Raw genomic sequence first — 57,671 nt, 5'->3', positions numbered from 1 at the left:
TGCAAAGTCCGGTGTGTAGCAAAGATTGAGGAAGCTCCCGGCCTTGGCTCGTGTTTCCCGATATTCCGGGAGGTAACGTCCGGCTTGTCTCATGAGCCAGACCGGTGGTGGCATCACCACCTGGCCATTGAGAACTTCGAGCATCTTACGACGTTTCTGGGTCACCACCACTTACTTTCAATAAAATAAAGAGAATCTGATTCTTCTTTTATTTCTAAGAGTCGGTGACTATCAAGGATTAACAATGTCGCACATTTCCTCCCCATCCTCGAATTCACCCACAGGCTTGCAATTCATTCGCGTGCAAAGAGATGATAAAATGGGGAAACGTCAAAAGTCGTTATATTTCACAAAGACTTAGTGCTTTCCGCTATATTCCCCCAACTGTGGATAAGCTGTGGAGTGCCTATAGCAACTCTATCTTATCCCCAGGACCCACATGACCCGATAACGTGAAGCAGACAGAGAGCACCATGTGGATAAACCGGTGGGTTATCCCGAGCCGGAACCACGACGTTGATGGTCGAGCTTGTTGTCCCGTGTTTTCAACAGCCCCAGGAGAAAAACGTGGAGAACAAGAAACTTTTCTTTCATCTGCACCTCATTTCTGACTCCACGGGAGAAACACTCATTTCCGCCGGTCGCGCAGCCGCGGCGCAATTTCAGTCCAGTGCGGCGATAGAGCATGTCTATCCGCTCATCCGTACCCGCCGACAGCTCGAACCCGTTCTGGAAGCCATAGATCAGAAACCCGGCATCGTGCTTTACACAGTCGTTGACAGAGAGCTTGCCGATCTCATCGACGAGCGATGCAAGGCCATGAGTGTGCCAAGCGTTAACGTGCTTGAACCCGTGATGGTGACATTTCAGACTTATCTCGGTGCACCGTCCAAGCGAAGGGTAGGGGCGCAACACGCGCTCAACTCTGAATATTTCGCGCGGATCGAAGCCCTCAATTACACCATGGATCATGATGATGGTCAGATGTCTGATGATTATGAAGAGGCTGATGTTCTGATCATTGGCATCAGCCGCACCTCGAAAACGCCAACCAGCATCTATCTCGCCAACCGAGGTATCAAGACGGCAAACCTGCCGATCGTTGAAGGCGTGCCATTACCCGCCAGTGTCCTTGAGGCGAAGAGACCTTTGATTGTGGGGTTGATTGCGACCAGCGATCGGATCTCGCAAGTCAGAGAAAACCGGGAACTGGGAGCCACCGGGGGCTTCGACAAGAGCCACTATACGGACAGGGCAACGATTGCCGAAGAGCTGAAATATGCCCGAGCCCTCTGCGCTCGATATAACTGGCCCATTATTGATGTCACGCGCCGGTCTATTGAAGAGACAGCTGCCGCCATCGTTGCCCTGCGGCTGAAGCTGCGCTAAGGCCGTTCCTGCCGCTAGCCTAATGGAAAATCACGATGAGCCGAATGTTGATACTGGCCTCCACAAGCCCCTTCCGGAAATCATTGCTGCAGAATGCCGGCATTAGCTTTTCGACAGAAGCCCCAGGCGTTGATGAGCGGGCGATAGAGGAAGCCAATGGTCTGGCTTCAATGTCTGCCTCAGACGTGGCAATCGAACTGGCAAAAGCCAAGGCGCTGGCAGTGAGCAGAAGACACCCCGATGCACTCGTCATCGGCTGTGACCAGACAATGTCACTTGGGGATAGGGCCTATCACAAACCGTCAGATAGAGGCATGGCTCGACGTCAGCTCATGGAATTGCGTGGACGGACCCATTGCCTCAATAGCGGTATTGTCATCGCCTCCGGTGGAAATGTGCTGTGGCAACAGGTTGAGACAGCTCGTCTTTCCATGAGAAATTTTTCGGAATCGTTTGTTGATCTGTATCTCGATCGTGTTGGCGACAGCGTCTTGCAGAGCGTCGGCGGCTATCAGTTGGAAGCCGAGGGCATCCAGCTATTTGACAAGGTGGATGGCGATTATTTCACGATCATTGGTTTGCCGTTGATCCCGCTGCTCGACAAATTGCGGGACCTGGGAGAATTGCATGCATGATTCACGTGAAACATTCTTAATGAAAGCTTTCGTTGCCGGCTATCCGATTAAGCATTCGCGGTCGCCGCTCATTCATAGATACTGGCTGGGTCAGCTGGGAATTGCCGGCGACTATGAAGCGGTAGCGGTCGAAGTCACAGATTTCGCCTCCTTTATTGCAAATCTCAAGTCGGGCGAATCCGGCTACCGGGGTGGCAATATTACCATCCCGCACAAGGAATCCGCCTTCCTTCTCGCTGACCGTTGTGACGATTTGGCCATGGAACTGGGCGCCGTTAACACCCTGTGGCTGGAAGATGGGATACTCTGCGCCACCAATTCGGACGGCATCGGTTTCGTTCGCAATCTCGACGAGCGCAGCCCCGGCTGGGATCAATGTAAGACCGCCGTCGTACTCGGGGCGGGCGGAGCAAGCCGCGCGATCATCCAGTCGCTTCGCGAGCGCGGTATTGCAAATATCCATGTGGTCAACCGAACTGCGCAACGCGCTATCGAGTTGGCAGATCACTTTGGATCTAGCATTCATGGCCATGCACTCGATGCTCTTGACGAGGTGTCGACTGGCGCTGGCCTGTTCGTGAACACCACGTCGCTTGGCATGGATGGACACCCCGTTCCAACATTGCCGCTGTCAAAATTGACGGGTGATGCAGTCGTGACCGACATCGTCTACACACCACTTGTTACGCCCATTCTCGAACAGGCGCAGCGCGACGGCTTTCGCACCGTCGATGGCCTGGGAATGTTATTGCATCAGGCCGGTACCGGTTTTGAAAAGTGGTTTGGCCAGATGCCAGTAGTCACCGAAGAACTGAGGTTTTTGATCATCAGCGATCTGGGGTTGAAGGCATGATCAAGCTCGGCCTCACAGGATCGATCGGGATGGGCAAGTCAACGACGGCACAGTTCTTTCGCGAAGCCGGTATTCCGGTCAATGATGCCGATCAGGTCGTTCACGAACTCTACCGGGGTAAAGCGGTCGCACCGATTGAAATCGCGTTTCCCGGCGTCGCCTCTAACGGCGTGGTTGATCGCCAGAAACTCGCCGATTATCTGTCGAGGAATCCGGCTAAGTTTGCGGAACTGGAGGCCATCGTTCATCCTCTTGTTCGCGCGGAAGAGCAGGCATTCCTGGTGCGCCAGAAAGAGGCTGGCGCGGATCTGGTGGTTCTGGACATACCCCTGTTGTTTGAAACCGGCGGGCAAGACCGCGTGGATTCCATTGTCGTTGTGACCTGCGATCCGGACATTCAGGAAAAAAGAGTGCTTGCGCGACCTGGTATGACGCGCGAAAAATTCGACATGATTCTGTCGCGACAAATGTCGGATAGTGAAAAACGCAGGCGCGCCGATTTCATCGTCGACACGGGACTTGGTTTCGAAGCTGCCCGGCAGGCCGTCGACAACATCATTCAGCAGTTGCGGCAACAGAAGGCATAATTCGACAATGCGTGAAATCGTCTTCGATACGGAAACCACAGGCCTTGAGTTCAAGAACGACCGCGTGATTGAAATCGGAGGCATCGAGCTTGAGAATCATTTCCCGACAGGCCGCAGTTTTCATGTCTACATCAATCCCGGTGATAGAAAAGTGCATCCCGACGCCCTGGCGGTTCACGGAATTACAGACGAGTTTCTGGCAGACAAGCCGCCATTCGCTGAAATTGTAGAAGATCTCAAGGCCTTCTTTGAAGGTGCTCGCTGGGTCGCTCACAATGCGACCTTCGATATGAATTTCATCAATGCCGAGTATGCAAGGCTTTCGCTACCGCCGGTGCCGATCGATCTTGTCACGGATACTTTGGCCCTTGCACGCCGCAAGCATCCCATGGGACCCAACTCCCTAGACGCCTTGTGCCGTCGTTATGGCATCGACAATTCGCATCGAAGCAAGCACGGCGCGCTGCTCGACTCCGAATTGCTGGCCGAAGTCTATATTGAAATGCTGGGCGGTCGACAGGGTGCGCTCGGCCTTGCGGTGATCGACGATTCCAAGTCGGACACCCGGTCGGACGATGATGCTGATGTTGTTGTCCAGATTGGTGCGCGTCCTAACGCACTGCCGACGCGGCTGACCTCCACCGAAATTGGTGCACATGAGAGCGTCGTAAAACGCCTCGGCAAGAACGCGATCTGGAAAAAGTTTCAATAAAAAAGCCCGGGTTGTGCCCGGGCATTTCTAAACTTGTCTTGGACGATCGGCTCTTAGTTAGGCGCTGATACCTGCGCTTTGGTGCGCTCCTCGGCCATACGCTGCGCAAACATCTGGGCAAAGTCGATCGGATCGATCATCAGTGGCGGGAAGCCGCCATTGCGTGTGGCATCGGCAATGATCTGTCGTGCGAACGGGAAAAGCAGGCGCGGGCATTCGATGAACAGGACCGGAAGCATGTGCTCTTGTGGAAAACCCACCACACGGAAAACGCCGCCGTAAACGAGCTCAGCTGCGAAAACGGTCTTGTCGCCGTCCTTGGCATCCGCATTCAACGTGAGAACAACGTCGAAATCGGTCTCAGACAATGGATTGGCGTTGACGTTCACATTGATATTGATCGCAGGCGACTTGTCGCGCGACTGAAGCGAACGCGGAGCACCCGGATTCTCGAAGGAAAGATCCTTGATATACTGGGCAAGAATGTTGATCGAAGGGCTTGCTGTTCCCTCTTTTTCTTCGGCCATAGGCTTGTCCTCGTAAGGTTGTGTTTGCAGGCCGTCTATCATTTCGGGCAGGGGCTTACAAGCCTTGCCGAGGTCCATCTGGACTACCGCGTATCAGCGTTTGTCTGACGTATCGTCCAATTTCCAGGGCGAATTCGGATCGCTGTTGCGGCTGTATTCGTCATCATCAAGATCAACCACCGGGCTTGGCCGATTGGGCTCTGCCTTGCCGCCGCGGCTGCCCGGCGAGCGTCCCGATGTGCGGACGAACACAATCCCGGGGCGAACATACGACCAGGCAAGGTCGCGGACAAAAGGAATGAACAACAGAAAACCGACGATATCCGTGAGGAAGCCGGGAATGAGAAGCAGGAACGCTGCAATCACGATCATCACGCCATGGGTGATTTCCCGCATCGCCTGCCCGTCTGCCTGATTGGCTTCCTCAAGTCTTTTGAGGATACCCAGTCCTTGACGTCTAAGCAGGGCAACACCCAGCAGGCCCGTGGCCACGGTCAGGCCCAATGTCGCCAGAACACCGATCGCTTTTCCAACGACAACGAAGCCAGCGATCTCTGCAAGCGGCAGGAGCAAAAATATAAGGAACCACGGACGCAATGGATTGGTCTCCGTTAGGGTCAAGGTAACTCTGAACAGGCATATGAACAGAGTGCACATAAAGAATGACGCTTCGCTATTTGAATGCGCCAGCAATGACCATTATATGGGAATGCTCAGCAATAATTAAAACGGTGACCGGAAAGCAATGGGATCGAACGAATTTGTAACTCTATTTTTCCTGGTAGCCGCAGTGCTTATCTTCTTGCAGCTCCGAAATGTACTCGGCCGTCGAACCGGAAGCGAGAAACCACCTTTCGATTCGTATAGCCAACGGGATCTTGCGAAAGGCCCGGGCAGTGAGGATGGAAAGGTCGTCACGCTGCCGAAGCGCGCTCCTGAAACAGCGGAAAACAGTTTCGCCAATATCGATGCCTACACCCCGGCCGGAACCGAGTTGAATGGCTCGCTTCGGGAGCTTGCCGCAGCGGATCCCAATTTTTCACCCAAGGAATTCCTCAACGGCTCTCGCATGGCCTACGAGATGATCGTCATGGCTTTCGCCGATGGCGACCGCAAGACGCTCAAGGGTCTTCTGTCGCAGGATGTCTATGAAGGTTTTGAATCCGCGATCACTGATCGGGAGACCAAGGGCGAGACCATCAAGTCCACCTTTGTCGGGATCGAGAAGGCCGATATCATTCATGCCAGCATCAAGGACAGCGAAGCGCATGTGACCGTGCGGATCATCTGCGAACTGATTTCCGCCACCTACGACAAGTCGGGAACTCTGGTCGATGGAGACGCCGATAATGTTGCGGAGGTCAATGATATCTGGACATTTGCACGCGACCTGCGCTCACGCGACCCGAACTGGAAATTGATCGCGACCGAATCGGAGCAATGAATTTGTCGGCTTCGGGCTACCGGTTTCGCGAGGCCAAATTTGATGAGCTTGAGGGTTGGACCGCTGATGATCCAACCCCGCTCTTTCCAGCCCTTCGAAATTGCATCGATCATATCCGCTCGGTCAAACCCTATCGCAAAGGTGCTCTTGGCCTGAGTGCGGAAGATCTCGTCAGCATTGCTGAAGCTCTTCCGGATAGCCTTCCTGATAATCCGGCAGCCGCCCGGTCTTTCTTTGAGCAGCATTTTCAGCCCTTCTTCATCGAAGAGGCGAATGGTTCGAAGGGGCTAGTCACCGCCTTTTACGAGCCGGAGATCGCTGTCTCGGCAATGCCCGATACCGAGTTCAAATATCCGATCTACGCCCGCCCCGCAGACCTCGTCGATATCGATGACAATCAGGCTGCCGAGCATCTGCAACCCGGCTACCGCTTTGCCCGGTCGAACGACGGTCGTCTCGAACCGTATCCGGATCGCCGCTCTATCGATCTTGGATATCTGGAAGGCAAGGGGCTTGAGCTTGCCTGGGCAAAGTCAAAGGTCGATCTCTTTTTCGTCCATATCCAGGGTGCGGCCCGGCTACGGTTTCCCGACGGCACCATCTCGCGCATCACCTATTCCGCAAAGGCCGGGCATCCCTTTTCCGCTATCGGGAAGTTGCTCGTGGACCGGGGGCAGATCCCCGCCTCTGAAATCTCGATGCAGTCGATCCGCAAGTGGTTGGCAGAGCATCCAGATGAGGTGGACGAGGTTCTATGGCACAATCGCTCCTACATTTTCTTCAAGGAAGTCGAGGTCGGTGATCTCACCTCCGGCCCGATTGCGGCTGCAAAAGTCCCTCTCGTTGCCGGACGGTCGCTTGCTGTCGACCGTGAAATCCACACCTTCGGTTTTCCGTTTTTCGTCCACTCAAAGACATTGACGCATCTCGATGACGGACACCCCTTTGGCAGGTTGATGCTGGCACTGGACACGGGCTCGGCGATTGTTGGTCCGGCGCGCGGCGACATCTTTACCGGATCGGGATTTGCCGCCGGCGAACTGGCAGGTACAGTGCGCAACGCCGCAGACTTTTATATCCTCATCCCCAAGTCGGTGGCTAAGAGGTATCGGTAGTGGCACGTGACCGTAAATTGAATTCGGAAGACCGCATCCTCTGGGGCAAGGTGGCGCGCAGCACGCGTCCCATGCCGGGGCGGCTGGAAGATCTGATCGAATTCGAGGCGGCCTTTATCGAGCCCGAGCCGGAGAACAAAGCGCTTCCGTCGAAGAAGGTCCCTGTTTCCCTTGCGGAAAAAGCGGCCCAGGCGGAAGCGGCAAAGAAAGACAGGCTTGTTCACCATCCGTTTGAGCGGCCGGTCAAACGGAAACTGTCGCGTGGCCATCTGCCGCTTGAAGCGCGCGTCGATTTGCACGGTCTCTACCAGAGCGAAGCGCATGGGGTTCTGCTGGATTTTCTGATGCGCGCCCATGATAGGGGAATGCGGCATGTTCTGGTGATCACCGGCAAGGGCAGTTCCATGGGCAGCGAAGGCGCCTTGAAGAGAGCCGTACCCTTGTGGTTTTCGAAGCCTGAATTCAGGAACCTCATTTCATCCTATGAGCCAGCTGCACAAAAGCATGGGGGCGAGGGTGCCATGTATATTCGCCTGGCGAGACATCGCGGAGAGAGCAGATGACGCCATTTGCCGAAACGGTCAGGGATCTGCGCCGGCGCAGGGGCGTGACGCAGAAGCAGATGGCCCTTGCGATTGGTGTCTCACCGGCTTATCTCTCGGCTCTCGAGCATGGTCGGCGTGGCAAGCCCAGTTTCGATCTGCTGCAAAGAGTGGCCGGTTACTTCAATATCATATGGGACGAAGCGGAAGAGCTGTTCAAGATTGCTGAAACGTCAGATCCCCGGGTCGTTGTCGACACCTCAGGACTTCCACCCGCCTATACGCAGATGGCCAATTGTCTTGCCCAAAAGATCCGCTCCCTGCCGCCACAAAGCGTCGAGGAGATCCAGCAGGTTCTAGATGGCGCTTAATGCATAGAAATATGATAACCCTTGCCGGCGAAAGGGCTTGTTTTACAGGGATGATACGCTGACGCGTATTTGGAACTGTAAGCAAACCACTTATAGTCGTCACCAAACGCGCCGCTGATTCGATTAGACGCGGCAAAGCAGAACGAACTGGAAAGATCAACCATGACCGATACCCCGATGAATGAGACCAGTGCCTCCGAAGAGTACGGCGCGGACTCGATCAAGGTGTTGAAGGGCCTCGATGCGGTGCGCAAGCGGCCTGGCATGTATATCGGAGACACCGATGATGGCTCCGGTCTGCATCACATGGTCTACGAAGTCGTGGACAACGCCATCGATGAAGCGCTGGCTGGCCATGCCGATATCGTCACGGTCACGCTGAACGCCGACGGCTCCGTCACGGTTACCGACAATGGTCGTGGTATTCCGACGGACATCCATACCGAAGAAGGCGTGTCCGCTGCCGAAGTTATCATGACGCAGCTTCATGCCGGCGGTAAGTTCGACCAGAATTCCTACAAGGTATCCGGTGGTCTCCATGGCGTTGGCGTGTCTGTGGTGAATGCACTCTCGACAAAGCTCAAGCTGAAAATCCGCCGCGCTGGCCGGATCAACGAGATGAGCTTTACCCATGGTGTCGCAGATGGTCCATTGGTCGTCACCGGAGAATATGAAGGCCGGTCCGGTACGGAAGTGACCTTCCTGCCAAGCCCGGAGACCTTCACCAATATTGAATTCGTCTACTCCACACTGGAGCATCGTCTGCGCGAACTGGCCTTCCTGAACTCTGGCGTGCGCATTCTTCTGACCGACAAGCGGCATTCCGACATCAAGCAGGAAGAGATGCTTTACGACGGTGGTCTGGAAGCTTTCGTTCAATATCTCGACCGCTCGAAAAAGCCGCTGGTGGAGAAGCCGGTCGCGATCATCGGCGAGAAGGACGGAATCACTGTTGAAGTGGCCCTCTGGTGGAACGACAGCTATCACGAGAACGTGCTCTGCTTTACCAACAACATTCCTCAGCGCGATGGCGGCACGCATATGGCGGGCTTCCGCGGTGCTCTGACCCGTCAGGTCACATCCTATGCCGATAGCTCGGGCATTATCAAAAAAGAGAAGGTCCAGCTTCAAGGCGAAGATTGCCGCGAAGGCCTGACAGCTGTGCTCTCCGTAAAAGTGCCGGATCCGAAGTTCTCCTCGCAGACCAAGGATAAGCTCGTTTCGTCCGAAGTTCGCCCTGTTGTCGAAAGCCTCGTCAACGAAGCCCTGAGCTCCTGGTTCGAAGAGCATCCAGCCGAAGCCAAGATCCTGGTCGGCAAGGTGGTCGAAGCCGCGATCGCTCGTGAAGCCGCGCGCAAGGCCCGCGAACTGACACGGCGCAAAGGGGCGCTCGACATTGCCTCGCTGCCGGGCAAACTTGCCGATTGCTCCGAGCGCGATCCGTCAAAATCCGAACTCTTCCTCGTCGAGGGTGACTCCGCCGGTGGCTCCGCCAAGCAGGGCCGCTCACGCGAAAAGCAGGCGATCCTGCCGCTGCGAGGAAAGATCCTCAATGTCGAGCGCGCCCGCTTCGACAAGATGCTGTCGAGCCAGGAAATCGGCACGCTGATTACCGCGCTCGGCACCTCGATCGGCAAGGACGAGTTTAACGCTGACAAGCTGCGCTATCACAAGATCATCATCATGACCGATGCTGATGTCGACGGCGCCCATATTCGCACGCTTCTGCTCACCTTCTTCTTCCGCCAGATGCCGGCGCTGATCGAGCGCGGTCACCTCTACATTGCCCAGCCGCCACTCTATAAAGTGTCGCGCGGCAAGTCGGTGCAGTATCTGAAGGACGAAAAGGCTCTGGAAGATTACCTGATCACAATGGGTCTGGATGACGCCACCCTGACGCTCGGTTCCGGTGAGGTTCGTGCCGGTCAGGATCTGCGCGAAATCATCACAGACGCCTTGCGCCTTCGTTCCTTGATCGACGGCCTGCACTCGCGCTACAGCCGCTCCGTTGTTGAACAGGCAGCCATCTCCGGTGCGCTCAATCCCGATCTCACCGATAACCCAGCCCGCGCGCAAGAGACTGCCGACGACGTGGCACGCCGACTGGATCTGATCTCTGAGGAAACCGAGCGCGGCTGGTCCGGCCATGTGACCGAAGAAGGTGGACTGCGCTTCGAGCGCACCGTCCGAGGCGTCAAGGAAGTTGCAAGCCTGGATGTGGCACTGATAGGTTCGTCTGATGCACGCCATATCGATCAGCTGACGCCACGTCTGAAGGACATCTATGCGGTCCCGCCGGAGCTCTCCCGCAAGGACGGTAATCTGGAAATCTCCGGACCGCGCGCGCTGTTGGATTCTATTTTCGCAACTGGCCGCAAGGGCCTGTCCATGCAGCGCTACAAGGGTCTTGGCGAAATGAACGCCGAGCAGCTTTGGGAAACGACGCTGGATCCGAACGTTCGCTCCTTGCTTCAGGTCAGGATCAACGATGCGACAGATGCGGATAGCCTGTTCTCCAGACTGATGGGTGACGAAGTCGAACCGCGTCGTGACTTCATCCAGGAAAATGCTTTGAGCGTCGCCAACCTCGATATCTGATATTGGCAGCATGGATCACATAAAACGGTGATTCACGTGAAACATTCATGATTCAGTAACGATTTTTCGCGCCCGCTTCCATGCGGGCGCAGCTTTTTCTGTATTCTGCTTTTGCAAGTGTTCGAAGGACCGCGCAGTAATTCGACGTCAGTCAAACCCCATGCCGCCGCGACATCAATTTGTCCGAGCCGCTGTAAATTCAGACTTTCTTGACCAGCTTCCGGCGGGAATATTTAACCCGAACATGATATGGCAGACAGCAGCGACAAATGAGTTGCCGCGTCCGCCACCCCCTACCTCCTTCGCAGGAGCAACAATACGGTTACCACGGCGTTAAACTCTGATAGTTTTGACGCCCGCTGATCCGGCGGACTGAAGACAATGCAATTCTGATACAATCGGAAAAGGTAACTCACCTGATGTTTTATCAAATGTACGAACTGAACCATGCCGCGATGGCACCCGTCCGCGCATCAGTGGACGCCATGCGGATGGCCATTGGAAATCCGTTGAACCCGGTTTCCCATACGGTCTTTGGTCGTACGATGTCAGCCGGGCTGGAAGTGTTCGAGCGTGTCACGCGTCGCTACGCCAAGCCCGAATTCGGTCTTCCGACCACGGAGATCAACGGCAAGACAGTTTCCGTGCATGAGAAGATTGTATGGCAAAAGCCGTTCTGCAATCTCATCAATTTTCAGCGTGTGCTGCCGCAAGGACATGGCGAAGATCCAAAGATCCTGATCGTCGCGCCGATGTCCGGTCACTACGCAACGCTTCTGCGTGGCACGGTTGAAGCGCTGCTTCCTTCCGCAGATGTCTACATCTCGGACTGGATCGACGCCCGTACAGTACCAGTCACCGAAGGTAGTTTCGATCTCGACGACTATGTCGACTATGTCATCGAGATGCTTCATCACCTTGGACCGAACACACATGTTGTCGCCGTATGCCAACCATCCGTGCCGGTACTGGCTGCGGCAGCCGTGATGGAAAGTGCAGGGGACCCGCTTTCGCCGGCATCCATGACCTTGATGGGCGGTCCGATCGACACGCGAATCAATCCGACTGCCGTCAACGAATTGGCGCAGAACAAACCGCTGCAATGGTTTGAGGATAATGTCATCATGAATGTACCCTGGCCGCTGCCGGGTTTCATGCGTCCGGTCTATCCGGGCTTCCTCCAGCTCTCCGGCTTCATGTCGATGAACCTTGATCGCCACGTGATTGCGCACAAGGACTTCTTCATGCACCTCGTCAAGAACGACGGCGAGCCGGCAGAAAAGCATCGCGACTTCTACGACGAATATTTGGCGGTGATGGATCTGACGGCAGAATTCTATTTGCAAACCGTCGACACCGTCTTCATCAAGCACTCGCTGCCGAAGGGTGAGATGACCCATCGTGGCAAGCTGGTCGACACGTCTGCGATCCGCAATGTAGCGTTGTTGACCGTGGAAGGCGAAAACGACGACATCTCCGGTGTTGGCCAGACCCATGCAGCCCAGACGATCTGCACCAATATTCCGGATCATATGCGCATGCATTATGTGCAGCCGGACGTCGGACACTATGGTGTCTTCAACGGTTCGCGTTTCCGCCGGGAGATCGCACCGCGCATCATCGCCTTCGCCAACGAGCATTCTCAGCATTCGGCGCCTGCCGTGAAACGCGTGATCAAGGGCGGTCGTTCTGCCTGAAATGACCCTCCGATTTAGCCAAGTCTAATCAGGTGTTTGCCCGTTTTGCCGGGCATTCATCTTGAATGGACGGCCCTCAGCGACCACATCAAACTCATCGGGATGCATGTCGCGCCCGAGGAAAAAGAGGTAGTTGATGATGAATCAGTCAGCATTGTTGCGCCCGGATTGGACGCCGGCTACCGTAGCCCTGATGGTGCTCGGTTTCATGGTCTTCTGGCCGCTCGGTCTCGCCATGCTCGCCTATATTCTGTTCGGCGAACGCTTCAAGGATTTCAAGCGCGAAGCAAATAGCGCTGCCGATGGCATGTTTTCGAAATTCGGTGGCAAATGCCGCAGCGGTCGCGGTTACAACTTCACAGGCAATGTCGCCTTCGATGATTGGCGCAAGAACGAACTCAATCGCATTGAAGAAGAGCGTCGCAAGCTCGATGCAATGCGGGCCGAATTCGATGACTATATGCGCGAGCTTCGCCGAGCCAAGGATCAGGAAGAGTTTGACCGCTTCATGCGTGATCGCAACAACCTGAAGCGCAATGACAATACGGGCAACGCCGAAGGCTTTGCATAAGGTCTCCATGCCCTGTCGATGAACAAGGCCGGCATCCAACGATGCCGGTTTTTTTGCGCCTTGATATTGTCTCGAATCGGCTAAAGAGAACACATGGTCTTTCTTCTCAACAGAACTTCCAGACGCCAACCGCCGGTCCTTGATCGCGTCCTCAATCTGGAGGGACGATCTGTGCCGTTGACGGTGCGGGAGAATGCGCGCTCCACACGCATAACCCTTCGCATCGAACCCGGCGGCAGAGCGCTGAAAATGACAATACCGCCGGGCATCGGCGAACGCGAAGTCAGCTCCTTCATCGAGCGCTATCGCGGCTGGATGACCACACGCATTGCCAAACTTGATGTCCATCCCGGACTTGGCGACGGCGCGGAAATCCTGTTGCGAGGCGAGGCTCACCGCATTCATCACACAGGCGGGTTGCGCGGCCTGACCGAGGCGACGGTGATCGACGGTGTCCCGGTCCTCAAGGTCAGCGGGCTTGAAGAGCATATGGGGCGGCGCATTGTCACCTTCCTCAAGAAGGAAGCGCGCAAGGATCTTGAGACACTTGTTGCGCGTCACACAAAAGCGGTTGGCCGACCGGCAAACAGTCTCACCCTCAAGGATACCCGCAGCCGTTGGGGCTCCTGTTCCTCGGAAGGCAACTTGAGTTTCTCATGGCGCATTGTCATGGCGCCACCTTTTGTGATCGACTATCTGGCGGCACATGAAGTGGCACATCTCAGGGAGATGAACCACGGACCCGGTTTCTGGTCGCTCTGCCGCTCGCTTTGTCCGGATATGGACAATGGCAAGAAATGGCTGAAGCGCAATGGCTCTGCCCTTCACGCCATCGACTTCGGCTGATCAAGACGTATTCGTGAACCGCCTTTGTCGTAAATTGGCTCGACTCGCGCGCTATTTCGTGCGACTTCGCAGCGATGAAGCCTGACGTCAAAATCTGCGGATTGAAAACAGCCGAAGCGGTGGAACATGCGGTCCATCGCGGCGCAAGCCATATTGGCTTTATCTTCTTCGGCAAAAGTCCCCGCAACATCGAACCAGACCTCGCGGGCGATCTTGCGGATCAAGTTCGCGGCAAGGCCAGGATCGTTGCCGTTACGGTCAACGCCGATGACGAAGAGCTGGATGAGATCATTGCTTTTCTCCGACCAGACCTCGTTCAGTTCCATGGTTCCGAAAGCCCGGAACGACTTCTCCATGTGAAGGCCATGTACGGCCTTCCGGCGATGAAGGCTTTTTCGGTGCGCGAAGAGGGCGATCTGAGGCGTGTAGACCCGTTTATCGGCGTTGCCGATCGCTTTTTGTTCGATGCAAAACCGCCTGCAGGATCCGATCTACCCGGCGGCAATGGCGTGTCATTCGACTGGCGCCTGCTGCGTGGACTTGACGCGGAGGTCGACTACATGCTTTCCGGTGGCTTGAACAAGGACAATATTGCCGAGGCGCTGGCGGAAACCGGCGCGAGAGGTATCGACGTTTCGTCTGGAGTGGAAAGTGCGCCGGGCGTGAAGAATTTGCAAATGATCGACGCGTTCTTTGATGCCGTCGATAAAGTGGTGTCCCAGCCGGCACCTGCAGGGAGAGCGAAGTGAACGAGAATCTGAGACCGAATTCATTCCGCGAAGGTCCGGACGAAGATGGCCGCTTTGGTATTTTTGGCGGACGTTTCGTCGCCGAGACCCTGATGCCATTGATCCTCGAACTGCAGGACGAATGGGACAAGGCCAAGAACGATGCGGAATTTCAGGCAGAGCTCGCTCATCTGAATACCCATTATACCGGACGGCCAAGCCCGCTTTATTACGCAGAGCGGCTGACGGAAGAACTCGGCGGCGCGAAGATCTACTTCAAGCGCGACGAGCTCAATCACACCGGCTCCCACAAGATCAACAATTGCCTCGGTCAGATACTGCTGGCCAAGCGCATGGGCAAGACCCGGATCATCGCAGAAACCGGCGCTGGCCAGCATGGCGTTGCCTCGGCAACCGTTGCTGCCCGTTTTGGAATTCCTTGCGTTGTCTATATGGGTGCCACCGATGTCGAACGACAGGCACCGAACGTCTTCCGGATGAAACTGCTGGGCGCTGAAGTGAAGCCGGTCACCTCCGGCCATGGCACACTCAAGGATGCCATGAACGAGGCCCTTCGCGACTGGGTCACCAATGTCGACGACACCTACTACATGATCGGTACTGCAGCTGGTCCGCATCCTTATCCGGAAATGGTCCGCGACTTCCAGTCTGTGATCGGCCGTGAGGCACGCGAGCAGATGGTCGCGGCCGAAGGTCGCTTGCCGGACCTGCTGGTTGCAGCCGTTGGCGGCGGATCGAATGCCATTGGCCTGTTTCACCCGTTTCTGGACGACGAGTCCGTGCGGATGATCGGGGTTGAAGCCGGCGGCAAGGGTCTGGACGGTGAAGAGCATTGTGCCTCTCTGACAGCGGGTTCGCCGGGCGTTCTGCATGGCAACCGCACCTATCTGCTTCAGGATAGCGACGGCCAGATCAAGGAAGGCCACTCCATTTCCGCGGGTCTCGATTACCCCGGAATTGGCCCCGAGCATTCGTGGCTGAAGGATATGGGCCGCGTCGAATATGTGCCGATCATGGATGATGAGGCGCTCGCCGCTTTCCAGATGCTGACCCGCACCGAAGGCATTATCCCGGCGCTCGAACCGTCTCACGCCTTGGCCGAAGTGATCAAGCGCGCGCCGACGATGAGCAAGGACGAGATTATTTTGATGAATCTGTGTGGCCGCGGCGACAAGGACATTTTCACTGTCGGCAAGATTCTCGGCATGGGGCTCTAAGAACATGACCAAACGGATGGATAAACGTTTCGCCGATCTTAAGGCTGCAAACAGACCCGCGCTCGTGACCTATTTCATGGGCGGCGATCCCGATTTCGATACCTCGCTCAAGATCATGAAGGCTCTGCCTGAGGCGGGCTCCGATGTAATCGAGCTTGGAATGCCGTTCTCGGATCCCATGGCCGATGGACCTGCGATCCAGATGGCTGGTCAGCGCGCTTTGAAAGCCGGCCAGACGCTTCAGAAGACCCTGGAGCTGGCACGCCTGTTTCGTGAGACCAATCAGGACACACCGATTGTTCTGATGGGCTACTACAATCCGATCTACATCTACGGCGTCGAGAGATTCCTCGATGAAGCCGAAAGATGCGGTATCGATGGCCTGATCATCGTCGATCTGCCACCTGAAATGGATGACGAACTGTGTGTGCCGGCACGCAAGCGCGATATCAATTTCATCCGCCTGGCAACGCCGACGACCGACGCCAAGCGTTTGCCGATGGTTTTGCAAAACACCTCGGGCTTCGTCTATTATGTCTCGATGAACGGCATTACGGGATCGGCATTGCCGGATACGGGCAAGGTTGCTGGCGCCGTTGGCCGGATCAAGGAGCATACCGATTTGCCGATCTGCGTCGGTTTTGGCGTCAAGACGGCAGAACATGCACGGTTGATCGGCAGCAGTGCCGACGGTGTTGTTGTCGGTACGGCAATCGTCAACCAGGTGGCGCTTACGCTCGACAAGAATGATGCAGCGACCGCAGACACCGTTCAGGCTGTTGCAACCCTCGTGCGGGGCCTCGCAAGCGGCGTCGGCGAAGCGCGTATGGCAGCAGCCGAGTAACCACCCTATATGATGACCAAGGTCAATCAGGAGTAATTCAAGTGAACTGGATCACCAACTACGTTCGCCCGCGGATCAATTCCATGCTGGGCCGTCGCGAGGTCCCGGAAAATCTCTGGATCAAGTGCCCGGAAACCGGGGAAATGGTCTTTCACAAGGATCTGGAAGACAACAAGTGGGTCATTCCCGCCTCTGGCTATCACATGAAGATGCCGGCGAAGGATCGTCTGATCGATCTGTTCGATGGCGGACAGTATGAGGCGCTGCCGCAGCCAAAGGTCGCGCAGGATCCGCTGAAATTCCGTGATTCCAAGAAATATGCCGACCGACTTCGCGACAGCCGCACCAAGACGAACCAGGAGGACACCATGCTCGCCGGCGTCGGCAAGGTTCAGGGCGTCAAGCTGGTGGCTGTTGTCCACGAATTCAACTTCATGGGCGGATCGCTGGGCATTGCCGCTGGTGAAGCCATCGTCAAGGCATTCGAGCGTGCAATCGCTGAAAAGTGCCCTCTGGTCATGTTCCCGGCTTCAGGCGGCGCACGCATGCAGGAAGGCATTCTGTCACTGATGCAGCTTCCGCGTACGACTGTTGCCGTGGATATGCTGAAAGAAGCAGGTCTCCCCTATATCGTGGTCCTGACAAATCCCACCACCGGAGGTGTGACGGCGTCCTACGCCATGCTCGGCGATCTCCACATTGCCGAACCGGGCGCAGAGATCTGCTTTGCCGGCAAGCGAGTGATCGAACAGACGATCCGTGAAAAGCTTCCTGAAGGTTTCCAGACCTCGGAATACCTTCTGGAACACGGCATGGTGGACATGGTGATTCCCCGCCATGAGATTCCATCGACCCTTGCCAGCACTCTGAAAATCATGATGAAGCTGCCAGCAAATGAGAGCAAGACCGTGGTCGTGCCCGAAAGCAACGCAGCCTGAGCATAATGCCCTGACACGCAATCGATCTGTGCTCCTTCAGGGTTGGGGCATGCGGGAACGCCACCCATGACCAAGAACGTATACGACGAGGCGGAGCGAGAGATCGAAAAGCTGATGGGGCTCCACCCCAAGGGCTTCGATCTGTCGCTCGACCGCATCAGCCGACTGCTGGAAACGCTGGGCAACCCGCATCTCAAGCTTCCGCCAATCATCCATGTCGCCGGCACCAACGGCAAAGGTTCGGTCACGGCCTTTTGTCGCGCGCTGCTGGAGGCCTCCGGTCTCAGCGTGCATGTCCACACGTCGCCGCATCTGGTCCATTGGCACGAGCGCTACCGTCTGGGCGTAAGGGGCGGACAAGGGCAGATCGTCGATGACGCGTTGTTTGCCGATGCGCTGCGCCGCGTGGCCGATGCCAATGCGGGTGCAGCGATTACCGTTTTTGAAATTCTGACGGCAGTGACATTCATCCTGTTTTCCGAGCATCCCGCTGATGTGGCTCTGATTGAAGTCGGGCTGGGCGGACGCTTTGATGCAACCAATGTCATCCCCAATCCTGCCGTTTCGATCATCATGCCCATTTCGCTGGACCATGAGGCCTATCTGGGTGATCGCGTCGAACTGATTGCCGCCGAAAAAGCAGGCATCATGAAGAAAGACGTTCCGGTCGTCATCGGCCACCAGGAGCATGATGCGGCGCGAGACGTCCTTGTCTCGACAGCTGAGCGTCTGGGGTGCCCGCATTATGTCTACGGGCAGGATTTTTCTGCCCATGAGGAAATGGGACGATTGGTCTATCAGGACGAGGATTCACTGTCAGACCTGCCATTGCCGAAACTTTCAGGTCGTCATCAATACGCCAATGCCGCAGCTGCCATACGCGCTGTCAAAGCGGCAGGTTTTCCGGTGACGGATCAGATCGCGGAGCGGGCCATGGCGAGCGTCGAGTGGCCCGGCCGCTTGCAGAAGCTTACCCATGGCGCATTGTTCGATCTGGCGCCCAAGGGTGCTGAGATCTGGGTCGATGGCGGTCATAATCCCGGTGCCGGCGAGGCGATTGCCGAAGCCATGGCCGGTCTTGAGGAGGCGCAATCGAGGCCTCTCTATCTGATCTGCGGCATGATCAACACCAAGGATCCCGTTGGCTATTTCAGTGCCTTCACCGATCTCGCCATCCAGGTGTTCACCGTGCCGATCCGCGGAACGGATGTAGCTATCGATCCTGTGGTTCTCGCGCATTCCGCCTTCGATGCCGGACTGGTCGCAGAGCCGGCAATGACGGTTGGAGAAGCGCTTGAGGCGATAGCCGACCGTATTGACGCGGACGATACGCCGCCGCGCATATTGATTGGCGGTTCGCTCTATCTTGTCGGCAATGTGCTTGCCGACAATGGCACACCGCCCAAATAAAAGGAGCCCGGCTTTCACCGGGCTCCTTTTCTATAAAGATGTTTTGCGTCTATCAGACGGCGCCGGAAATCCAGCTTGTCAGGGCAGTCTTGGGCGCTGCGCCAACCTTGATGTCGGCCACTTCGCCTGCCTTGAAGACGGCGAGTGTCGGGATCGAGCGAACACCGAACTGAGCGGCAAGCTCAGGATTTTCATCGATATTCAGCTTTGCAATCTTCACCTTGCCAGCCATCTCGTTGGAGATTTCTTCGAGGCTAGGAGCGATCATCTTGCAGGGGCCGCACCATTCAGCCCAAAAGTCCACAACCACAGGCTCTGCGGAATCGAGGACTTCCGTCTGGAAGTTCGCAGTATCAACTTTCACCGTTGTCATCGGGGGAATCCTTTCCGGTATTACGTTGTGCATGAATGTGAGCATGCCGGGTCTGATTTTCAATGGCCTGTATTTCACACTGTCTTGAGCGCGGCAAGCGCATGCGAAAGACAGGCGTCGTCCAATGTGATCAACGATGCATTTTCCGTGTAGACGAGAAGGCACTCAAACGCCTTGCCGGGGAACAACGGCTTCAGGATCTCCTGATAGATTGCAAGCTGGGCGCTATGCGACAGCGGCACGCTGTGAATGTCACGGGGTGGAACACGGTTCGTCTTGTAATCCAGAAGAATGACGCGATCATCGCTCACGGCAAGCCTGTCTATGCGACCGCTGACGGCACGGGGGTGACCGTCGAGATCCAGCGTGCCCATGATCGAGACTTCAGCTTGTCCCTGGGATGAGAACACCGCCTGAAGGCCCTCATGAGCGAGAACTGCAACTATGCTCGCATGGACCTTGTCTCGTTCCTCCCGGGGCCAGAAACAAGCGGCCCGCTCCAGATAGCGCCAGGCTGCTTCCTCCCTTTCGTCTTGCCGGTAGGATGGCAGGACCTGCAGCATGCGGTGAACAAGCCGGCCTTTTTGCAATGCGAGGCCTGCGCTTTCCGTTTCACCGAACAAGGGCGAGCCGATCAGTGCATCGCCGGTATTGCTCTCGATCATTCCGCCTGCGCCTGAAGGGCTCAAGGGCCGTGGCAACTGTTTGGGTTCCGGCAACGGCCGCAGCAACGATTCTGGTAAAGTCTCGGTCTGTTCGGCTTTTTGATTGACGACCTGTTGTGGAAAGTCGCGGATGTGGCCCGGCTGTTCCCAGATCAGGCCACCCCATTCACCATCGGCGCCGGAAAAGGTGACCTCGCGGCAATGATCGTCCTTCAGTCGCAGCGACTGGGCTATCATCTCGTGCCAAATGCCACCTTGCGGACGCTTGCCTTGGGAGCCACAGACAATCAGCCTGTCGGCCGCACGCGTCATCGCGACGTATAGCAGACGCCTGTATTCCTCTTCGGCCAGCGCTTCCACGCGCGCGGAATCGGCCTGCGTCAGAGAATTGGCCAGATCCTTCGTGGGAATCCAGACGGGCACGGGCGTATCGCCTTGTGCCACTGTCATGATGCGGAATTTGGGCAGGTGGGCACTATTGAAAGGCCGTGTTCCGCCATCGACCAGAAAGACAACCGGAGCCTCCAGTCCCTTCGAGGCGTGCACTGTCATGATCCGCACTTCGTTGCGGGCCTTGTCCAGCTCCCGTTTGATCACCGGCGATTCCAGTTCCAGTGTCGATATGAAGTTCTGCAACCCCGGAAGACCTGTCGTTTCGGAGGACAGGGCAAAGTTCAGGAATTCGTCGAGGATGTCGCTGACCTCGGTGCCGAGGCGCGCCAGAAAGGCGCGCCGACCGCCAAGACTGCCAAGCACGTTGGCGTAGAATTCATGAACGGTGGCGTGTCGCCCAAGAGCGACGAGTTTTTCCAGCCGAGGCACGACGGCTGACCACGGGCCTGCATCCATGACGGTCTGAAGATGGGACCAGAGGCTCATGTTTTCAGGCCGGTGCGCAGCCGCGTCAAACAGATCATCTTCCGAAAGATCGAAGAGCGGACTCTTGAACAGCGCGGCAAGGGAAAGATCGTCCGACGGCACCAGCACGAAACGTCCCAGCGCCAGAAGGTCCTGAATGGCAATATGTCCGGCAAGCTTCAGGCGGTCGGCGCCGGCCACGGGAATATCGCCACGCCGCTTGAGAGAGCGGGTGAGGGAGGTGACAAAGCTGTCGCGCTTGCGCACAAGCACCAGAATGTCGCCCGCCTCGATCGGCCGTTCCACGCCGTGATCGACGATTGTCTCCTGACCCACCATGGCGCCAATACGCTCGGCAATGCGCCGCGCCAGAACGGCGGATGGCGCGCTTTCAGGTGTCGAATCGAACGGGGCTGTCCAGTCGTCGTCCTTCGCACTTTCGGCCGGAGCAATCATGTCCCAGAGCTCTACCTTGCCGGGATGGCCGATGCGGCTCGACATGTGGACAACCGTCTGCGCCTGGTCACCCAGTCCACGCGCGTTGTCTGGAATGGAGAAGACCTGATCGACCGCGCTCAGCACAGACATTGTCGAGCGGAAGGACAGCGGCAAGCGGATTGCGTCAAACAGCGCCCCGCTTTGTAAGACCTCTTGTTCCGTCAGACGGCTCTCTTCGGCAAAGCGTTCCGGACGCGCGCCCTGGAACGAGTAAATCGACTGTTTCTCGTCACCGACGGCAAAAAATGTGCGCAACAATTGTCGGGCGCTCTGGCCCGAGAAGAAGTCATCGCGCAGCGAGCGAATGACAGACCACTGGATAGGGCTTGTATCCTGTGCTTCGTCCACCAGAATGTGGTCGATGCCCTGATCGAGCTTGTAGTGGATCCACGGTCCAGCGTCACTCTTGGTCAAAAGCTCGGCGGTGCGCGCAATCAGATCCTCGAAGTCCAGCTGACTGCGTGTCTTCTTCAACTCCTCATAGTCTTCGATCAGTCGCTCGGCGAGCACGAGCGCCGAGCGCGTTGCCACATACATGCGAAACAACCGGAGCCGGTCGCGGCACTGCAACACATGTTCCTGAGCTTCGAGGAGGCCATCGAGCAAGTGCGGGGAAACCTTCAGCATCGCTGCCGTCATCAACGTCTTGGGGCTTTTGGCCATGCCTTGCTTGGTCAGCAACGCGCTCTCGAAATACCCAATGCGAATGAAGGGTTTAGTTTCTTCAACCGCCTTGCGCAGATCCTCGGCAATGGCTTTTGCGGTTACGCCGCCGGTTTGCTCGGCAAGATCGATATAGGCGGAAAGCGCTGGCCCGCTCATACCGTTCAATGGCCAGATGCCCTGTGCAATCACGTCCTCGCTGTCAGTCTCGCTGAAACCGAAGATCTGTCGCAGCCGCGGATCGGTGCCGCCCACGCGTGCGGCTTCGCGCAGGAACGTCCGGATCACTTGGCGATTGTTGACGATATCGTTCAGCAAGGCGTCGAGACCGAATTCGTCGGCAATGCTCAGCACATGAGAAAAGGCCTCCGCCAGTTCGGCGTTTTCTTCTGCGGAGGTCGCCGTCAGAAGAGAGCGTCTGGCCTCGGTGAGCACGGTGAGCGCGGTCCGGTCGTCAAGCACGGAGAAATGACCGGCAACATTCGCCTCCAGCGGAAACTGATGCAGCAAGGCCTCGCAGAAGGCATGGATGGTCTGGATCTTCAAACCGCCGGGCGTTTCCAGTGCTTTGGCAAACAATCGTCGCGCTTCGACAATCTTCAGGCGGTCGGGATGCATACCCTCGATCTGGGCAATCCTGTCCGCAAGTGCCTCATCGTCCAGTGTGGCCCAGTCGGCAAGGCGCGAAAACACGCGATTGGACATCTCAGATGCCGCGGCCTTCGTATAGGTGAGGCAGAGAATGGACGAGGGCCGTGTTCCGGCAAGCAGCAGACGGATAACGCGCTGGGTCAGGACATGGGTTTTCCCGGAGCCGGCATTGGCCGAGACCCACGCAGAGCGATCCGGGTCCGATGCCAGAGCCTGGCGTGCCGTCGTCCAGTCAATCGGATCGGCCCCTTCGGGGAGGGGAGACAACTCACTCATCACCGGCTCCCTCTTCGGCTTCAGCCGTCGACCATTCAGCGACCCGCGCCAGATGATCGTATTCTCCGCCCAGATCACTTTCCATGAACGGCATCAGGCGTGAAACATAGCCGCGTTCGCCGCTCTGCAGCAGTTTGACGAATCGGATCAGCTGGCCGATCGATTCATGTGCCAGATCGGCAGCGGATTTCGTGTCGTCGCCACGACCCGTCAATTCATTGTTGACCTGATCCACCTTGAAGCGATCGCCGGGACGAAGCCGCACATAGACCAGATTATCGGTCCTCTGCGCACCTACCTTTTTAAAGGCACCTTCGGCAAGCGCAGCGGCTTCAAGTGCAAGCTGCGGGTCGACAAGTGTGCGGGCCTGCTGCGGGCTGGGGTTCAGGCCGGTCTTGTAATCGATGATGTCGGCATGACCAGCACCCTTGAGGTCTATCCGGTCAGCAATACCGGTCAGGCGAATGCCGGCTTCGGCGATTTCCATGCCGGCCGGCACTTCCGTAAAGCTTTGCCGGATTTCCCCTCGTCGGCCCCGTTCCCATGCGAGAAAGGCACGGCCCACGTCCCGGAAACGCTGAAGCCAGACCACTTCGATATGCGGCGGCAGATGTTCGGCTGCAAATTCACGCTGGATGATCGCATCCATGGCAGCGTCAGCGACAAGCGGATCAAGCGAATGCCCCTCGCGCACGAATTGCTCGACAATCCGGTGATAGAGCGTACCGCGCTCGGCAGCACCGGGATCCTTGTTGAAGTCGTCCAGCGGATCGAGCTTGAGAATGCGTCGCGCATAGATCGAATAGGGATCGCGTCGCAGCCGCCCCACTTCGCTGAAGGAATAGCGTTTTGGCTGCAGGTCCGCCGCCGGTTTTGGAGCAGGACGTTGGGCCGGTTCCTGCCGTTCGCCCAGATCGATCAGCCCGGCATAATGTCGGTAGATCTCGCCGCGTTCGCGCAAGCTTTTGGCAAAGTCGGGGCCACCGAGCGCCATCAATCGTTGTAGCCAGCGCGAAGCGACCGTCGGGGCTGAGCCTTGCCGCATGGCGCGCGAATAGATCAATCGCCGCGTGCCGTTCGCCATCTCGAAATCATGGGCCAGCTGGCCAATGCGCCGTTCGGGCGGCTCAAGGCCAATACCGGTCTTCATCATCCGCGACAAAAACGGATTATTGGTCGTCTGGTTCGGCCAGGAACCTTCGTTGAGACCACCCAGAATCATGGTGTCGACACTTTGCAGGCGGGCCTCGAGCGATCCGAAGATATAGACACGAGGATGGCGCATGGCCCGAGGCTTCACCGCCTCGCCGGCCATGAAGGCATTCATGATATCGGCCCATTGCGGTCCATCGGCTTCGATCACGCCATCTGTCTCGATGATCTGTCCAAAAAGACCTGCCAGAGCTTCACCCGCTTCGCCAGACCAGAGAATGGCAAGATCACCCCGCGCATCGGCGCATGCCGCCTCCAGCGCCTTACCGGTCCGTTCAGCCCACTCCCGCATGGCAAGCCGCGATGAAAACCGCCCATCGGCATGGCGCCTCATCAAAGCTGTCGTCAAAGGCTCTGCCGCGCGCTGGATGGCCTGTGCGAGCCTGCGAGCGCTTTCAGCCGCACCCTCTGGCAATGAAAGCCGCCACTGCGGCGTATGCCGATCACCCTCCTGAGATTTAAGTTGTGTCTCCAGCAGGGCTTCAAGCCCGTCGATGTCCACGACGCCGAGGCCACCTCGAAGGGCGATAAGTTCAAGCGCCATTGCGGCCGACTGGCAATCCTGCTCGTTCATGCCAAAACGCACCAGTGGATGCTTGAGCAGCGAAACGATCACCACGGGATCGCCTGGCCTGAGTGCCGCTTCGAGCAGCAGCATCAACAAGGTGCCTTGCGGACTTGCTGAAAGTGGGGTTCCGGCTGAATCGTCAGCGGTAATGCCAAAACGGGCAAGTTCCGCCTTCACCCGTTTTGCCAGTTCACGGTCCGGCGTAATGAGCGCTGCCCGGCTTTCGCCCGATATGCCCGGCTCTTCAAGAGCAAGTCTGAGAGCGATGGCGATGGCGCAGGCTTCTTCTCGCTCATTGGCAGCTTCGATCAGACTGACATCGGCGAAGGCGGCCTCAAGACGCGATGCTGAGAAACCCTGTCTCCACACTGTCCAGTCATCCGTCGCTGCAGCCGGTGCCAGCGTGCGCGACAACACTTCTGCGCGGTCTTTCAGGTCGTCAGGCGAGGTGGCCAGTGCTTCGACATCGGCTCGAACATATTGAAGACGCTTGAGCAGATGGAACAGGCCGTATTGGGGATGACTTCGGCTTGCCGGGTCGCTGGAAAGCATGTCGCCGTCCTCGGCACCGGCCAAAAGCCAGTGTTCAGGTGGCATCGACTGATCCAGCCCCGGCAGCACCACCACGCCTTCCGGCAGGTTCGCGACCGCGCTGATGAAGTCGGCCGCTGCCGGAATGGAGCCGGTCGAGCCGGCAACAATCACCGGTCCGTTGCCGGGTAGGGACGCGATTCTCTGCGCCTCGGCGCGCAACATGGCATTCCGATGCCGTGAGGGAGACGAGCGGTTCAGTTCCCTCAACCGTTCGGGCCAGAAGGCGCTGGCAATGCGCAGGAATTCAAGCGTCAATTGCCACCACGAGGCGTAGTTGCCAGCATCCAGCTTGGCGAGATCTGCCCAATCACGTTCTTCTGTTTCAACGGCATCGATCAACTCGACCAGTGCGCGGGCCAACCACACGGCGTCCGCAGGACTTGCCGGTGCCACAAGTGGTGTGTCCGTGTGAATGCTGCGCACGATATCCGGAAGCTGGTTGCGCCAGGCGAGAATAAGCCGCGCCAGTTCGATCAGCCGCGCGGTATTGCTGATCGGTGGTGCGAGATCAAAGAGTGCCGGCAGATCGGCGTCGAAATAGCTTTCGTCCTCTTCCGTCTCACCCAGCGGTTTGATCACAGGCAGGATTGCCGATCGTCCGCCCAGAAGGTCGACAAATTCTGAACGCATCACGCGCACGGCACGCCGTGTCGGCAGGAAAATCGTCACGCGGGACAGTGATAGCGGATCGTCGGGTTCATAGCGAAAATCGGGCGTCAGCCGACCATCAAGCAGCGACTGGGCCAGTTCCCTGAGGAACGGAATACCGGGCGGTATGGTCAGAATGCGTGGATCACGCCGTTTTTCCATGGTCTTCAACCAGCTTTCTGACGCTCTATTGTGCGCTCGGCTTCGCCGATGGCTTCAGGGGTGCCCACGGTGATCCACTCGCCCTTCAACCGCATGCCGTAGAGCCTGCTGCTGGCAATTGCGCGGTCGAAATAGAGGTTGAGATTGAAGGCATCATCGGGGGCGTCATCGAACAGAGCCGGATTGAGGACAATTGCCCCCGCATAGACCACCGGATCGGCGTCGCCCTCCTGATAGCGGCTCAAGCGGCCATCATGCCCCAGATTGAAGTCGCGCTTCCCGTTGTGGCCGGTAACGTGGTCCATGTCCACGCATAAAAGCGCCATGTCCATGGTGTCGGGATCGAAGGTCGCCGCCAAACGCGCGAGGCTGGACTTTTTGCCATCGTCGTCACCGATCCAGAATAGATCGGCGTTCATGACGAAGACCGGATCTCTGGCTAGCAGCTTGAGGCCTTTGACCAGTCCCCCACCTGAATTCATCAACCCGGATGTCTCGTCAGAGATCAAGACCTCAAGCCGGGGATAGTTCTGCAAATGCGGGATCATCTGTTCGGCGAAGTGATGCACATTCACCACAGCGCGCTCCACACCGGCATCGGCCAGAAGATCAAGCGCATAGTCGACAAGCGGTTTGCCTGCTACCCGCACCAGCGGTTTCGGCATTGTTTCGGTGATCGGTCGCATGCGGGTTCCAAGCCCCGCGGCCAGCACCATGGCTTCGGTGATATGCATCGTGTCTACCGTGTTGATTCGACGGAGCCGATTCGAGCCTTTGCACACCAATCCCGCAAGGGGGTAAGGGCAGGATGTTCAAGTGCTGCCTGTAGATAATCGAGCGTGCGGGGCATATGCCGCATATAGGCCGGTTTTTGATCACGCTGCATCAGCCGCACCCACAGTCCTGCCAGCTTGCAGGAACGCTGCGCCGCCATGATGTGCCACGATCTCATGAAAGCCGCCTCGTCAAATCCGGGGGTCTCGGCGCGGATGGTGAGATAGCGCGTCATCAATCTTGTCGCCAGGGGCTGATCGATTGTCACTCTGGCATCCTGAACGATCGACACCAGATCATAGGCGGAAGGTCCGATCATCGCATCCTGAAAGTCGATCAGGCCGATTTTGCCGATGCCGGTGTCATCTTCTCTCCAGATGATATTGGGGGAGTGGAAATCTCGCAAAACAATGGAGGTATCGGCGTCCGCAAGGTCATCGATCAGACCATCCCAGATTGCCAGATAGCTTAGGCGCTCCTCGTCGCTCGCAACCTCACCGGAGCGTGACCACGGCAGATGCCAGTCGACCAGCAATTCTGCTTCCATCTTCATCGCCACCCGGTCGAAATCAGGAATGCGGTGAACGCGCTCTTCGGGCAATCGAATGTCCCGCTCGATCGGCGTGTCGTGCAACCGGGCGAGGCAGGCGACGCTTGCCTCGTAGCGGTCAGCATTCGGTTGGCCATCCGGTTCAAGGATGCCCTCAGTCCCCAGATCCTCGATCAGCAGAATGCCGGATTCGCCATCCGATTCGATGATCTCAGGCGCAGCAAAACCCTTGTCGCGCAGCATCGCGTCGATTGCCATGAAGGGGTAAACGTCCTCTGCCAGATGCACGATCTGTGAATAGGGCTTTCCATCCCGGATAGGCGGGCCATTCGGCTTTCGAGGCGCATCCATCAGGATACGGCGCGGCTGCCCGTCGGCATAGATATATTCATAGGCCCGCGATGAGGCGTCGCCGGTCAGGAAACGACGACGAGCATCGCCGAAACCATGATCTGAGAGAAAGGCACGGATTGCCAGAACACGCTCAATCCGGTCCAGTTTGGCAACAGGACCTTCAATCGCGACCCGTCGTCCATCTCCGTCAAAGGTCATGTGAAGGGTGATTTGGTCATCGGGCAGGGCACCGTCGGCCCGCTCCGGCCACTCGACCAGACCGATCCCATGCTCCAGCACTTCGTCAAAACCCAGTTCGTCGAGCTCGGATGGATCGCCCAGGCGATAAAGATCAAAATGCGCGACCGGATATCGAAGCTCGTATTGCTGCACCAGGGTGAAGGTCGGGCTTGGCACCTCAAGGGTCTGATCATCAGCCATGGCTCTGAGGAAGGCGCGCGCGAGTGTGGATTTTCCTGCACCCAGATCACCGTGAAGCGCCAAACAGTCGCCACGCCCAAGCGCCAGCGCCAGATCTTCACCAAGTTTGGCCGTTTCGGCTTCACCCGGCAGCAGAAGGCTCAGCGCCCGTCGCTCCGACGCCTTCATTCTGCGGCTACTGCACTCGACAAGCTGGCGGACGGTATTTGGCACACGACCGTCGTACCCTTGCCCGGGCTGCTGTCGATTGAGACTTTACCACCATGCAGGCTGACGAAGCTTTCAACGATGGAAAGACCGAGACCTGCGCCGCTGCGTTTGCCGCCCTTGCCGCTGGCAGAGAAGCGGTTGAACACGCTATCCAGCATATCCTTCGACATCCCACAGCCACTATCGGTAACGGAGAACACGAAATCACTGTCCTCGCGCCAGCACTTCAAGTCGACCGAAGAACCATCCGGAGCGAAATTCACGGCATTGGTAAGGATCTTGATCAGGATTTGCTTCAGCCGCTGCTGATCTGCCACCAGCTGGCCCAGTTGGGTCGGCGCGGCAATCTCAAGCGTCACATTGCCTTCCTGCAGACGATCGGTCATCTGCATTGACACATCGTCCAGAAGGTCGTCGAGATCGATCTGCTCGAGATTGAGCTGCATGATACCTGCATCGAACGTCGCAAGGTCGAGAATGTCATTCACGATTGTCAAAAGCACGGACGAGGATGTCGAGATATGGTCGAGATACTCTGCCTGACGATCGTTCAATTCCCCGATGGTCGGCGTCTTCAGAAGATCGGTGAAGCCAATGATGTTGGTGAGAGGCGAGCGCAATTCGTAAGAGACATGCTGGACGAATTCGTTCTTCAGTTCGTCCGCCTTGCGAAGCGCCTCGTTCTTTTCCTTCAGCGCACGCTCGGCCCGCACATTGTCGGTCATGTTGACGAATGTGAGCATGGTCTGGGCATTGGGAAGCGGGATGACAGCGTAATCCAGCACCAGTCCGGAATAGAGCTCGAGTGTACCCTGACGGGAAGGGCGCTCATCGTCGAAGCTGGTGATCAGCTGGGCAAAGCTCTTCCAGCCATCCGGCTTGTCGTACGATTCAAGGCAGGCGCTTTCGATTGCCTGGATATGTGTTCCAGGCGTCGCCTGCACTTCGGTAATGTTCCACAGTGTGCGGAAGGCCGGATTGCAAAGCTGGATGCGTCCATCGGGGCCGAAAACGGCAACACCTTCCGACAGATGGTCAATCGTCTCACCCTGGACACGCAACAGAGTATTGTAGCGCGTTTCCAGATCCACCTGTTCGGTAAGGTTTTCAAACACCCATGTCGCACCGCCTTGCGGATGCGCCGAGGCGATGACGCGAAGGGTCTGACCGTTTGGAAGATGCCAAAGATCCGTCTTGGTATCAGGTTCCCGGTAGACGGAGAGCGCGGTCTCTTTCCAGTTCTTCCAGTTGAGCGGCTCGGGAAGTCTGCCCTCTGAACGCAGCCGGTCAAGCAGTTCGCTGTTGTCCGGATGGGATTCGAGGAACGGCAGATCCAACTGCCAGAGCTGTACGAAGGCCTGATTGTAGAACTGAAGCTTGCGTTCGCCGTCGAAAATGGCGACGGGAGTTGCCAGATGATCGAGCGTCTCAGCATGGCTCTTGAGCGTCCGGGTCAGCTGTTCGCGCAGCGCCTCGGCCTGGCTGGTATCGATGGCCATGCCGGACGAGCCAAAGGCACTTCGCGCATCGACCACATCCAGGAACGCCCTGTTGCCGCGAACGACGGTCGAGACGGTATCGCTATAGGGAGACTCGAGCGTCGCGCTCGCTTTGATGCTTTCCCGTGCCACAGATCCCAGCAATTCGCGCTGTTCCTGGATGACAACGGAGGGAGACGTCGCCTCGACGGCTTCGCTATAGGCATGGTTCACCCACACCAGCTGGCCATGATTGTCGCGCCGCCAAACGGGTTGCTCAATCGAATCCAGAAGCGCCTCGAATGTCGAAATCGACGACATCAGTCGGGTCTTTTCTATTTTCAGCTCGGCAAGTTCGGCGCGCAGATTGTTCAGTGCAACGAAGCGGGCAAAGGCGCGACCACCGGACAATCGCCCCTGGACTTCAAGCACTTCACCGCGTTGGGTTTCAACCACAACGTCAAAGCTGCGTGCATCGTAGCGTAGACCCTCGATCGAGCGTTCCAGTTCGATCGCCGACGGTGCCTTCAACCATCTGCCGAAGGCCAGGAAGTCTGAATTATTCTGCGGAGCACCTGTTTCACCGGGAAGCTGGCCCAGGAATTCGGGCTTGCCTGTCCGGCCATCCCAGACCACGATCCTGCGGTTCTTGTCAGCGATAAGCGCTTCGTAGCGAGAGATTTCCTGTCGCGCATCTGCCAGTGCAGAGCGAAGCTCAAGTCGTTCGCTCTCGATGTTTCCCCTCTGCCGTACGAGCCAGACCGCCGACAACAGCGTTGCGGAGAAAAGCCCGATGACAAGAGAAAAGCCGATTGTCTCTGCTGAAGAAAACAGGCGTGTCGTATCGCCAATCAGGGTTTCCGATTGCGCAAATGCGCTCTGGGAAAGCGTTGCAAGCGCCGTACCTGCCGCAAAGAGTCGTTTTAGCGCCACACCGCAGATTCCTCCACCATGGCGCGCATAAACGTGTGCTCCAGGCTGCCAGAATCCCCGATTGGCGACGTGTGCGACCTCGTATCGCACCTGCCGCTTTGGCAAGTCATATTGTTCTACCGACATACTCGGTCTGTCTCCGTCCTATGTGCCGCATCGTCGACAAGACATCCGATTTCACGCTTCCGCCCGCCTGCGGAAGCAACGAATCAAGTGCTAAAACAATACCTTTTAAGGGATTCTGCGGAAAGAGCGCTGACCAAAAAAAGACCGCAGCCTTTGTCAAGGCTGCGGCCACAAGATGTTGTGGATATTTCAGTGTCGATTAATAGCGATAGTGTTCCGCCTTGAACGGGCCCGTCTGCGACACGCCGATATAGCTGGCCTGTTCTTCGGAAAGCTCCGACAATTTCACACCAAGCTTCTCCAGATGGAGGCGTGCAACCTTCTCGTCGAGATGCTTGGGCAGAATGTAGACCTTGTTCTCGTATTGATCGCCCTTGCTGAACAGCTCGATCTGGGCAAGCACCTGATTGGTAAACGACGCAGACATCACGAAGGACGGATGACCGGTTGCATTGCCGAGGTTCAAAAGGCGACCTTCGGACAGCAGAATGATGCGGTTGCCCTTCGGAAACTCGATCATGTCGACCTGAGGCTTGATGTTGGTCCACTTCTGATTGCGCAGTGCAGAAACCTGGATCTCGTTGTCGAAATGGCCGATATTGCCAACGATCGCCATGTCCTTCATCGCCCGCATATGGTCGATCCGGATGACGTCCTTGTTACCAGTCGTGGTCACAAAGATATCGGCTGAGGAGACAACGTCCTCAAGCTGGACCACTTCAAATCCGTCCATCGCTGCCTGAAGGGCGCAGATCGGATCAACTTCTGTGACCTTTACGCGTGCGCCAGCACCGCTCAACGAAGCGGCGGAACCCTTGCCCACGTCGCCGTAACCGCAAACCACGGCAACCTTGCCGGCCATCATGACGTCGGTCGCACGACGGATGCCGTCGACGAGCGATTCCTTGCAGCCATACTTGTTGTCGAACTTGGACTTGGTGACGCTGTCGTTCACGTTGATCGCAGGGAAGGGAAGCAGACCCTTCTGGCTGAGCTGGTAAAGACGATTCACGCCAGTGGTGGTTTCTTCGGTCACACCCTGGATCGAATCGCGCTGCTTGGTGAACCAGCCCGGTGACGCTGCCATGCGCTTCTTGATCTGTGCGAACAGAATTTCTTCTTCTTCCGACTGCGGGTTGCTCAGCACGTCTTCACCGGCTTCTGAGCGAGCGCCGAGCAGGATGTACATGGTAGCGTCGCCACCATCGTCGAGGATCATGTTGGATGCGCCACCGTCGGCCCACTGGAAGATCTGGTCCGTATAGGTCCAGTATTCCTCAAGGCTCTCCCCCTTGACCGCATAAACCGGAATTCCGGAAGCAGCGATTGCAGCCGCCGCATGATCCTGGGTGGAGAAGATGTTGCAGGATGCCCAGCGGACATCGGCACCAAGGGCAACCAGGGTTTCGATCAGAACCGCGGTCTGGATGGTCATGTGGAGCGAGCCGCTGATACGTGCGCCTTTCAGCGGCTTTGTTTCACCGAATTCAGTGCGGCAGGCCATCAGGCCAGGCATTTCGGTTTCGGCGATGTCCAGTTCCTTGCGACCGTAATCGGCAAGCGAAATGTCCGCTACGACATAATCATTCGTGGTGCTCATAAAGATCTCCAGCCTTGAATCAGGGCCCGCATCGCAAAAGATTGCACGAATGCCGAATACGCGCCGTCAAGCGCCTGTCCCCAGAGAACAGGCTTCCTGCAAAGGCGTTTAGCAGTGTTGAGCGAAAATGACAATATCGATATAAAGAAGTCTTTATGTCTTTATGTGATTATCAGATTTCTTCGCCAAACTTGTCGGCGATCAATTGCTCAAGTGCCGCAAGCGCTTCCGTGGCCTGCGGCCCCTCGGCTGAAACGAGAATGCTGCAGCCGGGACTGGCGGCCAGCATCATCAGGCCCATAATCGACGTCCCACCGACAGTGGTGCCATCCCTGGTGACGGAAACCTGCGCATCGAAACTGCCAACCAGCTGCACGAACTTCGCCGATGCCCGCGCATGCAGGCCGCGCTTGTTGATGATCAGCAGTTCACGCGAGTTCGAATCCATGCAGCCGTCTTCCGAAGGGTCCTATTTGCCACTCAAGACGCGGCTTGCCACGTTGATGTATTTTCGCCCTGCTTCGGATGCTTCGGCCAGCGACTTTTCCATATCGTTCTCGCCACGAACGCCTGCAAGCTTGATCAGCATCGGCAGGTTGACACCGGCAATGACTTCAATTCGACCGCTGTTCATCACCGAAATGGCAAGGTTGGAGGGCGTGCCTCCGAACATGTCGGTGAGAATGATGACCCCGTGACCGTCATCCGCTCTGAGCACCGCGTCGAGGATGTCCTGGCGGCGCTGGTCCATATCGTCTTCGGGGCCGATAGATACCGTTTCGACAAACTTCTGCGGACCAACAACATGCTCCACAGCGTGATGAAACTCTTCAGCCAGCCTGCCATGAGTGACAAGCACAAGTCCGATCATACTTTTTCCGTCCCTTTGCACACGCAAACATTTGGCCAGTTAACGCAAAGCGGTCAAGCCGTCCACCGGTGGCAGGTCATCTTGGCGATGTAAATTCCAAGCGCAAGTTCAAAATGTTTCACCCGTAGGTCTCTGCGCTCCACTTCGCGTCCTCATCAGAGCATCCAGGAAGGCAAGAGGGCGAGGTGTCTGCGACGGTATCCGCAAGAGCGGAACATCCGCTCCGCCATCGAATACGAGCGTTTCGTTCTCAGGCGGAAGCCTTTCTGCTGAAACGGGATCCACAATCAGGGCGCCGCAGTGGATCACTGCCTTGGCCTGACTTTTGCGTGAGACAATACCGCCATATCGCAATTCCATCAGGTCACGAATTGTCTCGGGCCGGGAGGCGATAACGTGCGAATCACATGTTCGTATGTCGACGCGGTCATCTGCGATAAGGGCTGCAAATTTGCCTGCCGCCAGAGCCTCTTCCATACAGGTAAACGCCAGAGACGTTTTGCCACGTCCGGACGGACCGACAAACAGAATGCCGCGCGTGCCTGCGATGATTGCGGTTCCATGGACATTGGCACCGCTCAGCTTCATGAAGGGTTCTCGACGGGCAGCGACAGCACGAAACGGGCGCCCTTGATCTCGCCGGTCTCAGCGTCGATGACATTTTCTGCCCTCAGACTCCCGCCATGGGCCTCGGCGATTTGCCGACTGATGGAAAGGCCAAGGCCGGAATTTTGTCCGAAACTCTCGATTCCCGGTCGATCTGTATAAAACCGCTCGAAGATCCGGTCGATATTCTCGGCCTGGATGCCCGGGCCATTGTCCTCGATCTGGATCACACAGCGACCTCGTGAACGGGAGAGCTTGACGGTCAATCTGCCGCCCTTTTCCGGAACGAAGGAGCGTGCATTCTCGATCAGGTTGGTAACGATCTGGCCAAGACGCAGGTCGTGTCCGTTCACGACAAACCCGGCCTTCGCACCCGGTCGCTTGTCGATCAAAAGCTCGATCTCGATCGGTTTCTTGCTGGAGCGGATCTGTCGTGAGACATCAACCAGATTGGTGACAAGGTTTTCCAGATCGACCGGACGTGCATCCGAGCGCGCCAGTTCCGCATCCAGGCGAGAGGCATCAGAGATGTCGCTGATCAATCGGTCCAGCCGCCTGACATCATGCAGGATCACATCCATGAGCCGTTTCTGCGAGGTTTCGTTGCGCGCGAGCGGCAGCGTCTCGACCGCGCTTCGAAGAGACGTCAGCGGATTTTTCAACTCGTGGCTGACATCGGCCGCAAAACTCTCGATTGCATCGATTCGGTCGTAAAGGGCCGTCGTCATCTCGCGGATGGCGACAGACAGGTTGCCAATTTCATCCTGACGCGCCGAAAAATCCGGAATTTCCTGTCTTTCCTTGGCTCCGCGGCGAACGCGGATGGCTGCCGCAGAAAGTCGTCGCAGCGGATTGGCGATGGTCGACGACAGAAGAAGCGACAGAACCACGTTCACCAATGTGGCGACACCGAAGACGCGAAGGATCGCCAGTCGTTCGGCGTGGACGATCTTGTCGATGTCGCCTGCCTGGGTCGATAGCAGCAGAACGCCCAGAACTGCACGGAAACGCTGAACGGGAACGGCCACTGAGACAATCAACTCGCCCTTGTTAGTCACCCGCACCACCGCGCCGCGAACACCGGTCAGAGCATTCATGACCTCAGGATAGATCGAGCCGTCTCCCCCAGGCGCTTCCTTGTACTGCGGCAGGTTGCCCGGTTGCAGGATGCGATTGAAGAGGCGCGAGAAACTGTCCGACCAGGAGCTGCTGTCATTGTCGAGAGGTGGCAGATCGAACCGCAAGACCTGACCGCGCGAATACAAGTGGCGTGAATCAAGAAGCAGGTTGGCATCCGCATCGAAGAGGCGAGCACGCGTCCGCGTTGGCGAAATCAGGCGGCGAAGCACCGGTGCCACACGCTCCGGATTGATCGGGAATTCCAGATCCTCGTCGTTCGGTACAGGCGTTATGCTTTGACCCGCCTGCAGTTCCAGAAGCTTTTGCGGATCGATGGTGATCGAATTGGTATCAACCGACGCAGACGCAGAGATCGCACCGGCAATAATTTCGCCCTGGGTCAGAAGGCTTTCGACACGTGCATCAATCAATCCCTCGCGGAACTGATTGAGATACATGATGCCACCTACCAGCACGAAGATAGCTGCAAGGTTGAAGAACACGATGCGGCGCGTGAGGCTGGAAAAGAGCGCATTGCCGAAAATACGACGGATCAGCGTAAACGGATGGGCCATGAGGTTTGGCGGCGCGACGGCACCGTCGAGCTCATCAAGTTCCCATTCCGAAAGCTTTTCCGCCAACTATCAAACCTTCCGCGCCCACTGTCACGGCTCTGCATTCCGTATTTGTCTGGCGGCTATTCCAGCCGCCAGCCGTTCAGGCTGCTTCCCGGAAGCGATAGCCCACGCCGTAGAGCGTCTCTATCATGTCGAAATCGACGTCAACCATTTTGAATTTCTTGCGCAGGCGCTTGATGTGACTGTCGATCGTCCGGTCATCAACATAGACCTGTTCGTCATAGGCCGCATCCATCAGTGCATCGCGGCTCTTCACGACACCGGGGCGCTGCGCCAAAGACTGAAGAATCAGAAATTCGGTGACTGTGAGCGTGACCGGATCGCTCTTCCAGGTGCAGGTATGGCGCTCCTGATCCATCACAAGCTGGCCCCGCTCAAGGGTTCGTGCCTGCAGTTCGCCGGCGGTTTTGGCAGTGCCCGTGGTCGCCGCACCTTCGCGATTCGCCGCGCGACGAAGAATGGCCTTGACCCGCTCGACCAGCAAACGCTGCGAGAACGGCTTGGTGATGAAGTCATCGGCGCCCATCTTGAGACCGAACAACTCATCGATCTCTTCATCCTTGGAGGTCAGGAAGATCACCGGGATATCGGACTTCTGTCGCAAGCGGCGCAGAAGCTCCATTCCGTCCATCCGCGGCATCTTGATGTCAAAAATGGCGAGTTGCGGGGGACGGGCAACGAGCCCGTCAAGCGCAGATACACCGTCCGTGTAGGTCTCGACCTTATAACCCTCAGCCTCAAGCGCAATCGACACTGAGGTCAGGATATTGCGGTCGTCGTCTACGAGCGCGATTGTCTGCATAGTCATGCTCTCCGTCATCTTTGCGGCTCCTGGCTTTGCCCGCCCAGCCCTTGGCGTCAAGGAGCGCTTATTGAGGATAAAGGTGGAACAAATTGTGGCAAAGATAAAGAGCCGCCCGAGCCGTTGCCGATATTTGCGGCCAAACACCGCCAAAACGATCTATGCCAATTGCCCTCTTCTAACCGATTTAAACCAGAGGTAAGGAATTTAAATCGATTAAATAATTGATATTATTGGATGTTTTTGAATTTTTTTCTTGCGTTGACTGATTGTGCCCTCTAGTTTCTCGAAAAATTCAACGGCTATCGGCCCTGGAGTAAAGGATGCTGTCGATGGATGAGCTAGGTCTTAGAAATCGCGAAAACGATATAGCGGCGATTGGTCTCGGTGATGCGGCGCGAGTCCATTACAATTTCAATCCCGGCCAGCTCTATGAAGAAAGCATTCGCCGTGGCGAAGCTGTGCTGACAGCCGACGGTGCGATTTGCGCCGACACCGGACAGCACACCGGTCGTTCGCCGAAAGACAAGTTTGTCGTGCGCGACAACAACACCGATCCAACGATCTGGTGGGACAACAACAAGCCCATGACGCCAGAGAATTTTGCGCTTCTGCATCAGGACATGCTGGCGCATGCTGCCGGCAAGGATCTCTTCGTGCAGGATCTGATCGGCGGTGCAGACGCTGAAAATGCCTTGCCGACGCGGGTCGTAACCGAATATGCGTGGCATTCGCTGTTCATCCGCAACCTGCTGATCAGGCCCGAACGTGCGGCGCTCACCACCTTCCAGCCGAAGCTGACAATCATCGACCTGCCCAGCTTCAAGGCTGATCCGGCGCGTCATGGCTGCCGCTCGGAAACAGTGATCGCCTGTGACCTGACCAACGGCATCGTTCTGATTGGCGGCACGTCCTATGCCGGCGAGATGAAGAAGTCGGTCTTCACCGTCTTGAACTACCTTTTACCTGCCAAGGGCGTCATGCCCATGCATTGCTCTGCCAATGTCAGCGCCGAGGGTGATTCGGCCGTGTTTTTTGGCTTGTCCGGCACTGGTAAGACAACGCTGTCGGCCGATCCAAACCGCACTCTCATCGGAGACGACGAACATGGTTGGGGCCAAGGCGGTATCTTTAATTTCGAAGGCGGCTGCTACGCCAAGACCATTCGCCTGTCGGCGGAAGCAGAGCCCGAAATCTATGCGACCACGAAGCGTTTCGGCACGGTTCTGGAAAATGTCGTCTTGAACGAAGATCGTGTTCCCGACTTCGACGATGGCTCGAAGACCGAAAACACGCGTTGCGCCTACCCGCTGGATTTCATCCCCAACGCATCTGCTACCGGCATCGCGGGGCATCCAAAGACAATCATCATGCTGACCGCCGACGCCTTCGGTGTCATGCCGCCGATTGCCCGGTTGACACCCGAGCAGGCCATGTACCACTTCCTGTCCGGCTACACCGCCAAGGTTGCCGGCACGGAAAAAGGTGTAACCGAGCCGGAAGCAACCTTTTCGACCTGTTTCGGTGCGCCGTTCATGCCGCGACACCCGGCAGAGTACGGACGTCTGCTGCGGGATCTTATCGCAAACCATGAGGTTGATTGCTGGCTGGTCAACACCGGTTGGACCGGCGGTGCCTACGGAACGGGAAACCGCATGCCAATCAAGGTCACGCGTGCGCTTCTGAACGGTGCCTTGACCGGTGAACTGAAAAGTGCGGAATTCCGGACCGACGCGAATTTCGGTTTCACTGTGCCGGTTTCTGTTGAGGGCGTAGAATCGCAGATCCTCGATCCACGCTCGACCTGGGCGGATGGTGCAGCCTATGATGCTCAAGCCCAGAAGCTGGTCGGCATGTTCATTGCCAATTTCGAGAAGTTCGAAAGTCATGTGGATGGCAAGGTGCTGGAAGCCGCGCCAAGCATTCGCCTGGCCGCCGAGTAAGCCGCTGCAATTATTCTGAAATTGAAAACCCGGCGATCCGATCGCCGGGTTTTTCGCATCCAGGGCCTTGAACCTGTTTCCCGCAGCGCTCTGTTGTGAAATAGAAAAGCCCGGAGACAGGATCGATGGCCAGCGACGCACTGCATATCAATAACCGCATCACGATTGCCGGGTGGGAACTCACGGAGCAGTTCGTGCTGGCTGGAGGCCCGGGCGGGCAAAACGTCAATAAGGTCTCGACGGCTGTTCAACTCTTTTTCAGTATAACCGGATCGCCTTCGCTTCCGGATCGCATCAAGGCAAACGCCCTGAAGCTTGCCGGACGGCGCGCTTCCAAGGAGGGTGTGTTGATGATCGAGGCCAATCGCTTTCGCAGCCAGGAGCGCAATCGCGAAGATGCGCGCGAACGCCTGAAGGAATTGATCCTGAAGGCTGCGGAACCGCCGCCGCCGCCGCGCAGGAAGACCAGGCCAAGCCGGTCATCCATCGAGCGCCGGCTGAAGGAGAAGGCGGGTCGCGGTGAAATCAAGAAGATGCGCACTCGCCCCGATAATGACTAATTCAGCAATTGGTTTTTTAGAATTCCCCTTGTTTTTTCCAGAAAGCTGCCGTCATCTGCCATCAGAAATGGATAACAGGGAGATTGCAGTATGGGTTTGTTCAGCTTCATCAAGAATGCCGGAAAAAAGCTTGGCATCGGTGGTGATGACGATGCTCCGGATGTCGAGGCAGTCAAGAAGGAACTGGCGTCCCATGACCTCGGAACCGACAAGGTCGAAGTCGAAGTCGTGAATGACAAGGTCGTCTTGAAAGGCGTGGTCGAAGACCAGTCGATTTTCGAAAAGGCGATTGTCGCTGTCGGCAACACGCTCGGTATCTCATCGGTCGAAGCAGGTGAGCTCAAGATTTCCGACGCCGGCGTTGCGGCCAAGGATCCGGTCTTCTATACCGTGAAGAAGGGCGACAATCTCTGGAAGATTGCAGAAGAACAATATGGCAAGGGCAAGGGTCCCAAACACACTGTCATCTTTGAGGCCAACCGGCCGATGCTGTCCCATCCGGACAAGATTTATCCCGGTCAGGTTCTTCGTATCCCCGATCTCGAAGACTGATCCTTCTCGATCGCGGTTGGAACGGAGGGGCAAGCAATGAGCAAGGCTCCCTCTCTTCCCGAAGGCCTCGGCTTCTTTCCCGGCTATCTGGACCGCAGAGAGCAGGAACGTCTGGTCGAAACAATCCGCTCGGTCGTTGCCTCTGCGCCCCTCTACACGCCTGAAATGCCAAGAACCGGAAAGCCGATGTCTGTACGCATGACGAATTGCGGCGCGTTGGGCTGGGTGACGGATCGGGATGGTGGCTACCGCTACCAGAAGGCCCATCCGCGCACCGGAGCACCATGGCCACCGATACCGGAGCGCCTGCTGGGGATCTGGCGCGACGTGTCCGGGGACGAGCAGCTTCCAGAGGCGTGCCTCGTCAATTTTTACGATGATGACGCGCGTATGGGCTTGCATCAGGACAAGGACGAACAAAATCTTGTCGCGCCGGTCGTCTCCATTTCGCTCGGGGACGCGTGTCTCTTTCGCATCGGGGGAACCGAACGAAAAGACCCGACGAAGTCATTCAGGCTGGAGAGCGGCGATATTGTCGTCCTAGGTGGAGCGAGCCGGCTGCGCTTTCACGGCGTCGACCGCATCTATCCTTCAACTTCAACGCTTTTGAAGAATGGTGGGCGTATCAACCTGACCCTGCGCCGGGTTGGTTTAAATACATAGCCTACGATACATAGCCTACAGTTTTCTCAAGGCGACCTTCTCGATGAGATGGTTCTCGCCTTTCTGTAGAATGAGGTCGGCACGCGGACGCGTGGGAAGGATATTCTCCCTTAAGTTCCGCAGGTTAATATTCTCCCAAAGATCCTCGGCCACCCCCAGAGCATCGCTTTCACTGATATTGGCATAGCGCTGAAAGTAGGAATTTGGATCGCGGAACGCCGTCTCTCTGAGCTTCATGAAACGCGTCACATACCAGCGATGGATCAGCGCATCCTCAGCGTCGATATAGATCGAGAAGTCGAAAAAGTCGGACACCATCGGCACGATTTTTCCGTCGGCCGGTAGGTCACCGGACTGAAGAACGTTAATGCCCTCGAAGATCAGGATGTCGGGACGGTCGACCAGTTTGAATTCATCCGGCAGCACATCATAGGTGAGGTGAGAATAGCTCGGCGCTTTGACATTGGGACGGCCTGCCTTGATCGCTGACAAAAAGCGAAGCAGGGCAGCCGTATCATAGCTCTCGGGGAAGCCCTTGCGGTTGAGAATGTTGCGCTCAACCAGAGTGGCGTTCGGATAAAGAAATCCGTCAGTGGTGACGAGATCGACCTTCGGGCTTGAGGGCCAGCGGGCCAACAATTCCTTCAGCACGCGCGCGGTCGTCGATTTGCCGACAGCAACGGAACCCGCAATCCCGATGACAAAGGGCGTCTTGGTGATGTCGGACAGGCTCAAAAAGCGGTTGCGCTGTTCAAACAGCAATTGCGACGATTCCACATGTGCAGACAGAAGGCGAGAAAGCGACAGATAGATCTTGCGCACTTCGTCCAGATCGATCGGGTCACCGATCGACCGCAGCCGCCGCACTTCATCGCCGGTCAATGTGAGGGGCGTGTCCGCACGGAAACGAGCCCACTCCTCCGACGTAAAGAAATGGTAGGGCGAAAAGTCATTCGCCTGGAAGTGATCGAGCGGCTCCAGCTGCTCCATGTCCCTGCTAGCTATCGTCATGGCTTCTAACGGCTGGCCTTCTCGTTGAGCCCGGACTGGCTGGTGCGCCTATGAAGCTCGTCCATCACAGTGTCTAAAGGGATATCTGCTATTTTCAATACGACCAAAAGATGAAAGAGCAGATCGGCGCTTTCGTAGATCAGGTTTGCCCGGTCGTTTGTGATCGCCGCCATGACGGTTTCTATGGCCTCTTCGCCCAGCTTCTTGGCTGCCTTGGATTGTCCGCTGGCAACGAGTTTTGCGGTCCAGGATTCATCCGGGGACGCACTGGCGCGCTTGGCGACAATCTCTTCGAGATGCTCAAGAGTGAATTCGCTCATCGGTTTCCTCCCTGGGCGGGCAATCAGTCCAGCCGCATGGCAATGCCATGCTCGGACATGTAATTTTTGGCTTCGGCGATCGAATAGGTACCGAAGTGAAAGATCGAAGCGGCGAGCACGGCCGTCGCATGACCGTCGCGAATTCCGCACACCATGTCGTCGAGATTGCCAACGCCGCCTGAAGCCACAACCGGCACCGGCACGGAATCGGCAATCGCTCGCGTCAGCGCGATATCGTAACCACTCTTGGTGCCGTCACGATCCATGGAGGTGACGAGAAGCTCGCCAGCACCGCGGTCTACCACCTTGCGGGCGAACGCGATTGCATCGATACCGGTCGGCTGGCGACCGCCATGGGTGAAGATTTCCCAGCGGTCAGCCTCGCCATCGATGGAGACCTTTTTCGCGTCGATGGAGACGACGATACATTGATCTCCAAATTTGTCCGCTGCCTCTGCAACGAAATCTGGATTCTTGACGGCGGCGGAGTTGATGGAGACCTTGTCGGCGCCGCACAACAGCAGCTTTCGGATATCAGCGGTCGTTCGAACACCGCCACCAACCGTTACCGGCATGAAGCAGTGATCGGCAGTCTTGGCCACCACATCGAAGATTGTGTCGCGATTGTCGGACGAGGCCGTGATGTCGAGAAAGCAGAGCTCATCGGCGCCAGCTGCATCATAAGCCTTGGCCGCTTCTACAGGATCTCCGGCATCGATCAGGTCGACGAAATTGACGCCTTTGACGACGCGACCGTCCTTGACGTCGAGACAGGGGATCACACGCGCTTTCAGGGTCATGGGAAAATCCTTCGTTAGCCGCGTTGCGCCGCTTTGATCAGGGCGAGCGCTTCTGCTGGATCGATACGCCCATCATAGAGCGCACGACCCGAAATGGCGCCTTCCAGCTTCGTCGCATCGGGTTCCAGCATGCGTTTCACGTCATCAAGCGAGGCAAGCCCGCCTGATGCGATTACCGGAATGGAGACCGCTTCGGCAAGCTCCAGCGTCGATGCCCAGTTGATCCCGGCCAGGATTCCGTCCCGATCAATATCGGTATAGATAATGGCCGAAACACCGGCGCCCTCGAATTTCTTCGCAAGCTCGACCACGCCAAGTTCCGATGCCTCCGCCCAGCCTTCTACCGCAACCTTTCCACCCTTGGCATCAATGCCGACGGCAATCTTGCCGGGGAAGGTGCGGCATGCCTCGATCACGAGGGCGGGATCGCGAACGGCAACAGTGCCGAGAATTACGCGGCTCAGGCCGCGCGACAGCCAGTTCTCGATATGCTCCAGCGTACGAATACCGCCCCCGAGTTGAACCGGGTTTCTGGTTGCCTTGAGGATGTCATCGACGGCTGAGCCATTGACGCTTTCGCCGGCAAAGGCCCCATTCAGGTCGACCACATGCAGCCATTCGAAACCCTGGTCTTCGAAGACTTTCGCCTGAGCGGCCGGGTCGGCGTTGTAGACCGTCGCCTGGTCCATATCGCCAAGCTTCAGCCGCACGCACTGGCCGTCCTTCAGGTCGATGGCGGGAAAAAGGATCATGTCTGCGGGTCCATGCTGTTGGAGTGCTGCAAGCTCAGGGCTTCCAGGCAAGAAAATTGGCGAGCAGTTTCAGCCCCAGGCTCTGGCTCTTCTCCGGATGAAACTGCGTGCCGACCATATTGTCGCGTCCTACCGCCGCCGTAATCGGTCCGCCATAATCGGCAGTGGCGATAACGTCGCCGGCCTGCTCTGCGGCCAGGTGATAGGAATGGACAAAATAGGCGTGAAGGCCGGATGGACCGGTCTCAATGCCATCGAATAGCGGGTGAGGGTGCTTCAAATCGATTGTATTCCACCCGATCTGCGGGATCTTCAGGTCGGCATCGTCAGGGGTCATCAAAACAACGTCGCCCTTGATCCAGCCAAAACCCTCGGTCACGGTTTTTTCCAGTCCGCGAGAGGACATCATCTGCATGCCGACGCAGATGCCAAGAAAGGGACGACCTTTAGTCTCGACAGCCTCAAGCAGCGCCTGTGGCATCCCGCTCACGGCATTCAATCCCCGCCGGCAATCGGCATAGGCGCCGACACCGGGAAGGACGACGCGATCGGCAGAGGCGACCGCTTCCGGCTTGTCTGTCAGATCAATGGTGGCGTCGATGCCGGCTTCGCGGGCTGCACGCTCGAAGGCCTTTGTGGCCGAGCGAAGATTTCCGGATCCATAATCGATAATCGCTACGCGCATTCTAATTCCAGTCTGCCGGGTTCAGACGAGGGTACCCTTGGTCGAAGGAACCCTGTTTGCCTGTCGGGGATCGATTTCGGTGGCCGTGCGCAATGCGCGGGCAACCGCCTTGAAGCATGTCTCGGCGATATGATGGTTGTTGGCGCCGTAATGGTTCAGCACATGGAGCGTGATACCGGCATGCTGCGCCAGCGCCTGAAAGAATTCCCGCACCAGTTCGGTATCGAAGGTGCCGATCTTGGGGGCGCTGAAGTCCACATTCCAGACGAGGAACGGGCGACCTGACACATCGACTGCCGCCTTGGTCATGGTTTCATCCATGGCGAGGTCGATAGAAGCATAACGGGTTATGCCTTTTCGATCGCCGAGAGCTTTGGAAAGCGCCTGCCCAATGGCGATCCCGGTGTCTTCCACTGTGTGATGGTCGTCGATATGCAGATCGCCCTTGGCCTCTATGTCCATGTCGATGAGCGAATGGCGGCTCAACTGGTCCAGCATATGGTCAAAAAAGCCGACGCCCGTTGAGATCCGCGACGCTCCGGTGCCGTCAATATTGACCGCCACGGAGATCGCGGTTTCGTTGGTTTTGCGGGAAATCTCGGCCTTGCGTTCCGCCATGGGAATACTCCACTGGAAAATCTGGGCGTTCCTTATCAGCCGGTGCAACAAATATCCAGAAGTTAGAGCAGCAAGCCGGAAGGGCCTGCTCGCCCTCCAGAACCTGCATCTGATTGCAATCGCGAAATGCGCGCTTACATAAGTCGGCAACGGCCATCCGGGCCAGGAACAAACGCCCAATGCTGGGCAAGCAGGTGATTTATGACGACGATTGTTACAGTGCGTAAGGGTGGTTCGGTTGTCATGGCCGGCGATGGTCAGGTCAGTCTGGGTCAGACCGTCATGAAGGGTAATGCCCGCAAGGTTCGCCGTATCGGCAAGGGGGGCGAAGTGATCGCGGGCTTTGCCGGCGCAACCGCAGATGCCTTCACGCTGCTCGACCGACTGGAAAAGAAGCTTGAACAGTATCCCGGCCAGCTGATGCGGGCATCCGTCGAGCTCGCCAAAGACTGGCGCACCGACAAATATCTGCGAAACCTGGAGGCCATGATGCTGGTCGCCGACAAGACGATCACGCTCGCCGTCACCGGAAATGGTGATGTGCTGGAGCCGGAGCATGGTGCCATGGCAATTGGCTCCGGTGGCAATTATGCGCTCGCGGCAGCACGCGCGCTGATGGACACCGACAAGTCGGCGGAAGAAATTGCGCGTCGCGCGATGGAGATCGCAAGCGAAATCTGCGTTTACACCAACGGCAGCACTGTCGTGGAAAGCCTTGATGAAGAGTGATCAGGATTGATCAGGACAGCAATCCTTCGTGGGTCGATTGACGTCACGAAACAACAAAAGACGGTGGCGCAGCGTTAGCAAACACGCTGGAGCGCCAGGAGTGACAAGATGACCAATTTTTCTCCCAGAGAGATCGTATCGGAACTCGATCGCCATATCATTGGCCAGCAGGATGCCAAGAGGGCGGTGGCGATTGCGCTTCGCAACAGATGGCGCCGGCAGCAGCTGGACGATAGTTTGCGCGACGAAGTCATGCCGAAGAATATCCTGATGATCGGGCCAACCGGTGTGGGCAAGACGGAAATCTCCCGCCGTCTGGCCAAACTTGCCGGCGCGCCGTTCATCAAGGTTGAAGCCACAAAGTTCACCGAGGTCGGCTATGTCGGTCGCGACGTCGAACAGATCATTCGCGATCTCGTTGAAATTGGCATCGGCTTGCAGCGTGAAAAGAAGCGCGCCGAGGTTCAGGCCAAGGCCCATGCCGGTGCGGAAGAACGCGTGCTGGATGCGCTTGTCGGCGCAACTGCGTCGCCAGCGACACGGGACAGCTTCCGCAAGAAGCTGCGCTCCGGCGAGATGGACGACAAGGAAATCGATATCGAAGTCGCCGATACCGCCGCCGGCATGCCGGGTCTGGAAATTCCAGGCATGCCCGGCGCCAATATCGGTGTGCTCAATCTTTCGGAAATGTTCGGGAAAGCCATGGGCGGTCGCACCAAGAAGGTCCGCACGACCGTGAAGGCATCCTATAGCGACCTGATCCGGGATGAGTCCGACAAGCTGATCGATAATGAACTGATCCAGCGCGACGCTATTCGATCCGTCGAAAACGACGGTATCGTCTTCCTCGACGAGATCGACAAGATCGCTGCCCGTGATGGCGGCATGGGCGCGGGTGTCTCGCGTGAGGGTGTTCAGCGCGATCTTCTTCCCTTGGTCGAAGGCACGACCGTGTCAACCAAATACGGGGCGGTCAAGACCGACCATATCCTGTTCATCGCCTCTGGCGCTTTCCACGTGTCGAAGCCCTCCGACCTTCTGCCCGAATTGCAGGGCCGCCTGCCCATCCGTGTCGAGTTGAAGCCGCTCAGCAAGGAAGACTTCCGACGCATCCTCACGGAAACGGAGGCCAGCCTCATTCGTCAATACAAGGCATTGATGGAAACGGAAGAATTGCACCTCGACTTCACCGAGGACGCCATAGATGTGCTCGCCGAGATTGCAGTTCAGCTTAATGAATCCGTGGAAAATATCGGTGCACGCCGGCTCCAGACGGTCATGGAACGTGTTCTCGACGAGATTTCCTTCAATGCACCCGACAGAGGCGGCAGCGACGTGACGATCGATGCCGAATATGTGCGCAAGCATGTGGGCGACATTGCAGCCGACACCGATCTGTCGCGCTATATCCTCTGAACCAGGCCCATCGCCCGATCTCGCCATTTTGAGCGGGGTCGGGTCGACGCAGACGCGTTGCTTCTATAAGGAGATCGCGGAATAAATCCGCGGCGGCGGCACTTTTCGGCCATTGTTGTCGATAAAAGAACTGCTCTGAGCGGAGCAATGAGAGAATCGAAACATGCGCAACCTGCGACACTGGCTTCTGGCAGCAACTCTTGTGTTTTCGGCGTCGACCTATACCGAAATCCTGAATGCACCCGCTGAGGCAGCCCAGATCAAGGTGGTCCCGTCAGGCAACAGGCATAATGAGCAGCCGCCAATTCCCGGCGCTTCGGTTCGCCGAACCAAGGCCGGTAAGACCACGTTCGATCGCAAATATGAAAAGGTGCGCGACCTTTTGGCGACCGACACGCGCCTTATGTCCAAGATCAAGAAGACAGCTTCCGCCTATGGCATCGCTCCCATTCATATGATCGGCGCGCTGGTGGGCGAGCATACCTATAATGTCGACGCCTATGACCGGCTGCAGAGCTATTACGTGAAAGCCGCGTCCTATGCCGGCGATAGCTTCAATTTTTCCTATGACGGCGAAGCGATCAAGGACTTCATTGCAAGGCCAGAATTTTCCAGTTGCAACGCGGGCGCCGATTCCTACACGCTCTGGAACTGCCGCGAAGCCGTCTGGGAGAAATCCTTCCGCGGTAAGACAGTAGGCGGCAAGAGTTATCCCGATAACCGTTTTAGTGCGGTCTTTTTCCAGCCATTCTATGCTGGCCAAACCTTTGGCCTTGGTCAGATAAACCCGCTGACGGCCCTGATGCTGACGGATCTCGTTCACAAGAAATCCGGTTATCCAAAGCTCGATGAGAACAAGGCTGCAGACGTCTACAAGGCCATCATGGAGCCCGATATTTCGCTGGCCTATATGGCCGCAGTTATCAGAAAATCCATCGACGACTACAAGCAATATGCGGATATGGATATCTCGAACAACCCGGGCATCACCGCGACCCTTTTCAATCTGGGTGACACCGTTGGTCGTGCGAAGGCACTGGCACGCAAGAACGCCGGTGGAACGACCTGGCCAGAAGAAAACTACTATGGCTGGCTGATTAATAACCGGTTGAATGAGCTACAAGCTCTCCTTTGAGCCCAACCGCACTGCTTTCTGGTGAGCGAAAGCGCCTGATTATGCCGCAGCTTAACTGGTGCAAGCTCCCGAAATCATGCCATAACCTCGCGTCGAAGGCTTATGATCTCGTCGGGGGCAGTGCGCGTGGCGTCGGATATAATGTTGGGCATAGATACCGGCGGAACCTATACCGACGCGGTCCTCTACAATGAAACGCAAGGCTTGATCGCCAAAGCCAAGGCTCTCACGACGCGCCATGACCTGGCAATCGGCATCTCCGGTGCCGTTGACTCGGTGTTTTCCCAGTCAGGTGTCGAGCCTGCCCGCATTGGCCTTGTGTCGCTGTCGACCACCCTTGCCACCAATGCCCTGGTGGAAGGGCAGGGCGGTCGCGCCGCATTGATCATGATCGGCTTTGAGCCAGATGATCTGAAGCGCGATGGACTGGCCGAGGCACTGGCCTCCGACCCCGTTATCTTTCTGCCCGGCGGCCATGATGTTCATGGAAACGAAAAGCCGCTGGATCTGACCTTGTTGGCAGAACAATTGCCACTGCTTTCTGAAACGGTCTCGTCATTTTCGGTAGCCGGCTATTTTGCCGTTCGTAACCCGTCTCACGAAATCCGGGTGCGCGACTTCATCCGTGAACACACCAGTCTTCCAGTCACCTGCAGTCATGAACTTTCTTCCAAGCTCGGCGGACCGCGCCGTGCACTCACCACGCTACTCAATGCGCGGCTGGTCTCGATGATCGACAGGCTGATCGGTGCTTGTGAGGGATTTATGCATGTCCGTGGCATCGCTGCGCCCATGATGGTGGTGCGCGGCGACGGGGCGCTGATCTCTGCGGCGCAGGCCCGGGAACGGCCGATCGAGACCATCCTCTCCGGCCCGGCTGCAAGTCTCGTCGGCGCACGTCACCTGACAGGCCTCGACAATGCCATCGTCTCCGATATCGGTGGGACCACGACGGACATTGCCGTGCTGGATAATGGACGACCAAGACTGGACGTCGACGGTGCCGTTGTCGGTGGCTATCGCACCATGGTCGAGGCCGTGGCGATGCGAACCTATGGTCTGGGCGGTGACTCGGAAGTCCGGATCGATGATCGCGGCCTGACGGCCAGGGTCCATCTTGGTCCGCGTCGGGCCGTGCCGCTCAGTCTTGCTGCAACACTTCACGGCGAAAGCATCAATGCGGAGCTTGAGCGACAATTGCGCAGCGGCCAGATCGGCCGCCACGATGGTCGCTTTGCCGTGCTCACCGGTCTGCCGGATCGTTATGCCGCGGGACTGGAACCGAAAGATGCCGAACTCTACGCGCGGATAGACGCCACGCCGGTGCCGCTCGCAGACCTTTTGACCTTTGGCCCCCAGAAAGCAATCCTCGATCGCCTTGTTGCTCGCGGACTGGTGCATATCTGTGCGGTCACGCCGTCTGATGCCATGCATGTGCTAGGCAGACAGAACCAGTGGAGCGGTACCGCAGCCGAGCTTGGTCTGCGGCTGATGGCGCGCCAGCGCGATGGTGCCGGGCGGGCCATTTCTGCAGATGCGACAGCTATGGCCGAGATGATACTGGCGCGGCTGACGCGGCATTCTGCGGAAATCATCCTTGGCTCTGCGCTTGCCGAAGACGGCTTGCCCGATATCGATCCCGCCAAGTCGGTGCTGATCGAACGCGCCTTGGATCGGGCAGAAGGAACAGTTCAGTTTTCAGTCAGCCTCGACCGTCCATTGATCGGCCTCGGTGCCTCAGCACCCGTCTATTATCCATCCATCGCGTCCATACTCTCGGTGGAACAAGCCATTCCGTCAGCAGCCGATGTTGCCAATGCGGTGGGGGCGGTGGTTGGACAGATCAGGGAGGTGGTGAACCTGCTTGTCACCACGCCCGAGGAGGGACGTTTTGTCTTGTCGGGCGCTGGCGAAATTATGATCTTCTTTGACGAGGAACAGGCGATTGATGAGGCCAGACGACGTGCAGGCGAACTGGCTTTGGCCCGGGCAAAGGCAAATGGCGCCGAAGATGCCGTCGTCAATGTCGAGGTCAGCAGCGACGCGCCGGAGGTTGAAGGCTCGCGCAAATTGATCGAAGCGCGCATTATCGCGACTGCCACCGGCCGACCAAGGATCACAAATGGATGATTGTTCTCAAATTGGAATAAATCTTTCGAATTGTGGATCAATTGACAGAAAATACAAACAGGCCTTACCTGCGGCAACGCATCTTAAAGCCTGCGCTACAGGAGAAGAAACATGGCTCGCATCGAAAAATATGGACTGGGCATAGATCGGCAGCTCCACGATTTCATCGTGGAAAAGGCGCTGCCTGGCACCGGTGTCGAGGCGGAGCAGTTCTTTTCCGGCCTTGCCACCCTGTTTGCGGACCTGGCACCGAAAAACAGCGCCCTTCTGGCCAAACGCGACGAACTGCAGGCGAAGATCGATCAGTGGCACCGCGACAACGGCGCACCGTCCGATCTTGCGGCCTATGAGACCTTCCTGCGGGACATCGGCTATCTGTTGCCCGAAGGTGGTGATTTTTCCGTCGACACCGAAAATGTCGATCCTGAGATCAAGGCGATTGCCGGACCGCAGCTTGTCGTTCCGGTCATGAACGCCCGCTACGCGCTCAATGCGGCCAATGCCCGCTGGGGTTCGCTCTACGACGCACTTTACGGAACGGATGTAATTGCCGAGACAGACGGAGCGGAAAAAGGCAAAGGCTACAATCCGCAGCGCGGCGAAAAGGTCATTGCCTGGGCGCGCGATTTCCTCGATCAGTCGGCCCCTCTGTCGGGTGCGAGTTGGAAGGATGTGACTTCCTTCCGCGTCCAGGACGGCGCACTGTTTGTGACCCTTGAGAACGGCAACAAGACCGGTCTATCCGATCCGTCGCAATTTGCCGGCTATCGCGGTCAGCCTGCGGCTCCAACCGCCCTTGTTCTGACCCGCAATGGTCTGCATGTCGAGGTCCGTATCGACGCAGAAGCGCCAATCGGCAGCACTGACAAGGCACATATTGCCGATGTGGTCGTCGAATCGGCGATCACCACGATCATGGATTGCGAAGACTCCGTCGCCGCGGTCGATGCGGAAGACAAGGTTGTCGTCTATTCCAATTGGCTGGGCCTGATGAAGGGTGATCTCACAGAAGAGGTGACGAAAGGCTCAAAGTCTTTCACCCGCAAGCTCAATCCGGATGTCACCTTCACAGGATCAGACGGAAGCGATGTTTCCATTCCGGGGCGCTCGCTTATGCTGATCCGCAATGTCGGGCATCTGATGACCAATCCGGCGATTCTGGACCAGAACGGCAATGAAGTTCCGGAAGGGATCATGGATGCCGCAATCACAGCGCTGATCGCACTTCATGATGTCGGAACCAATGGCCGCCATCTGAATTCCCGCGCCGGTTCCATGTATGTGGTAAAACCGAAGATGCATGGCCCGGAAGAGGTTACCTTTGCCTGTGAGATCTTCGCGCGCGTTGAGGCCCTTGTGGGTATGAAAACAAACACTATGAAAATGGGCATTATGGATGAGGAGCGCCGCACCACGGTCAACCTCAAGGAATGCATCCGTGCAGCCCGTGATCGTGTGGTCTTCATTAACACCGGTTTCCTCGACCGTACCGGAGACGAGATTCATACCTCGATGGAAGCCGGCCCGATGATCCGCAAGGGCGGCATGAAACAGGCGGCCTGGATCAGCGCCTATGAAAACTGGAACGTCGATGTGGGTCTGGAATGCGGGCTGTCCGGTCATGCGCAGATCGGCAAGGGCATGTGGGCCATGCCGGATCTGATGGCAGCCATGCTGGAGCAGAAGATCGGCCATCCGAAAGCAGGCGCCAACACTGCCTGGGTCCCGTCACCGACCGCGGCAACGCTGCACGCCACCCATTATCACAGCGTCAACGTGGCGGATGTTCAGGCGAGCCTCAAGAGCCGCCCGCGCGCAAAGCTCGGCGACATCTTGTCTGTTCCGGTTGCCCCACGCCCCAACTGGACGCCGGAAGAAGTCCAGCACGAAATTGACAACAATGCGCAGGGTATTCTGGGCTATGTCGTGCGCTGGATCGACCAGGGCGTCGGATGCTCCAAGGTTCCGGACATCAATGATGTCGGCCTGATGGAAGATCGCGCGACCCTCCGTATATCTGCCCAGCACATGGCCAACTGGCTTCATCATGGCGTTGTGACCGAAGCACAGATTGTGGAAACGATGAAGCGCATGGCAGCGGTCGTTGACCAGCAAAATGCCGGGGATGCCGCCTATAGCCCCATGGCAGCCAATTTTGATGATTCAGTCGCCTTTCAGGCAGCGCTTGAACTGGTGCTGAAGGGACGCGAGCAGCCGAACGGTTACACTGAACCGGTTCTGCACCGCCGCCGCCGCGAGCTGAAGGCAAAGCTGGCGGGCTAAGCAGAGTGCCTCTCCAAACAAAAAACCTCCGGCATGCGCCGGAGGTTTTCTTTTGATCTCGACAGAATGGACGCGGATTACTGAATAACCACGACCTTGGAGTTCTTGCCGGGGCGAACCCGGTTATAGAGGTCAATGACGTCCTGATTCATCAGACGGATGCAGCCGGACGAAGCGGCTGTGCCGATCGACTGCCACTCGGGCGTGCCGTGAAGGCGAAACAGCGTATCCTGACCTTTTTCATTGAAAAGATACATCGCGCGCGCGCCCAGCGGGTTACGCAGGCCCGGGCCCATGCCGTCTTCGACATATTTGGTGAGCTCAGGTTTGCGCACCGCCATTTCCTTAGGCGGGTGCCAGCTCGGCCATTCCTGCTTCCAGGCCACATAGGCATTCCCGGACCAGGCAAAACCTTCTTTGCCAACGCCGATACCATAACGCATCGCGCGACCATTCGGCATGATGTAATAGAGGTAGCGCTCGCGCGTATTCACGATGATTGTGCCTGGTGCCTCGCTTGTCCTATAGGAAACGATCTGGCGGTGGAACTTCTTGTCCACGCGGTTGATCGGCACCGCAGGCAGTGTATAGCCGGCGTCGGTCACCGTGCCGTAGGAATCCGTGAAAATCTGCGCCGTCTCAACCTTCCCGCCTTCGGGCGAGGTGGTTGTGCAACCGGTAAGCGCGATGGCGGCCACAAGGCCGAAAAGGGGCAGTGCATTGCGAAGACGCATGGAGGGCTCTTGCTCGTGAGGGGATGCGATGGTCATTGGAACCATCATCGATTATGGTTTATTTGTAATTATGTGAGTCTTGGCAAGGGCTGGTGGCATTGCGAGCCCGTGACTGCGAGCAAATTGAATCCGCATTGCTTTTTTGCAACATGGCTGGCGATGCGCGCGGATGTTACGAATGACTATCTTTTCTGTTACGGTCGCCAATCCGTTAATCGATGGACGACAGTCTGAAAACGCGATGCTGGTGCGTCGCGGCGTGCAAACGCTGTTGCATGAAATGCGACTGGCGGTACTGCCCGAACTGCAATTGGCCAGCGGTCGCCGTGCCGATCTGGTCAGCCTCTCCGACAAGGGCGAGATCTGGATCATCGAAATCAAGTCATCGATCGAGGATTTTCGCGTCGACAAGAAGTGGCCGGACTACCGTCAGCATTGCGACCGGCTGTTTTTCGCGACGCACCGCGAGGTGCCGCTCGAGATTTTTCCGCAGGATTGCGGCCTTATACTGTCAGATGGATACGGGGCCCATATGGTGCGCGAAGCGCCACTCCACCGGCTGGCTCCCGCAACCAGAAAATCGGTGACGCTTCAATTTTCCCGCACGGCGGCTAATCGTCTTATGCTGGCGGAATGGGCGGCGGCCAAGACGCCGCTGATCGAATAGGCGCTTTATTTGGGTGCGCGTTTTGCCAGAATGCGCTGCAAGGTGCGGCGATGCATGTTCAGCCGTCTTGCGGTCTCAGAGACATTGCGCTCGCAGATCTCATAAACGCGTTGAATATGTTCCCAGCGTACTCGGTCCGCCGACATCGGATTTTCCGGAACCTCGGCCTTTTCGCCTGGTCGCTGCGTCAAGGCGTTGAACACGTCGTCCGCATCCGCCGGCTTCGACAGATAGTCGAGCGCACCGAGCTTGACTGCCGTAACTGCAGTGGCGATGTTGCCGTATCCGGTCAATACCACGATTTTTGTATCGTCCCGGCGCTGCCGTATGGCCTCGATCACATCAAGACCATTGCCGTCCCCCAATCTCAGATCGACGACAGCATATTTCGGTGGCGCAGCTTTTGTCTTGGCAATGCCTTCGGCTACAGATGCGGCAATCTCGACGGTGAAACCGCGCGTCTCCATGGCACGCGCCAGGCGGCGCAGGAACGGTCCATCGTCGTCAACGATCAACAGGCTCGGGTCTGAGCCAATATGGGCCTCGTTGGATTGGCTCTGTAGAGGAACCTGATTGGATTCGGCTTGATTTGCTTCATTCATGATTGACATCCCTACGGCGCATTCATGTCATTTCGGTTGGACCGGTTATGGACAGGAATGATTGGCCGGTAAAGTTAATTCGTTGACTGTGCTTCTATCAGGTTCCGCGGCCAGCTGATGGTGACCCGTGCTCCGTGTTTGCTGGTGTCGCGGTTCTCAAACCTGAGCGCCGCTCCGGAGCGCTCCAGCAGTGTCTTGGCAATAAAAAGACCCAGACCCAGACCGCCAGCGCGTTCGTTCCCCGGCCGTGTTGTAACATAGGGCTCACCAATGCGGCCCAAAATGTCCTGCGAATAGCCTTGCCCGTCGTCTTCGATCATGATCGAGATCTTTTCCTTGTTGTGGGACACGGTCAGTGTGACTTCTTCGCGGGCAAAGTCGACGGCGTTTTCGATCAGATTGCCCAGACCGAACATGACGCCGGCATTGCGCATGCAGATCGGCTCCTTTTCGCCCACATTCCGGTCTGCCAGGACGATGCGAATGCCGAACTCGCGATGCGGGGCCACTACTTCCTCGATCATGGATGAAAGCGGCAATCGGCTCATATGCGCTTCGCGTTCCGACGGCAGTGATGTCAGGCGCCGCAGAATATCCCGACAGCGCTCGCTTTGGCTTCGAAGAAGTTGCACATCCTCGCCAAAACGCTCGTCATTGCCAAGTTCCCGCTCCATTTCCTTGGCAACGACGCTGATGGTGGCAAGCGGAGTGCCCAGTTCGTGGGCTGCAGCAGCAGCCAGCCCATCAAGCTGCGATAAATGCTTTTCACGCTGGACAACAAGCTCCGTTGCCGCAAGCGCTTCTGCCAACAACGATGCCTCCTGTGAGACGCGATAGGCATAGAACGCGGCAAATCCGGTCATCGAGATAATCGCGCTCAGGGTTGCAAACTGCATGACCGGCAGCATCAACAGCGTCTCGCCCTCATACCATGGCAGCGGAAAAGGAGAGATCACCAGCGCGGATATCGCAAGTATGGCCAGAACCATGAGCCACAGGGAATATCGCAAGGGTTGCGACGCAAAGGATATGATCACCGGGACGCACAACAAAGGTGCAAACGGGTTTGCAATTCCGCCGGTGATGAAAAGCAGGGCGGCAAGCTGCACCAGATCGAACCCGAGCAGACAAAGTGCCGAAAAGGGCTCAAGTCTGTGTGTGGGCGGAAACCGGATCGACAAGGTGACATTCGCGATCACCAACGCGCCGATCAGAAGTCCGCAGGCAACCAGAGGCAGCGGAAACGCCAGCCAGAAGCTGACCAGCATCACCGTGGCGGTCTGGCCGGCGACAGCAAGCCATCTGAGGCGCATCAGTGTTTGAAGTCTCAGCCTGCGGCTTGAATGATCGAACCTCTTGTTGATGACCGCAGCATTTGTCATTTGGACCACAATCGCGGCCTCACGTTCCCCGCGGTTTTGCTCGGGTCGTCGGCTGCGCCTCGGCGGGATTTTCCGGCCATTCGTGTTTCGGGTAACGGCCGCGCATATCCGCGCGCACGTCCTTCCACGATCCCGCCCAGAAACCGGGCAAGTCGCGTGTTTTCTGGATAGGACGGTGGGCAGGCGAGGTCAATTCAATCAGCAGCGGCAGATTGCCACCTCCGATGGCGGGATGTTGCCTGAGACCATAGAGCTCCTGGACCCGGATCGAGACGACCGGCTCATCTCCATCATAGGCAATCGGGTGGCTCTGCCCGGTCGGTGCAATAAAATGTGTCGGCACAAGCTTGGCCAGATCCCTTTGCAGATTGTGCGGAACCAGCGACATCAATCCATCGTGAAGATTGCTCGCCGAGATCGAGCTCAGGTCCCGCGCAGTGCCTTGGAATGGAATGAACCATTCATCCAAGCGATCCATCAGAGCACGATCCGACATGTCGGGCCATGGTTCGCCGATGCTCTGGCGAAGGAAGCTCACTCTTTGGCGCAGCTGTCGTGTGCTCTTTCCAAGGGGAAGCGCCGACAGGCCCAACAGGCGCACCCCGTCCGCGAGCGCCCGCGCAAGTGTCTCGCCGGATGGTGCGGGAAGCGGTGTCTCTTCAAGAATGATCGCGCCAATGCGAACGACCCGCCGCGCCCGGACCTTGCGGCTTTCTGGGTCAAAGAAGCCTTCTTCCTGCCGCAGCAAAAGGTTGGGCATTTCGTCTTCGACATCTGCGCGGCTGATTTCAGCTGCAGCGAGAATGCGTCCCTGCACGGCACGGCCTGTCATATCGGCAACCACCAGCATGCGCGCATTGGCAAGTCGATCCGTATCCTGAACCTGGGCACCTCGACCATTGGCCAGCACAAACCTGCCTCTTGCACCTCTTGCAAAGGCAATCCGGTCCGGAAAGGCATGCATAAGATAAATCCCGGCAGACAATGTCTCGGCCGATGACGGTTGTTTCATTGCCAGATGTTCGAGATCGGCGGCAAGCCGGGCTGCAAGGGTGCGGGCCGATTTCGCCCGCGGACTGTTGTCCTGGCGAAAACGCCGCAATCGCTCATCGAGATCGATGTCATTGCCCCCCAGTCCCTGTTCGCCCAGGAGAACGGCGAGAAGACTCGCCTCGCGCGCCAGACCGCGTTCCGCCGACGTCACCACCATGGCGGCGAGCCGCGGCGACAGACCAAGGCCGCGCATCATCTTTCCACGCTCGGTCAAATGACCATGGAGATCAACAGCGCCCAGAGACTGCAAAAGCGCGCGCGCCTCCTTGAAGGCAGCAGCAGGTGGTTGGTCGATCAAGGCAAGCGATGACGGGTCGCTGACGCCCCAATGCGCCATATCGAGAACGAGGCCCGACAGATCGCTTGCCAGGATTTCTGGCGGAGAAAAAGGCGGCAGACCCGCAGTCTGCCCCGCATGCCAGAGGCGAAGGGCAATGCCGGGTTCTGTTCGTCCGGCACGACCGGCCCGCTGATCCGCCGAGGCGCGCGAGGCTTTTACGGTTTCCAGACGGGTAATGCCGGTGGCAGGCTCGAACACCGGCAGCCGCTGCTGCCCGCTGTCGATCACGATACGGACGCCGTCAATGGTAATCGACGTTTCGGCAATGGAGGTGGCAAGAACGATCTTGCGCGTACCACGCGCTGCCGGGCGAATGGCCGCATCCTGCTCCCTCTGTTCCAGATTGCCATATAAAGGTGTTACATGCGTAGCGACGGGCAGGCGTCCTTCCAGTCGCTCGGCAACACGGCGAATTTCCGCCTGCCCGGGCAGGAAAGCCAGGATCGAACCGTCTTCCGTCGCATGCATGTCGAAGATCGCATCGGTCATGGCGTCCTCGATCCGCATATTGCCCGGCCTGTCTCGATACCGAATGTCGACCGGATAGCTGCGTCCATGGCTTTCGATCACCTGAGCATCCACCAACAGCTCGGCAATACGCG

53 protein-coding genes (2 of these 53 running past the window's edge) are annotated in these 57,671 nt (G+C 57.3%); 28 read left to right on the top strand and 25 right to left on the bottom strand.

Annotated elements, in window-relative coordinates:
• A protein-coding gene (gene hemE, locus ACWPM9_RS00500; protein WP_428188378.1) for a uroporphyrinogen decarboxylase crosses the window boundary here: on the bottom strand, positions 1–165 show its beginning. 870 nt of this gene lie to the left of the window's left edge; 165 of the gene's 1,035 nt are visible here — the first part of the coding sequence; the start codon lies at positions 163–165; its stop codon lies off the left edge, out of view.
• 402 nt (positions 166–567) lie between these two features.
• Here hemE and ACWPM9_RS00495 point away from each other — a divergent pair, with 402 nt between their 5' ends.
• The 5 genes from ACWPM9_RS00495 to dnaQ are packed head-to-tail and all read left to right on the top strand — an operon-like array spanning position 568 to position 4,176.
• Positions 568–1,389, top strand: a complete 822-nt coding sequence (locus ACWPM9_RS00495; RefSeq protein WP_484757557.1) for a pyruvate, water dikinase regulatory protein — start codon at positions 568–570, stop codon at positions 1,387–1,389.
• A 35-nt stretch (positions 1,390–1,424) separates the two neighbouring features.
• On the top strand, positions 1,425–2,024 hold the full coding sequence (locus ACWPM9_RS00490) for a Maf-like protein (protein ID WP_428188377.1): 600 nt from the start codon (positions 1,425–1,427) through the stop codon (positions 2,022–2,024).
• The gene (locus ACWPM9_RS00485) at positions 2,017–2,877 is read left to right on the top strand and encodes a shikimate dehydrogenase (protein WP_484756378.1); all 861 of its coding nucleotides are present in this window, start codon (positions 2,017–2,019) and stop codon (positions 2,875–2,877) included. Before ACWPM9_RS00490 ends, ACWPM9_RS00485 begins: the two co-directional genes overlap by 8 nt.
• On the top strand, positions 2,874–3,464 hold the full coding sequence (gene coaE / locus ACWPM9_RS00480; protein WP_484756377.1) for a dephospho-CoA kinase: 591 nt from the start codon (positions 2,874–2,876) through the stop codon (positions 3,462–3,464). Before ACWPM9_RS00485 ends, coaE begins: the two co-directional genes overlap by 4 nt.
• 7 nt (positions 3,465–3,471) lie before the next feature.
• Complete coding sequence (gene dnaQ, locus ACWPM9_RS00475; protein ID WP_484756376.1) at positions 3,472–4,176, top strand: DNA polymerase III subunit epsilon; 705 nt, start codon at positions 3,472–3,474, stop codon at positions 4,174–4,176.
• 53 nt (positions 4,177–4,229) lie between these two features.
• On the opposite strand, the gene secB is transcribed toward dnaQ, so the two are convergent.
• Entirely contained in the window at positions 4,230–4,745 is a 516-nt protein-coding gene (gene secB / locus ACWPM9_RS00470; protein WP_428188529.1) for a protein-export chaperone SecB, read from the bottom strand.
• A 51-nt stretch (positions 4,746–4,796) separates the two neighbouring features.
• Positions 4,797–5,324, bottom strand: coding sequence for an FxsA family protein (locus tag ACWPM9_RS00465; protein WP_484756375.1), 528 nt, complete (start codon positions 5,322–5,324; stop codon positions 4,797–4,799).
• Positions 5,325–5,448: 124 nt separating this feature from the next.
• Between ACWPM9_RS00465 and ACWPM9_RS00460 the strand changes: the two genes are divergently transcribed.
• The 13 genes from ACWPM9_RS00460 (at position 5,449) to ACWPM9_RS00400 (ending at position 19,045) form a co-directional block, all read left to right on the top strand.
• Complete coding sequence (locus tag ACWPM9_RS00460) at positions 5,449–6,147, top strand: Tim44/TimA family putative adaptor protein (RefSeq protein WP_484756374.1); 699 nt, start codon at positions 5,449–5,451, stop codon at positions 6,145–6,147.
• The gene (gene mltA, locus ACWPM9_RS00455) at positions 6,144–7,262 is read left to right on the top strand and encodes a murein transglycosylase A (RefSeq protein ID WP_484756373.1); all 1,119 of its coding nucleotides are present in this window, start codon (positions 6,144–6,146) and stop codon (positions 7,260–7,262) included. The genes ACWPM9_RS00460 and mltA overlap by 4 nt, the downstream gene beginning before the upstream one ends.
• Complete coding sequence (locus ACWPM9_RS00450) at positions 7,262–7,825, top strand: Smr/MutS family protein (protein WP_484756372.1); 564 nt, start codon at positions 7,262–7,264, stop codon at positions 7,823–7,825. Before mltA ends, ACWPM9_RS00450 begins: the two co-directional genes overlap by 1 nt.
• Positions 7,822–8,175, top strand: a complete 354-nt coding sequence (locus ACWPM9_RS00445) for a helix-turn-helix domain-containing protein (RefSeq protein ID WP_484756371.1) — start codon at positions 7,822–7,824, stop codon at positions 8,173–8,175. Before ACWPM9_RS00450 ends, ACWPM9_RS00445 begins: the two co-directional genes overlap by 4 nt.
• Positions 8,176–8,337: 162 nt before the next feature.
• Entirely contained in the window at positions 8,338–10,773 is a 2,436-nt protein-coding gene (gene gyrB, locus ACWPM9_RS00440; protein WP_428188368.1) for a DNA topoisomerase (ATP-hydrolyzing) subunit B, read from the top strand.
• Positions 10,774–11,192: 419 nt separating this feature from the next.
• Positions 11,193–12,470 carry a polyhydroxyalkanoate depolymerase gene (locus ACWPM9_RS00435; RefSeq protein ID WP_484756370.1) on the top strand — a complete coding sequence of 426 codons (1,278 nt, stop codon included), beginning with the start codon at positions 11,193–11,195 and terminating at the stop codon, positions 12,468–12,470.
• Between the two features lie 139 nt (positions 12,471–12,609).
• On the top strand, positions 12,610–13,041 hold the full coding sequence (locus ACWPM9_RS00430) for a DUF2852 domain-containing protein (protein WP_428188528.1): 432 nt from the start codon (positions 12,610–12,612) through the stop codon (positions 13,039–13,041).
• 93 nt (positions 13,042–13,134) lie between these two features.
• Entirely contained in the window at positions 13,135–13,887 is a 753-nt protein-coding gene (locus tag ACWPM9_RS00425) for a M48 family metallopeptidase (RefSeq protein ID WP_484756369.1), read from the top strand.
• 74 nt (positions 13,888–13,961) lie between these two features.
• The gene (locus ACWPM9_RS00420) at positions 13,962–14,636 is read left to right on the top strand and encodes a phosphoribosylanthranilate isomerase (protein WP_484756368.1); all 675 of its coding nucleotides are present in this window, start codon (positions 13,962–13,964) and stop codon (positions 14,634–14,636) included.
• Complete coding sequence (gene trpB, locus ACWPM9_RS00415; protein ID WP_428188364.1) at positions 14,633–15,853, top strand: tryptophan synthase subunit beta; 1,221 nt, start codon at positions 14,633–14,635, stop codon at positions 15,851–15,853. The genes ACWPM9_RS00420 and trpB overlap by 4 nt, the downstream gene beginning before the upstream one ends.
• 4 nt (positions 15,854–15,857) lie before the next feature.
• Positions 15,858–16,697: a tryptophan synthase subunit alpha gene (gene trpA, locus ACWPM9_RS00410; RefSeq protein WP_428188363.1), complete on the top strand. Its 840-nt coding sequence runs from the start codon at positions 15,858–15,860 to the stop codon at positions 16,695–16,697.
• A gap of 41 nt (positions 16,698–16,738) precedes the next feature.
• Positions 16,739–17,635, top strand: a complete 897-nt coding sequence (gene accD, locus ACWPM9_RS00405) for an acetyl-CoA carboxylase, carboxyltransferase subunit beta (protein WP_484756367.1) — start codon at positions 16,739–16,741, stop codon at positions 17,633–17,635.
• 66 nt (positions 17,636–17,701) lie between these two features.
• Positions 17,702–19,045 (top strand): bifunctional folylpolyglutamate synthase/dihydrofolate synthase, encoded by a 1,344-nt coding sequence (locus ACWPM9_RS00400; RefSeq protein ID WP_484756366.1) that lies wholly within the window; start codon positions 17,702–17,704, stop codon positions 19,043–19,045.
• A gap of 52 nt (positions 19,046–19,097) precedes the next feature.
• On the opposite strand, the gene trxA is transcribed toward ACWPM9_RS00400, so the two are convergent.
• The 12 genes from trxA to ACWPM9_RS00340 form a co-directional block, all read right to left on the bottom strand.
• Positions 19,098–19,418: a thioredoxin gene (gene trxA / locus ACWPM9_RS00395; protein WP_428188360.1), complete on the bottom strand. Its 321-nt coding sequence runs from the start codon at positions 19,416–19,418 to the stop codon at positions 19,098–19,100.
• Between the two features lie 74 nt (positions 19,419–19,492).
• Positions 19,493–23,029, bottom strand: a complete 3,537-nt coding sequence (gene addA, locus ACWPM9_RS00390) for a double-strand break repair helicase AddA (protein WP_484756365.1) — start codon at positions 23,027–23,029, stop codon at positions 19,493–19,495.
• Complete coding sequence (addB, locus tag ACWPM9_RS00385; RefSeq protein ID WP_484756364.1) at positions 23,022–26,213, bottom strand: double-strand break repair protein AddB; 3,192 nt, start codon at positions 26,211–26,213, stop codon at positions 23,022–23,024. The genes addA and addB overlap by 8 nt, the downstream gene beginning before the upstream one ends.
• A 5-nt stretch (positions 26,214–26,218) precedes the next feature.
• The gene (locus tag ACWPM9_RS00380; RefSeq protein ID WP_484756363.1) at positions 26,219–26,947 is read right to left on the bottom strand and encodes a nucleotidyltransferase family protein; all 729 of its coding nucleotides are present in this window, start codon (positions 26,945–26,947) and stop codon (positions 26,219–26,221) included.
• A gap of 5 nt (positions 26,948–26,952) precedes the next feature.
• Complete coding sequence (tsaE, locus tag ACWPM9_RS00375) at positions 26,953–28,479, bottom strand: tRNA (adenosine(37)-N6)-threonylcarbamoyltransferase complex ATPase subunit type 1 TsaE (protein ID WP_484756362.1); 1,527 nt, start codon at positions 28,477–28,479, stop codon at positions 26,953–26,955.
• Positions 28,476–31,058 (bottom strand): ATP-binding protein, encoded by a 2,583-nt coding sequence (locus tag ACWPM9_RS00370; RefSeq protein WP_484756361.1) that lies wholly within the window; start codon positions 31,056–31,058, stop codon positions 28,476–28,478. The genes tsaE and ACWPM9_RS00370 overlap by 4 nt, the downstream gene beginning before the upstream one ends.
• A gap of 199 nt (positions 31,059–31,257) precedes the next feature.
• Positions 31,258–32,658 (bottom strand): adenosylhomocysteinase, encoded by a 1,401-nt coding sequence (gene ahcY, locus ACWPM9_RS00365; RefSeq protein ID WP_484756360.1) that lies wholly within the window; start codon positions 32,656–32,658, stop codon positions 31,258–31,260.
• A gap of 172 nt (positions 32,659–32,830) precedes the next feature.
• Positions 32,831–33,106, bottom strand: coding sequence for an HPr family phosphocarrier protein (locus ACWPM9_RS00360; protein ID WP_428188353.1), 276 nt, complete (start codon positions 33,104–33,106; stop codon positions 32,831–32,833).
• Positions 33,107–33,127: 21 nt separating this feature from the next.
• The gene (locus ACWPM9_RS00355) at positions 33,128–33,529 is read right to left on the bottom strand and encodes a PTS sugar transporter subunit IIA (RefSeq protein WP_428188352.1); all 402 of its coding nucleotides are present in this window, start codon (positions 33,527–33,529) and stop codon (positions 33,128–33,130) included.
• 108 nt (positions 33,530–33,637) lie between these two features.
• Complete coding sequence (locus tag ACWPM9_RS00350; RefSeq protein ID WP_428188351.1) at positions 33,638–34,117, bottom strand: HPr kinase/phosphorylase; 480 nt, start codon at positions 34,115–34,117, stop codon at positions 33,638–33,640.
• A complete protein-coding gene (locus ACWPM9_RS00345) occupies positions 34,114–35,829 on the bottom strand; it encodes a stimulus-sensing domain-containing protein (protein WP_428188527.1) in 1,716 nt (571 codons plus the stop codon). Before ACWPM9_RS00345 ends, ACWPM9_RS00350 begins: the two co-directional genes overlap by 4 nt.
• Before the next feature lie 142 nt (positions 35,830–35,971).
• Entirely contained in the window at positions 35,972–36,694 is a 723-nt protein-coding gene (locus ACWPM9_RS00340) for a response regulator transcription factor (protein ID WP_428188526.1), read from the bottom strand.
• A gap of 332 nt (positions 36,695–37,026) precedes the next feature.
• Between ACWPM9_RS00340 and ACWPM9_RS00335 the strand changes: the two genes are divergently transcribed.
• From ACWPM9_RS00335 to ACWPM9_RS00320, 4 genes are all read left to right on the top strand, one after another.
• The gene (locus tag ACWPM9_RS00335) at positions 37,027–38,637 is read left to right on the top strand and encodes a phosphoenolpyruvate carboxykinase (RefSeq protein WP_484756359.1); all 1,611 of its coding nucleotides are present in this window, start codon (positions 37,027–37,029) and stop codon (positions 38,635–38,637) included.
• Positions 38,638–38,762: 125 nt separating this feature from the next.
• On the top strand, positions 38,763–39,197 hold the full coding sequence (gene arfB, locus ACWPM9_RS00330; protein WP_428188349.1) for an alternative ribosome rescue aminoacyl-tRNA hydrolase ArfB: 435 nt from the start codon (positions 38,763–38,765) through the stop codon (positions 39,195–39,197).
• Positions 39,198–39,287: 90 nt separating this feature from the next.
• A complete protein-coding gene (gene lysM / locus ACWPM9_RS00325) occupies positions 39,288–39,749 on the top strand; it encodes a peptidoglycan-binding protein LysM (RefSeq protein WP_484756358.1) in 462 nt (153 codons plus the stop codon).
• Positions 39,750–39,785: 36 nt separating this feature from the next.
• Positions 39,786–40,412 carry an alpha-ketoglutarate-dependent dioxygenase AlkB family protein gene (locus tag ACWPM9_RS00320; protein WP_484756357.1) on the top strand — a complete coding sequence of 209 codons (627 nt, stop codon included), beginning with the start codon at positions 39,786–39,788 and terminating at the stop codon, positions 40,410–40,412.
• A 15-nt stretch (positions 40,413–40,427) separates the two neighbouring features.
• Here ACWPM9_RS00320 and coaA read toward each other — a convergent pair whose 3' ends face one another.
• The 6 genes from coaA to hisB are packed head-to-tail and all read right to left on the bottom strand — an operon-like array spanning position 40,428 to position 44,598.
• Complete coding sequence (gene coaA / locus ACWPM9_RS00315) at positions 40,428–41,423, bottom strand: type I pantothenate kinase (protein ID WP_428188346.1); 996 nt, start codon at positions 41,421–41,423, stop codon at positions 40,428–40,430.
• Between the two features lie 5 nt (positions 41,424–41,428).
• Positions 41,429–41,743, bottom strand: coding sequence for a phosphoribosyl-ATP diphosphatase (locus tag ACWPM9_RS00310; RefSeq protein WP_484756356.1), 315 nt, complete (start codon positions 41,741–41,743; stop codon positions 41,429–41,431).
• Positions 41,744–41,766: 23 nt separating this feature from the next.
• Positions 41,767–42,543, bottom strand: coding sequence for an imidazole glycerol phosphate synthase subunit HisF (hisF, locus tag ACWPM9_RS00305; protein ID WP_428188344.1), 777 nt, complete (start codon positions 42,541–42,543; stop codon positions 41,767–41,769).
• Positions 42,544–42,557: 14 nt separating this feature from the next.
• Positions 42,558–43,295 carry a 1-(5-phosphoribosyl)-5-[(5-phosphoribosylamino)methylideneamino]imidazole-4-carboxamide isomerase gene (hisA, locus tag ACWPM9_RS00300; RefSeq protein ID WP_484756355.1) on the bottom strand — a complete coding sequence of 246 codons (738 nt, stop codon included), beginning with the start codon at positions 43,293–43,295 and terminating at the stop codon, positions 42,558–42,560.
• Between the two features lie 34 nt (positions 43,296–43,329).
• The gene (gene hisH, locus ACWPM9_RS00295; protein ID WP_484756354.1) at positions 43,330–43,980 is read right to left on the bottom strand and encodes an imidazole glycerol phosphate synthase subunit HisH; all 651 of its coding nucleotides are present in this window, start codon (positions 43,978–43,980) and stop codon (positions 43,330–43,332) included.
• Positions 43,981–44,001: 21 nt separating this feature from the next.
• Positions 44,002–44,598 (bottom strand): imidazoleglycerol-phosphate dehydratase HisB, encoded by a 597-nt coding sequence (gene hisB / locus ACWPM9_RS00290; protein ID WP_484756353.1) that lies wholly within the window; start codon positions 44,596–44,598, stop codon positions 44,002–44,004.
• Between the two features lie 201 nt (positions 44,599–44,799).
• Here hisB and hslV point away from each other — a divergent pair, with 201 nt between their 5' ends.
• The 5 genes from hslV (at position 44,800) to ACWPM9_RS00265 (ending at position 52,291) form a co-directional block, all read left to right on the top strand.
• Positions 44,800–45,327 (top strand): ATP-dependent protease subunit HslV, encoded by a 528-nt coding sequence (hslV, locus tag ACWPM9_RS00285; protein ID WP_428188340.1) that lies wholly within the window; start codon positions 44,800–44,802, stop codon positions 45,325–45,327.
• A gap of 108 nt (positions 45,328–45,435) precedes the next feature.
• Positions 45,436–46,743: an ATP-dependent protease ATPase subunit HslU gene (hslU, locus tag ACWPM9_RS00280; protein WP_428188339.1), complete on the top strand. Its 1,308-nt coding sequence runs from the start codon at positions 45,436–45,438 to the stop codon at positions 46,741–46,743.
• Positions 46,744–46,906: 163 nt separating this feature from the next.
• The gene (locus ACWPM9_RS00275; protein WP_484756352.1) at positions 46,907–47,878 is read left to right on the top strand and encodes a DUF1402 family protein; all 972 of its coding nucleotides are present in this window, start codon (positions 46,907–46,909) and stop codon (positions 47,876–47,878) included.
• Between the two features lie 126 nt (positions 47,879–48,004).
• Positions 48,005–50,008 (top strand): hydantoinase/oxoprolinase N-terminal domain-containing protein, encoded by a 2,004-nt coding sequence (locus ACWPM9_RS00270; RefSeq protein ID WP_484756351.1) that lies wholly within the window; start codon positions 48,005–48,007, stop codon positions 50,006–50,008.
• Positions 50,009–50,119: 111 nt separating this feature from the next.
• Positions 50,120–52,291, top strand: a complete 2,172-nt coding sequence (locus ACWPM9_RS00265) for a malate synthase G (protein WP_484756350.1) — start codon at positions 50,120–50,122, stop codon at positions 52,289–52,291.
• A gap of 77 nt (positions 52,292–52,368) precedes the next feature.
• Here the strand turns inward: ACWPM9_RS00265 and ACWPM9_RS00260 are convergent, their stop codons facing one another.
• The gene (locus ACWPM9_RS00260) at positions 52,369–53,025 is read right to left on the bottom strand and encodes a L,D-transpeptidase (protein ID WP_428188336.1); all 657 of its coding nucleotides are present in this window, start codon (positions 53,023–53,025) and stop codon (positions 52,369–52,371) included.
• A 178-nt stretch (positions 53,026–53,203) separates the two neighbouring features.
• Between ACWPM9_RS00260 and ACWPM9_RS00255 the strand changes: the two genes are divergently transcribed.
• A complete protein-coding gene (locus tag ACWPM9_RS00255) occupies positions 53,204–53,692 on the top strand; it encodes an MmcB family DNA repair protein (RefSeq protein ID WP_484756349.1) in 489 nt (162 codons plus the stop codon).
• 5 nt (positions 53,693–53,697) lie between these two features.
• On the opposite strand, the gene ACWPM9_RS00250 is transcribed toward ACWPM9_RS00255, so the two are convergent.
• The 3 genes from ACWPM9_RS00250 to hrpB all read right to left on the bottom strand — a co-directional run.
• A complete protein-coding gene (locus ACWPM9_RS00250; protein ID WP_484756348.1) occupies positions 53,698–54,294 on the bottom strand; it encodes an ActR/PrrA/RegA family redox response regulator transcription factor in 597 nt (198 codons plus the stop codon).
• Between the two features lie 74 nt (positions 54,295–54,368).
• Complete coding sequence (locus ACWPM9_RS00245; protein ID WP_428188333.1) at positions 54,369–55,676, bottom strand: ActS/PrrB/RegB family redox-sensitive histidine kinase; 1,308 nt, start codon at positions 55,674–55,676, stop codon at positions 54,369–54,371.
• A gap of 19 nt (positions 55,677–55,695) precedes the next feature.
• Positions 55,696–57,671: the 3' portion of an ATP-dependent helicase HrpB gene (gene hrpB, locus ACWPM9_RS00240; protein ID WP_484756347.1), read on the bottom strand. The gene runs 499 nt beyond the window's last position; only the last 1,976 of its 2,475 coding nucleotides appear in the window; the start codon falls outside the window, past its right edge; its stop codon occupies positions 55,696–55,698.

It is taken from the genome of Agrobacterium sp. H141 (genome assembly GCF_057158725.1).
Note: the sequence above shows the minus strand (reverse complement) of the source record. Positions and strands in the feature narration are given on the sequence as shown.

What these genes read in the sequence shown, in the direction of transcription:
- ACWPM9_RS00445 (WP_484756371.1), top strand. Translation starts at nt 7,822, where the DNA reads ATGACGCCATTTGCCGAAACGGTCAGGGATCTGCGCCGGCGCAGGGGC.
- mltA (WP_484756373.1), top strand. Translation starts at nt 6,144, where the DNA reads ATGAATTTGTCGGCTTCGGGCTACCGGTTTCGCGAGGCCAAATTTGAT.
- ACWPM9_RS00310 (WP_484756356.1), bottom strand. Translation starts at nt 41,743, where the DNA reads ATGAGCGAATTCACTCTTGAGCATCTCGAAGAGATTGTCGCCAAGCGC.
- ACWPM9_RS00460 (WP_484756374.1), top strand. Translation starts at nt 5,449, where the DNA reads ATGGGATCGAACGAATTTGTAACTCTATTTTTCCTGGTAGCCGCAGTG.
- coaE (WP_484756377.1), top strand. Translation starts at nt 2,874, where the DNA reads ATGATCAAGCTCGGCCTCACAGGATCGATCGGGATGGGCAAGTCAACG.
- ACWPM9_RS00250 (WP_484756348.1), bottom strand. Translation starts at nt 54,294, where the DNA reads ATGAATGAAGCAAATCAAGCCGAATCCAATCAGGTTCCTCTACAGAGC.
- lysM (WP_484756358.1), top strand. Translation starts at nt 39,288, where the DNA reads ATGGGTTTGTTCAGCTTCATCAAGAATGCCGGAAAAAAGCTTGGCATC.
- ACWPM9_RS00350 (WP_428188351.1), bottom strand. Translation starts at nt 34,117, where the DNA reads ATGAAGCTGAGCGGTGCCAATGTCCATGGAACCGCAATCATCGCAGGC.
- ACWPM9_RS00260 (WP_428188336.1), bottom strand. Translation starts at nt 53,025, where the DNA reads ATGCGTCTTCGCAATGCACTGCCCCTTTTCGGCCTTGTGGCCGCCATC.
- hisA (WP_484756355.1), bottom strand. Translation starts at nt 43,295, where the DNA reads ATGATCCTTTTTCCCGCCATCGACCTGAAGGACGGCCAGTGCGTGCGG.
- trpA (WP_428188363.1), top strand. Translation starts at nt 15,858, where the DNA reads ATGACCAAACGGATGGATAAACGTTTCGCCGATCTTAAGGCTGCAAAC.
- ACWPM9_RS00355 (WP_428188352.1), bottom strand. Translation starts at nt 33,529, where the DNA reads ATGATCGGACTTGTGCTTGTCACTCATGGCAGGCTGGCTGAAGAGTTT.
- hslV (WP_428188340.1), top strand. Translation starts at nt 44,800, where the DNA reads ATGACGACGATTGTTACAGTGCGTAAGGGTGGTTCGGTTGTCATGGCC.
- hisF (WP_428188344.1), bottom strand. Translation starts at nt 42,543, where the DNA reads ATGACCCTGAAAGCGCGTGTGATCCCCTGTCTCGACGTCAAGGACGGT.
- dnaQ (WP_484756376.1), top strand. Translation starts at nt 3,472, where the DNA reads ATGCGTGAAATCGTCTTCGATACGGAAACCACAGGCCTTGAGTTCAAG.
- arfB (WP_428188349.1), top strand. Translation starts at nt 38,763, where the DNA reads ATGGCCAGCGACGCACTGCATATCAATAACCGCATCACGATTGCCGGG.
- ACWPM9_RS00430 (WP_428188528.1), top strand. Translation starts at nt 12,610, where the DNA reads ATGAATCAGTCAGCATTGTTGCGCCCGGATTGGACGCCGGCTACCGTA.
- ACWPM9_RS00370 (WP_484756361.1), bottom strand. Translation starts at nt 31,058, where the DNA reads ATGTCGGTAGAACAATATGACTTGCCAAAGCGGCAGGTGCGATACGAG.
- ACWPM9_RS00420 (WP_484756368.1), top strand. Translation starts at nt 13,962, where the DNA reads ATGAAGCCTGACGTCAAAATCTGCGGATTGAAAACAGCCGAAGCGGTG.
- ACWPM9_RS00435 (WP_484756370.1), top strand. Translation starts at nt 11,193, where the DNA reads ATGTTTTATCAAATGTACGAACTGAACCATGCCGCGATGGCACCCGTC.
- ACWPM9_RS00345 (WP_428188527.1), bottom strand. Translation starts at nt 35,829, where the DNA reads ATGGCCCATCCGTTTACGCTGATCCGTCGTATTTTCGGCAATGCGCTC.
- trxA (WP_428188360.1), bottom strand. Translation starts at nt 19,418, where the DNA reads ATGACAACGGTGAAAGTTGATACTGCGAACTTCCAGACGGAAGTCCTC.
- ACWPM9_RS00425 (WP_484756369.1), top strand. Translation starts at nt 13,135, where the DNA reads ATGGTCTTTCTTCTCAACAGAACTTCCAGACGCCAACCGCCGGTCCTT.
- hisB (WP_484756353.1), bottom strand. Translation starts at nt 44,598, where the DNA reads ATGGCGGAACGCAAGGCCGAGATTTCCCGCAAAACCAACGAAACCGCG.
- addA (WP_484756365.1), bottom strand. Translation starts at nt 23,029, where the DNA reads ATGAGTGAGTTGTCTCCCCTCCCCGAAGGGGCCGATCCGATTGACTGG.
- ACWPM9_RS00380 (WP_484756363.1), bottom strand. Translation starts at nt 26,947, where the DNA reads ATGCATATCACCGAAGCCATGGTGCTGGCCGCGGGGCTTGGAACCCGC.
- tsaE (WP_484756362.1), bottom strand. Translation starts at nt 28,479, where the DNA reads ATGAAGGCGTCGGAGCGACGGGCGCTGAGCCTTCTGCTGCCGGGTGAA.
- ACWPM9_RS00255 (WP_484756349.1), top strand. Translation starts at nt 53,204, where the DNA reads ATGACTATCTTTTCTGTTACGGTCGCCAATCCGTTAATCGATGGACGA.
- ACWPM9_RS00320 (WP_484756357.1), top strand. Translation starts at nt 39,786, where the DNA reads ATGAGCAAGGCTCCCTCTCTTCCCGAAGGCCTCGGCTTCTTTCCCGGC.
- ACWPM9_RS00335 (WP_484756359.1), top strand. Translation starts at nt 37,027, where the DNA reads ATGGATGAGCTAGGTCTTAGAAATCGCGAAAACGATATAGCGGCGATT.
- gyrB (WP_428188368.1), top strand. Translation starts at nt 8,338, where the DNA reads ATGACCGATACCCCGATGAATGAGACCAGTGCCTCCGAAGAGTACGGC.
- ACWPM9_RS00400 (WP_484756366.1), top strand. Translation starts at nt 17,702, where the DNA reads ATGACCAAGAACGTATACGACGAGGCGGAGCGAGAGATCGAAAAGCTG.
- ACWPM9_RS00265 (WP_484756350.1), top strand. Translation starts at nt 50,120, where the DNA reads ATGGCTCGCATCGAAAAATATGGACTGGGCATAGATCGGCAGCTCCAC.
- ACWPM9_RS00490 (WP_428188377.1), top strand. Translation starts at nt 1,425, where the DNA reads ATGAGCCGAATGTTGATACTGGCCTCCACAAGCCCCTTCCGGAAATCA.
- ACWPM9_RS00245 (WP_428188333.1), bottom strand. Translation starts at nt 55,676, where the DNA reads ATGACAAATGCTGCGGTCATCAACAAGAGGTTCGATCATTCAAGCCGC.
- hslU (WP_428188339.1), top strand. Translation starts at nt 45,436, where the DNA reads ATGACCAATTTTTCTCCCAGAGAGATCGTATCGGAACTCGATCGCCAT.
- secB (WP_428188529.1), bottom strand. Translation starts at nt 4,745, where the DNA reads ATGATAGACGGCCTGCAAACACAACCTTACGAGGACAAGCCTATGGCC.
- hisH (WP_484756354.1), bottom strand. Translation starts at nt 43,980, where the DNA reads ATGCGCGTAGCGATTATCGATTATGGATCCGGAAATCTTCGCTCGGCC.
- ACWPM9_RS00360 (WP_428188353.1), bottom strand. Translation starts at nt 33,106, where the DNA reads ATGGATTCGAACTCGCGTGAACTGCTGATCATCAACAAGCGCGGCCTG.
- addB (WP_484756364.1), bottom strand. Translation starts at nt 26,213, where the DNA reads ATGGAAAAACGGCGTGATCCACGCATTCTGACCATACCGCCCGGTATT.
- ACWPM9_RS00485 (WP_484756378.1), top strand. Translation starts at nt 2,017, where the DNA reads ATGCATGATTCACGTGAAACATTCTTAATGAAAGCTTTCGTTGCCGGC.
- coaA (WP_428188346.1), bottom strand. Translation starts at nt 41,423, where the DNA reads ATGACGATAGCTAGCAGGGACATGGAGCAGCTGGAGCCGCTCGATCAC.
- ACWPM9_RS00275 (WP_484756352.1), top strand. Translation starts at nt 46,907, where the DNA reads ATGCGCAACCTGCGACACTGGCTTCTGGCAGCAACTCTTGTGTTTTCG.
- ahcY (WP_484756360.1), bottom strand. Translation starts at nt 32,658, where the DNA reads ATGAGCACCACGAATGATTATGTCGTAGCGGACATTTCGCTTGCCGAT.
- ACWPM9_RS00340 (WP_428188526.1), bottom strand. Translation starts at nt 36,694, where the DNA reads ATGCAGACAATCGCGCTCGTAGACGACGACCGCAATATCCTGACCTCA.